A 57671-nucleotide genomic window follows, 5' to 3' on the forward strand; every position below is an offset into this window, starting at 1 on the left:
CCTGAGTGACACGCCATTGACAGGAGCCCTTTACTCCTGGAGTCTGGCCAGTGGCGCGCCTAGCAACGCCAGTAGCTTAACAGCCACTCAGCGGGGCGTGTATAGCCTGACGCTGTCGGCAGCGGGCCAGACCAGTGTGTGCCAGACCAACATTACCTTATCGGCCACGCCCTGTAGTAGCCAGACGGCTCCCTATGGGGAGTGCAAGAATGTCAATTTAACGGCTCCTGCCAACACCGTTGGTACGGCCCGTCTGTTTGTGGGGGATAGCTTCAACGCGGGCGATTATGTGGTGAGGATCACCGACCTATCGGGCGGGGCCAGTGGCTGGAGTGGGAAGGGAACCGTCAGCATGACCTTGTTTGGAGGCCTCGGTTTGCCCGTGTCGGTGATCTTTGCCAATGCCGTGATCAACGACTGTCTGGAGATGGTGGGCGGTAGCGTCACGACGCAGTACGATCCCGCGTGGAGTAACATTGTGCCTATTGACCTGTTTACCGATCTGTTCAAGGATCTCTCGGATCAGCTCAAGGCGGCCTACCAGAATTACAAGGGCAGTGATGCTGACAAAGTCAAAATACGGGAGTTGAACACCAGGTATGAAGCCGCGCTGGCCGACGATGCGCTGACTGAAGAGCAGAAGCAGCGCCTGAAGGCGGAATATGATGCCTATAAGCAGCAAAGTGAAGCCCTGCTCAACTGTACCCAGCCAACAGGTTGCCCCACGGCCGATCAGCTCAGTCAGCGAGTGGATGACTTACAAAAAATAGCAGACGACATTGCGGAGGAGAATAAGCCCAACCCAAATGCATTACGGTCAGGTAAGCTGCCCGCCATTGCTGAACAAACCCTGAGTGGTGGACGGGGTAACGCCTGTCAGGAATCCGTTCGGCTGACGACGAATCTGACGATTCAGTTTCTCAATAATAAATGCTGGCTTAAAAGCGATGGCTATCTAGAAATTGACGGCGTAAAGTATGTCGTTGTCTGGAAGGACGATGAGCCACCCACCCAATTTTTAGGCTTTTACCGGCTTGATTATATGCGGAAGAATGCCTGTAGCAATCCGACTTCGGAAACCATCGCCACCGTTGATAAGAAGGCCAACTATCCGATTTGCCAACAGGGGTGGTATCCACCCAGTGGGTACAAGAAGGTGTTTGACCTATCACCCATCAACACCATCTTAGCTGCGGATGTAGCGGGCAACTCGGCGGTCAAGCTGCTGCGCGAGTCCGGCCTGCTGAGCAAAGATCAAAATACGGTTGGCAATTCGGTTAGTAACCGCTACACGATATTGGTTAGCGATTACACGTTCTCACCGACAGATCTGGAAGTGATTGCTCAGAAAGCCAATAATCCTGGCTCTGACGAGATCATTCTCTGGATTCATTTCCCGACACAAAATGTAGCGACCACGAAGTACCAGTGGTTTTTAGGGACCAACATCAAACGGAAGATGACGCCTGCCACAACGGAGTGGACGGCCCTGCTCGACGGTTGGATACAGAACCTGGCCAAAGTTGCCCACAACCAGCACGTACCCAGCTTCGAGAAAGTCATCAGTAATATTGTCGTTTCCTTAGGGCAGGTACAGGTGCCCGCTGAATTCTGGGATTGTACCTCGCCCGACTACTCACCCATTATGGCGACGATTTATGCTTCCGACGAAGAGCGCCTGAAGTTTGCCTACAAGTGCGGGTTGTTCCGGGGGGTAATGGGGCAGATTGCCGGCACGGCTGATGCGGCCGTCACCTTGAGCAAATTCCAGAACGAGTTACCTCGGTTTCTGTTAGACATCACCTTCAACAAAGACAATATCCGTGAGGAGCTACGCGCTAAAGTAAGCCGTATGCTGAGTTTGGGGCCCATCAAAGATATGTACGACAATCTGGTGTTACAGCACACCAGCAAAACCAGTTGCGCCCTGGCCGAGCAGGTTGGTAAAGATGTGGTCGATGTGGTGGCCGTTGCGCTGGCCGTGCGGAGTGCCGTAAAGCTGGGGGCACAGGGGCTATCTCAATTGATGACCCGCATAACCGATGATATTGCCCCCTTGGTAGCGCCCTACCGGAACATTCCCAAAGTTTATTTCCCTGACAAAGGCGGCTTTGACATCACCCCGGGCCGCACCACCCCACCGGGTACGCCGCCCTCGCCCGGAAGTGGGGGTATGCTTGTCGAACTCAAAGCGCCCTCGATCGGAACAAGGCCAGTAGCCCATTTTGCTATCCGCCAGGCGCAGCCTATGCCGGCAGAACAACTGGCCATGAACCGGCAGATTGCCAAGTCGGTTGGGGCGAAAACACCCGCCGCAGTGGCGGCCGAAGGTGAGCTATTAACCGAACAGCTTCCCGGCCGAGTGTATGAGATGGGTAGCGACGGCGGCAGCTACAGCACATATGTTGACCTTGGGAAGGGCAGGCTGTATAAAATTCGGGCTGCCAAACCGGCTCCGGCAACGGGTATGGTCGATGTGGTGGTGGCTGTTGAGGAGGGAAAGCCCGCCGTTCAGCCTCTAGCTACCTCCGACGGCGGTGTTGTCGTGGCCACACTGACCAAAGATGGCGACTGTGACCTCTGTAAGCAACGTACCCAGAATGACCAGGACTTGTGCGATAAAGTGACGGCTGTTGCGGCAAAGGCAACTAACCAGACCAAAGCAAAACAGGCTATGGAAGAGTTTTGTAAACAGCCTATCGCCGAATTGCCAACCTCAGATCTGAAGAGTATTGTCGGACAGTTGCAATCGGATGTCACGGCCAGAAGCCTGACTACGTTTTCTCAGGACGTAATCAGTCGAACGTCCCGTGAGGCGGCTTTTGCCAACAACCTCAGCAAATTTAGAGATCGGCAGGTAGCTGGCTGGTTGATACTAGAGGAAGCACTAACAACATACCCCCAAGACGACAATGGCAGCGATGCCATACTTCGTAAAACTTACGATGCCATTCTGTACGCAACAGAGGCGTACAACTTCTTACACGCTGACCGGGATCGGGTTAAATCACGAATGGTCAATAAATTACGATCTGGAAACGTGAGCAAATTCGCTTATTTGACAAGCCTTGCTGCAATTGCTACCACATCTGATCCCAACGACCCGGCGATTACGAAGTTAGCACCTACACGGGCTGCTGCATTTGAAATTGCACTGAATAGTGACGGCTGCTCTGGCGATTTTGCCGTACCGGGTACAACTGTTGATGCTGACTTTACCCAGAACCCAGCAATGCTTACCATTCAGGCAGCGCGGGACGATGCCCGGAAAACGTACAGAGGTGCGCCAACCGGTGTCAACATGAATAAAATCTCGTTGGAGAGCGAGAAAGCAGGAATGCTGGCGGCGGATTTGTTTTTCACAGTCTCGGATGGCTATCGTCCATTGGCCTGTGAAGTACCGGGAGGTGGAAAGCAAGGTGAATTTGACCGAGTATTTGGTAAATACGACGGGCAGGGCCGTTTATTGGAATTGGTAATTGTGGAGTGTAAAGGTGGTAGCAGTACATTGGGGTGTCGTAACCGAAATCAACAGGGCAGCACGAAGTATTTACTCGATGTTGTGGATTACATGAATAGTCAGGTTCCCAACGATAATAGCCTTCTGCGTCAGACAACGGACCTTTTATTGGTGAATGTAGGAAAGATAAGAGGAGTGAAAGTTCCCGTAAGATATATGCTAATCAATCAGGCTTTTAATGAAGGCGGTGACCTGAAGAAAGCGTTGGTTACTCATTTCATTTTGAATCAATCATTATTTGAGTAAGAAAAGATGTTTCATAAGCGTCACGGTTCTACAAGACCCCAGAGCGTTCAGAGTGAATGCGATTTTGTGGTGAAAAGGACTTTAACTTCACTTAATTTTGGATATGATGAGGATGTTCAGTCTAATATTGCTGCAAACCGCATCAATTGGAAAGTTCCATACCGATATCTTCAAGAAACATTCTATTGGTGCTGTTTAGCTAATAGGGATAAGAGTGATGCTTTTCGGTATTTATACTATGCTCATCAGTTCATGACGAACCATGTGCGGTGGTTACTGCTGTCAACCGCGACCATGACCTATTATGACCGAACCTTTACAGTAGAAGGCCGGAGTCTGATGCCCTATCTGCCCGATAAGTCACTTTACGAAGAACTACCCATCCGCGTCGCGCTTTCCGTTATACTTCGCGAAAAAGAGGCTCTTCAAATATACGGACAGGTCGAAATTTACTATGATGACTCATTCGTGGCTTACACAGACAGAGCATTAGCCTGCTGGCATCCACTCTGGAAAGCCCTCTGTCAGAATGACGCCGCATCGTTGAAGTCTACGCTACCATCAGTTCTTGCTTTCGAGCAACAGGAACATAGGAAAGCCATTGATCGCAATGCTTGGCAGGTAGGTGATTATATTGGAGATAACACGACGCCTTTCTCTACAGGTGGTGTAGCACTGTATTTTGAACGAGATAGAATAGAGTATCTTAACCTCCCTTTTCTACAAGTTCTGACTCATTTACTTGCTGATAATGCTGTTGGGTTTAATCATGCTCTACAAACGGCGCTGGAAAAGCATCGCTACTATTACGAGTGTATTGAAGATGATTTCGGCCAGCAGCGCAATAAGCCCCATGGGTGGGTATCTTTGATTTTAACAGCTGCCTGTGTGTTGGCTCAACAACGCGGCATAGCTCGTACAATAACCTCTGATTACATCCCCGATTGGCTGATTGAGGGCGATTTTGCTGGCCTTCCGATTAATTGGAATATCTGAGTACCTGCACTCAGTAACCAGAGGTGGTAAAGATGTGGTCGATGTGGTGGCCGTTGCGCTGGCCGTGCGGAGTGCCGTAAAGCTGGGGGCACAGGGGCTATCTCAATTGATGACCCGCATAACCGATGACATTGCCCCCTTGATAGCGCCCTACCGAAACATTCCCAAAGTTTATTTCCCCGACAAAGGCGGCTTCGACATCACACCGGGCCGTACCATCTCGCCCGGTACGCCGCCGTCGCCACCTACCGGAAGCCTAGTTGTCAAAATGCAGGAGCCCACTTTGGGCGGAAGCACCAAACCCGTTGCTCAGGTTTACATCACGCAAGGGCAGCAGATTTCGGTTGAGCAGACAGCGATGAGTCGGCAGGTAGCCAATTCCATGCGTACCCAAACACCTGCTACGGTATCAGCCGGGGCTGATTGGACCGTTCAACAGGCTCCAGGTCGCGTTTACGGGGAGGGGGGCAGTTACAGCGATTATGTCGATCTGAGTCCGGGCAGCAAGCTGCTCAAGAAGCTCGTTCCCAAACCCGCCCCGGCTACGGGCAGCGTGGCGGTGATCGTGGCCGTCAACGAGGCACAAGCCAGCGTTCAGCCGCTGGCGATCATTGATGGCGTTACGGTACTAGCGACGCTGACCAAAGATGACAACTGCACCGAATGCGCCAGCCGCAACCCCGATACCGAGTTGTGCTCGGCCCTCTCGCGGCTGAAAAGCAAAGGGGGCACCAAGGGCAGTAGCGGCGTGCAGAAGCTGTGCGGGGCCGACATGGTCAAGCTACCCAATCCGGCCCTGAAAGCCCTTTGCGACAAGCTGCTCAGTGCCGACTTCACCCCTGCGCAGGTGGCCGAGTTCTTGGCCGACATTACCCTGACGGGAAAACCCGACTACTACCTGACCAACCATGTCGAGGACCTGACGGTGAGCCTATTGGGTACGTGGACGCAGCTCAACCCCTCCAACTACGAAGAACGATTCGATTATTTGGAGGCGGTAAACAAGGTCGTGACGACGCATGGATACAGGATCACAAGACATGTTCAGAATGAGGTAGTTATCACTAACGATAATGATGTGTTGACCACAACATTTAAAGGATCTGAAATTCTGGCAGAAGGAGGTACAGGTAGCACTACTGTGAAAAAATGGCGGAATCAACTGCTGAACTTAGTCCCTTTAATAAAAGAAGTTACGTACAAGGTGGATTTAGTGAATGTTTATGTCACAGACTCTCAGGGTAGAGTAAACGAGATCAGAGGTAGACTTATCTATGATTTAGGAGATTTTGGCCGACGTGACAGTTATGAACAAACCACCAGGGCGACTGATCCAAGTCTAAAAAACGGTATAGCTACAGATCAAGGAGGTCACATGATTGCGGCACGTTTTGATGGCCCTGTGGAACAGATTAATTATTTCCCGATGAATGAAACAGTTAATCGATCTGGTGCTTGGAAGCTAATGGAAAATCAGTGGGGTCGGGTAATTAATGGTACTCAAGTGCCTTTAGATGGATCTGCTAATCGCCCTGAATCACCAATTGTATTTGTGATCAGACCAGTATTCATTGGGAATTCTGGCAGACCCGTCAGATTTAATGTCGAATACAGATATAACGGTGTCCTTCAAACTCTTTCTAACAATCCTAATTATACTAACCCGATACTAAATCCGTGATATTGAACGAACTGCAGCAAATTGAGATGGTTTTGAGAACTGAAGTTCCTCTCATTTTGAATAATTTGGAGTGGATTGAAGCTCATTTCTCTGGAATATTTTTCAAAAGCGGAGGTGGACCAAGTCTTACGTACCTCAGTAGTTTAGGGCAAGTGTTAAACGTTACTGAACTTGACAGATTTGGAGAAGTATGGAGTAAAAAGATTCCATCTGATGATATACTATACACTTTACTTCGAGAAAAGTACTTAGCGGACATAGGCAACGTAGAAACAAGATGGAATAAAGTCGATTTTGTATTATTCCCAAATGGTCAATTCAAGTATTCATTAAGTTGGGATGAGCTGGCCGAAAGAAAACATGAAATTGCACTTGTAGAGACGTTTGTTGAGTCTATGGGGCAGGAGATATATGCCGATATAGCCAACAATGGCTTGTTAGCTTCTGTTGATTCAACAACCCAAATATTAGGTAGAATTCAAGTGGTTAATGAAGTTACTACAGCGTCTTATGTTCTAAAAACTAGTACAACTGAGAGTCATTACGAATTATCACTTGACCATTTTTGGGAGGAAAAGACTTTAGAAGTATACGAAACTACAAATTTTGGATTTTTGAAAGGTTTCTGGCCTGCTTGGAATATAATTCTCTACAATCTTCCAGTTAGATCTCAGGAGTTTGATATTGAAAAACATGTCACTTACCAATTTGAATAAGAGCGTGTTAGGGAATTAAAAGGGACTGGTAGCCGAGTCAACTTTGTATCGACCAAGAAACAAAGCAATGACCAAGCAGTGGCAACCATTGACCGACTACCAGTGGGCCATTGTGGTTACTGAGAACCGGTTGTCAGTGGCGTAATCTACCCTCGCAGTGGCCGCACTGGCAGGCTGTCTATTACTATTTTAGCCACTGGAAGCAAGCCAACTTGTGGGGCCGTATCAATGCCACACTTAACGAATGGGATCGACAAGACTTAGGCAGAGCCCCGCTTCCGTCAGCTATGCCTGTTGACTCACAATCTGTTAAGCTTCACCCGATGATTCGGCAAGGTAGAGGCGGTCCGCCGCTGCGGCTTCGATCCTCATAAGTGTGTTAACGGACGTAAACGGCAACTGCTTGTCGATACCCAGGGCCGTATTTGGATAGCGGGGGTACATGCTGCCCAGCAAGGTGATGGTCCCGCTGCCGTTGAGTTGATAGGTGACTCACTGTGGCGTGTGAGTGAAGGTCTGGAAAAGGTGTTTGGCGATCAGGCGTACAATGGTGTGTTTGCCCGAGAGTTAGCCGGATGGAGCATTGACTTTGAGAAGGCTTCAGGGCCTGAATCAGCACGTAGCTTTGTGCCTGTTGCCAAGCCGTGGGTCGTTGAGAAAACCATTGCGTGGACCAATTTCTTCCGTCGCATCGTCAAGGATTACGAAAGAACCATATCGTCTTCGGTCAGTTGGCTGTAATTGGCCAACATTCAAATCATGCTGCAACGGATAGACAACTGACACCAAACAAAATTCCCCAACATGCTCTAAGCAATTATTTTTATGAAATAACCTACGTTGACTGAGCCACAGCAGTCGGGCACCTATCAGGTACGTTGTATCAACTGCCAAACAGCCTGCGCCACCACCGTAGCCGTGACGGTCACCCGCTTCGATGGCTGCTTCCGCCTGGCGGCCAAACATAGTGGTAAGGTGATGTACCCCGGTCTGGACAACACCATCAAGGTGCAGCCGCTCAATACTGATAGCAAAGATCAGGTGTGGGCCTTGCAACCCGCTGGCAGCGGTAGCTTCCGGCTTATCTCGGCGGTGAACGGCAAGGCCGTGCAGTACTACAATGGCAGCAGCCTCAGCCTGGTGCCGGTCAGCCAGACGCTGGCCCAGCAGTTTAGCCTGGTGCCCCAGGCGGAGGCCAACACCTACCGGCTGGACCCGCTGGATCTGGTCAACATCGACGCTAATAACCCCCTGGCTACGCCCCAGCCCCACAGTGTGGAGGCCACCGACGACGGCCTGTGGGCACCGCTGACCACGGGTGGTACTAATCAGTTCTTTGTGCTGAGTCCGGCCACCTGCCCCTTCACCCTGCCCGCCGACTGCGGCATCCGGCTGGTGGCGACGGATGCCACGGGGAAAGAAACCGACCGTCTACCCCGTAAGGCAGGTACGACTGACCAGTTTGACCCGCTCACAATCAGAGCCGAGAGCCTGAGTGACACGCCATTGACAGGAGCCCTTTACTCCTGGAGTCTGGCCAGTGGCGCGCCTAGCAACGCCAGTAGCTTAACAGCCACTCAGCGGGGCGTGTATAGCCTGACGCTGTCGGCAGCGGGCCAGACCAGTGTGTGCCAGACCAACATTACCTTATCGGCCACGCCCTGTAGTAGCCAGACGGCTCCCTATGGGGAGTGCAAGAATGTCAATTTAACGGCTCCTGCCAACACCGTTGGTACGGCCCGTCTGTTTGTGGGGGATAGCTTCAACGCGGGCGATTATGTGGTGAGGATCACCGACCTATCGGGCGGGGCCAGTGGCTGGAGTGGGAAGGGAACCGTCAGCATGACCTTGTTTGGAGGCCTCGGTTTGCCCGTGTCGGTGATCTTTGCCAATGCCGTGATCAACGACTGTCTGGAGATGGTGGGCGGTAGCGTTACGACGCAGTATGATCCCGCGTGGAGTAACATCGTGCCTATTGAACTGTTTACCGATCTGTTCAAGGACCTCTCGGATCAGCTCAAGGCGGCCTACCAGGGCTACAAGGGCAGTGATGCTGAAAAGGTCAAAATACGGGAGCTGAACACCAGGTATGAAGCCGCGCTGGCCGACGAGGCGCTGACCGAGGAGCAGAAGCAGCGCCTGAAGGCGGAGTACGATGCCTATAAGCAGCAAAGTGAAGCCCTGCTCAACTGTACCCAGCCAACGGGTTGCCCAACGGCCGATCAGCTCAGTCAGCGAGTGGATGACTTACAGAAGATAGCCGATGACATTGCGGAGGAGAATAAGCCAGACCCTAACGCTTGGAAAGCCGAGCGGCCTGTGGATGTTAGCACTGGTTCATCAGGAGGCAGACTTGGGACAACGTTAGTCACATCATTTAAAGTCGGTAAGGTAACCGTTACCTTAAAGAACGGTTATACGGCTGATATAAAAGGAGGAAGCACGGGCTATTATGGGTTTGTTACGCCGGGGAGTGGAACATTGATTAAATACTCTTCACTTCATCTTGACGGCATCCTAAAAGGGTTTTATCAACAAGCATATCTCAAGAAAAACCCACCCACGCCGTGTACCGCGTCCCAGGTAAACGTAAACATCCAGGAAACGGTCAATCAGGCTACAACAAAGTATCCTAAATGTGCAGAGGGCCTATTTAGTGAAGCTAACTATCAGATTAGCTATGATCTGTTGCCTAGTAACACTATTGAAGTAGGTACAGAAAGCAATAATGCGTTGAACTTATTGCGCAACGATGCCGCAAAGCGTAGCAACGGTGGTAACTCAGTTTGGCAAAATGTTAAATATCAAGTTTTCGTAACGGATTTTGGGACCGCTCCGGCCGATCGGGCAGTCGTAGCCAAAAAGGCAAATAACCCTACTGCGGATGAAGTAATTTTGTGGGTTGACTACCCTCAATCCGGTCCAGCTAAATATGAGTACTTCTTTGGAGTGAACATTAAAAAGAAGATTGGGGATGACAAGAGCGCGTGGGATAAAGTTTACCACGAATTCCTGCGCACTATGCGAGCGCAAAACCTGACAGGGAATCCGTTTGAAAAAATGCTGAATGGGTTAGGTACGTTCATCGGAAGCTTGACTATTCCGCAAGAGTATTGGGATTGCACGGATCCCAATTATACGCCAATACCATTTGTTGTTAATAGCTGGCCACAAAGTGCTGAAGGGGCCGAAAACTTTGCCTTCACATGCGGACTTTGGAATGGTGCCGTTGGCCAAGTTAGTGGGACAGCGAAGGCAGCAGGTAAAATAGCCGATGCTATCGGAAAACTGCCCGACTTTCTAGTCTCGTTGACGGACGAGGCAGAGCGGACGAAGCTCAAAAACAAGATCTCGGCCACCCTTAGCATGACCACAATAACTCGCTTAATCAATGAGATTAAGACCGACCATGTTGGCAAGACAAGTTGTGCACTTCAACATCAAATTGGTAAAGACATCATTGATGTAGCGGCACTTGTCTTTGCGGTCAAGTCGGCTGTAAAAGGAATGGGTACCCTGGTCACTTCGATCCAGGAAGGAGTTGGGCCAATGCTGGCCAAAATGGGCGGGGTAAGTAAACGATTCAGAAAAGGCGGATCAGGTGGCGCGGCTGGTTTCGACGTACTTTTCGAGGGTACACCCACCGGACCACCGGTGGCTGGTAGCGGCGGAGCAAGCTTTGTCGTCTCCGCGGAGAGTGGTGCGAATACGGTTGGCCTGGTAGTCGAAGAAGCCAATGGTATCACAACGGCGGCGACTCAGTACGCAACTAATACCTTTCAAAATGTACCTTCAAACTTCCTTGGAGAAGCTAAAACGGCAGGGAATGTCAGTGCCCCTAGTAAACTAACCTACCGAATTCCGAGCAATGGCTCAACAGGCGTTGGTCAGGTTGCGGAGCCACTGGAAGCTGCGGCGGAAGTCATTATCCATCCCGTTCCACTGCCAGCTAACATACCTCTGCCTAGCCCTCTGGTAAGGCCTGCCAGTGGCACAGGTACGTTGATCGCCAAGATCTACCAGGGAGTGCTTAAGCCCATTGCGCTGGTGGTGGGCAGCACAGTAGTGCTGGTGGCCCAGACCAACGACAACTGTACTGAATGCAGTAGCCGCAATCCCGATGCTGAGTTGTGTAGAACCCTGGCCCGCTTACGAACTAAAGGGGCGGCCAACGGTATTGCGGGTATTACCAAATTATGTAGTACAACATTGGGAAACAACGATTTAAAAGATGTTGCTAATAAAGTTCTCTCAATGACAGATGCACAGGTGGTTGAATTTATGGGCGATTACACGAAGGCTGATCCCCGGATGGTTGCCTTGACCAATCACAAGGATGACATTACTGTTAGTTTGGTCGATACTTGGGCGCAACTCTTCCGCTCTAACTACGAAGAACGCTTTGACTACCTGTATGCCGTGAAGCGCGTGCTGTTCCCGGAAGGCAGCCCCCGATTTAATCGCTATGAAGTCACAGAAGTTAGACCTAATTACGTGAAAATCACAACTAACAATGTTGTTTGGAACGAGTTCGTTGGTAGTGAAATTCGAGCTGTTGGGGGTACGGGTACGCAGCAGGGAGTCAACACTCGTAACCAACTGCTTAACTTAGTGCCGCTGATTACGAATGTGACCTATATTGTGGATAGTGATTTTACATATCGTACCGACGCAGCCGGACGTGTAGACCTGATTACGGGCCGACTATGGCGCGGAGGCGATAGCCGTCGCGACAATGGGTTGCAAGGGCAGGCTAAGATTGAAAAACATGGCAAAACAGGTGATAGCGCGGCAGATGCCGATGCGACGGCCGATACGGGCGAAAAAGACGACGGTGGCCACATGATTGGCGCGCGGTTTCATGGGCCTGTAGAGCAGATCAACTATTTTCCGCAAAACGCACTCTCAAACCGCATAGGTACGTGGAAGACAATGGAAAACGAATGGGCGCGAGTACGTAATGGTACGCAGCAAGCCCCTATTGGCACACAGAGATTTACCAGTCCTGTTGAAGTGCGTGTAATAATCACGCCTACTTTCACGGCTGGTACGCCACCTAACAAGCCTAATGAGCCGTGGCGAAGACCAGAAGTGTTTTTTGTAAGGTATTTTTACGGAAATACCGAACAAACGGATGCTAACAACCCGAACTACTTGGATAGAGTACCAAACCCTTGATATATGCTTGCACTTGATGTCGTTTATCAGATTATCAGGAATGAGGTGCCAATAGCTTTAAGCAATTATGCTTGGCAGAAGGCAATACTGCATGGCTTCTTTAGAAGCGATGCCAGTGGCTTAGGCTTAACTTATGCCGATAGAAATGAGCAGGTTAACGAACCTCGATACATTGATGAAGCTGGCTATGACTGTGGAGTTCGAATTCCGAGTAGCTACCTGATAAGTGACTTATTGTCAAGATATTTCCATGAATGCCAAGAATCAGACAACCCTTGGAATGAGGTGACCTTCATCATGGATCGGGAAAGCAATATTGAACATTCCTTCGTGATGAATTATCAGCGTGTCTTCCAGCAGAAAATTACCAGTATTAATACGGCCGCGTCAGGGCTTGCCGAGCGAGTGTATGAGCACCTGTCGGGCGTGTTGCCCGATAATACCGTCTGGGAAGCGGGTTCGGCTACGCTCAACGTCCGGGAGGGGAAGGTTTCGGCTTCGTATCGCATCAGCATTGGAGGCGTACCGCAAACACAGCCGCTCAAACTCGATGGCTGGGAGCGCAAGATGTGGCTGGAATATTATAACTGGATCGATTCAGGCGAATTGAAAGGACATTTCCCTGCTTGGAACACCATAAAAATTCAGCTTCCTTTTGAGGAATCTGACTTCAATTTAGAGCGGGACGTAATGTATCTGGTAAAATAACAAAGCCAGCGTCAGTTCTTAAGCGTGATTTGGAACGTATCTACAAAGTATTCCCGTGTCGAGGAGCTTTGTAGATACGTTCCTTTGTTTTTAAGGCTTCTCAACACGATCGCCAGGTACGTCATATGCACGTAGAGACGTGAAAAATAGTGGTTAACTACTAGGGGAAATAGGGGACTACCGCGATTGATTAAGGGACAAATAGCCAGTCTCTTTGTAGCGGAGTGAAGCCATGTATGCCGGTGTAGGCAAGCATTAAACGGTTTCATTCGGGCTGCATGAAGTTTATCAATACTCCACCATTTACAGGGCTGTTTTTACCATTACTGGCTGCATGTGGCTTGCTGGCACTCCTGGCCTGCAAAGATGCCAGTTCGGTAACGCCCGATACCCCCGCCAAGCCTACTTCACTAACGGTGGTTAGCTCAACCACCGTTACCAGTCCCGCCACCGCTACAACCGCCACCGTCGGCGTCGATAGCGCAGCTTTATCAGGGTCACTACGTCAGATCGTCCAGGTTGGCCTGGCAGGGAGCCAGACTACCACCTTCGGGTACGCAGTGGTCAACGCTACGTTGCCCGCTCAACTCACTTCCTACACAACCATCAGCGGTTTGGTGAGTGCACCTGACTCCCAAACAACGCTGGCCGTTAGCCTCATCCGCACCGGTACGCAGATCACCAGCCAACGCGAGAATCTGCTGGTAGGTAATTCGCTCATATCGGTACAGCGATCGTTCAGCTACAATGTGCAGGGCCAACTGATAGCTGTTGATTTAGGTAGCGATTATCAAGAGCGATACACCTATAATGAGGCTGGTAAATTAGTAGGTTGGCAGCGGTTAGCAGGCACTCCGATGCGGGAGGTTAGCCGGGCGGCAATCACATGGCAGTTAGACAATGTCCGCCTGGTTCGTTACGAAGACACGGCCACGAGAAATGTAGACGAAGCGACCTGGCAAGCAGACAACCTGCCCAACTACCGCCGCCGTATCACTGAGCAACTCGGCTTGCCCCTGCGTTTCGATCCTGGCATTAGCGGAGCTGACTTGCTCAGTGTCAATAATCCCGGCCAGGTAAGCGAGCTGTTCAGTGGTCGTCGCCTTCGCTATACATATACCGTCGGGTCGGCCGACCGACTTGCACAACGAATCGTGGCCGAGTGGATTGGCGGCCAATGGGTAACACAGGCCACCGAGAACTACCGCTACTACTAGCCATTTACCCTTCGTTAACGCACCCCCTTACGTTTCAACTCTATGCGACTATTTTTCTCTGTCATCGCGGCGATACGACCACCAAACCGCCCGGGTTGGTTGATCTGGCTAGTGGGCGGGCTGCTACTCGGCTTTAATGGCGTCTCTATTGCCGTCCCCCATGGCTATGGTGGCGAAGAACCCATTGATCCTGCGAAAAGAAAGATCGTTCCGTCGGGTACCGTCCACAAGCCAGCATCGGGTTCAGTTCTGGGGGCAGTGCTTCCCGTTGCCTCTATGGCAGTCTCGCCTCAGTTAGAGAGTCAACTCGACGCGGCCCTTGTGCGCATGCAGCCTCAACTAGAGTCAGCCCAGGTAATCGTCAAGCCAGATGCCATGACCGACCTGCCGGTGTTTGTGGGCGAACAGGCCGAGAGTGACCGCAGCACTGCCCGTCGGCTAATGAGCTATCTGGACAAAAACCCAGACAAGGTTAAGGCATTGGAAAGCCTGAACTTTGAGGACCTCACAAAGTGCCCGATTGGCCTCAGCCAAAAGCTTACAGATGGTTCATCCCTTATCCTGGGTATTCTGGAGGCGAAATTTACCCCCACTGGCGCTAAACTGACGATTTTTGCCCGACTCACATTTACCACCGACAACCCCGACCCTGCCCTAAAAACCCGCGACTTGTTTTTAGGCGTCGACAATGTGCCCTTTACCCGGGAAGGGGGGCTGGGCAGCAGTTTGAATGGCGACACGGGCTTCAGGGCTGTTTTGCTTGGTGACTTTGTTGTGCCCATGAAGTCGTGGACGTTAGTTTTAAGAGGCGGAACCGGCATCACTGATGCGGGCAGTCCTACCTACGTCGATATGGCCTGCAACTCGTTTAAGGAGGCAAGCTTGGGGGCGGCCATCATCTTCCCCCGTGATGTTCTGGTCCCTTACGATGAACAGAAGCGGGACCAGATTGAAACAGGCCGGGTTTCTGTTGATTTCAGGATCACCACTCAGACGGGGTTACGAAACCTGTTAGCCGAGGTGAGCTTTGGTAGTACTGAGACTGGGCCAGGTGCTTCATTTGCACTGGCCAAACATCCTAAATTTGGATTCAGACTCTCTCAATTAGTAGTTGACCTGAGTGATATTAAGAACGCCGATGGAGGCGTGGTATTTCCGCCTGGTTATGAGGGCGACATGACCGAACGCTGGCAAGGGGTATACATCAGGCAGTTTGATGTACTCTTGCCCAACGAGTTCAAAGCCAGGAATGCTTCCTCTGCGATGACACTGGGGGCACGAGACGTGTTGATCGACCGCACCGGTGTATCGGGTGCCGCTTATTACCGAAAATCGGAGAGTGAACCTAACGGAAAAGAATTCGATGGTAGCGGCTGGAAACTCACACTAGATGCCCTCGAACTGGAATTCAGGCAAAATACCCTTATTAGAGGAGGATTCGCCGGGCGCGTTAAAACGCCCCTGACACCGACAATGTTCAGTTACGGTGCCGTCATTGACCCAGTTACAAACACGTACATGGCCAGCGTCCGCAATGACGATAACCTGCCTGTAAGTATCCCTGCTCTGCGCGCAAACGGCGTGATCTATAGAGGATCACAAATTGACCTTGTCGTCAAGGATGGGGCATTTAAGCCTTCTGCCCGGTTGAGCGGGATGTTCATCATCGGAACGGAAGTTGGTTCTGCTCCTGAGTCAGGAGGTACCCTTAACGAAAACGACCCAATTGACCCGGAGAACAACACGATTGGTATGCCACAGGTTAAGTTTACTAACCTCGTACTAAAAACAGATGCGCCCTACGTAACAGTGGGCGACTTTCGCTATACCGACAATGGAGGAAAAGTAGCGGGCTTTCCGGTCAGCATCACCCGTATTGCCAAGAACCCCGGAGGTCAAGACAATCTTTGGATAGACTTTGGCTTACGTCTGGCTCTGGCGGACAATCAAATTAGTGGGTCAACCAATGTCATCATAAAGACTAAATATGTCATTGTTGATGGGAGCGCCACGCTGAGATTTGACAACATCGCTGTACAGGATGTAGACGTTCGTGCAACAACGTCTTCATTTGACCTTGACGGGTACGTTCGATTTTATGACAAAGATTATGCAAAAGGCTTTACAGGATCGTTACGCGTAGGTATCAAAAAGCCATTCCAGGCTAACGTCTATGCCAATGCCGCATTTGGCTACCGTAAAGAGGAACAATTTCGGTTTGGCTATGTAGATGCCTTCATGGATTTGCCAGATGGAGTCCCGATTTTACCAGCATTAGAAGTGAATGGTGGTGGGCTGGGAATCTATTTTAATATGAAACCCCACCTGGTCAATTCAGATGATAAGGTTAGCTACTCGAACGGCTATTTCAAAAGCAACCTGAACCCCTTATTTGCTTACTACCCGGATTACCAAGTACCCTTTGGCTTTAAGCTGATGGTCGGCCTTCAGACACCATCCGGCACCTTCAAAGGACGCGCTTCGGTTGAATTTGCCCTCGACCGTAGCTACGGCATAAACAGCATAGGATTGGCAGGAAGCGGGGTATTTGGTCGTACCAGAGCTGATAATGTCAAAGGGCAGGTATACACCCAGACCTATACCCAGTATCCTCAGTCGTATGATTATAGTGACGGCTACGGCGGGGGCTACGGCTATGAAGGAGGGTATGGGGAAGAAACGCCACCTGAGCCTTATACCTATACCGTCACGACGGTCACAACTACAACGCTTGGCTCGGACAATGCCTACACCAGGTATGCTATGGGGACAAAAGTAGCTGGTAAAGATGCCAGCGACCTAATGAACCAGCGACCTGAGATGGATCAGGAGCAGATGGAGGCCGTCGCTAAAAAGCATAATGAAGAAATTTACGGTTCAGTTGAACGAGTAGCACTTGAGGGAGAGATAGCTGCTTACATCGCGGCTCTGATCAGCTTCACAGAACCCCGCGTGTATATCAAGGGTGAACTATATATCAATAAAGATAAATTAGTCGGCACAGGATATGCAGGCAGGGCTGTAGCAATCGACATCAACTTTCAAAAGAACGATATGCATATCCACTGCGGTACACCCAGGAACCGTATGGGCGTGCGGTATGGTGGTTTGCAGCTTTCTGCCTACTTGATGTTGGGCGAAGGCATTCCTGCTTTTCCTGCCCCGCCAGAGGAAGTACTACAAGCTTTCCCAACATTGGCTAGACAATATGAAAACCAAACAGTGTATACGCCTGGACAGAAGGAAATTCTACGAGCAGGAACGGCATTTGCACTGGGTGCTGAAGCTAAATTCAGTTTTGATGAATCAGGCTGGTTTGGCTTTGCACGGGGCCGGATTATAGCAGGATTTGATATCATGCTTTCAAGTAATTCACCCTGTGCAGACCGTAATTGGCTGGCCCAAGGGCAACTTTATGCTGCAGCGGCCGTCCGGGCAGGAGTCAACAGACCGTGGCCTTTCAGTGGCTACTGGGTCGTTTTCGACAGCACCATTGCTTTATACATGCGGGGAAATGGATTTAAGCCATTTGGAGTTGAAGCGGCCATTAGGGTTGGTGGTATCGAAGCATCAGTAACCGTTGGAAATGTCTGTCGTAATTAGAGCAGTTGGCCTTAAGTCATGAGAACAATTTCAATTATTTGTGCCCTGCTGTTGCTAGTCCAATGGTCGACAGTTGCCCAAACGTCACCACCAAGACTGGACGTCCTGAAACGGGCCCAGGCTAACCGGCTACTCCTACGCTGGCGCCCTTCTTCGCCTCAGACCTGGTTGGCTGCTAACGACGCTGGCTATACCATTCAACGTACAACGGTGCTACCCGTTGCCGGTGGTTCTAGTCCTAAATCTTTCACCGTTAAAGGAATAAAGCCCGCAGATTATTCCGCCTGGGAGATGTATTTCGAGCGAGACAGTGCAGCCTATGCGGTTCTTTTTATCATGACAACGGATCTGAAAGACACACTAAACCGCCCAGCTCCAACTCCGCCAGCTGGTGGTGAAACAGCCCTGCAAGGTGGGCGATATACCTATGCTATGGCATCCGCTGATCTGAGTTTCGGCGCAGCTGTCAAAGCCGGCCTTGGCTTTATCGATACGGACGTAAAAGCGGGGGAGCAGTATAGGTATACGATCAGTACGTCAGCAACCGTCTTGCAAGGCAGTGCTCGCCTGTCAATTCCCTCTGTAAGCGTTGATTTATCGCTTTCTGGTTTTACGGCTTTACCTCCTCCTCGCCTTGACACCCTCGCAAAGTTTGACCGGCGGGTAACGCTGAGCTGGGATGAAACGCGATTCGACAACACCTATGCCGGGTATCATGTGCAACGGGCGACAAACGGTGCCGGACAGTATCGCCAGTTGACCAGGCGGCCCCTAGTTCGGATTGATCCGGTAGCGACGGACTCGACGAAATATCTCTATTATCGAAATGAACTTCCCAACAGGACAAGTACCTATCAGTATCGACTGGTTGGTGTTAGCTATTTTGGCGAACAAGTCGCTTCAACTCCCCGCTCGGTGACCTTTTTGCAATCACAGGAAAATATGCCCGTTATTAAGTCGGTTAAAAGAACGGGTAACTCACAGACCATTAGGTGGAAGTACCCGGAAGTTGGTGAAAATAACCGGCTTGACACGTTGCTTACCGGATTTTGGGTATCGGCATCAAACAAGGACATGACCGGATTTGTAGCCCTCCATCCTACGAAAGTCAACCCTACCATTGCTGAGTTGACATTTTCCGATAATGCCTTTACTGGGACTGGCGTTGACAGGACTAAAACCTATTTCCTAAGGGTATCAGCAGTAGGAATAGAGAAGGATACCGTCCATTCGCTGGCTTACATTATCGTTCAAAATGATAGAGAACCGCCTGCAACACCCACAAGTGTCACAGCAGTTGACAGCCTCGCAACTAGCGCAACTGAAGATAAACACGTCATCAAGGTCAGCTGGCATAAGAATACCGAAAAAGACCTGCTTGGTTATCGAGTATACAGACGAATTGGCAATGATACTGAGCGACAGGACGTGTCCGGAGGCATCAAAAAAAATACGTTTATCCTGGATACGCTTAGCCGAAAAGTGGATTTCCCGGTAATAAAGTATTACGTCTACGCCTACGATTCACTGTTTCACGAGTCACTTGCCTATGGGTATGCGGAGTATATTCAGCCAGATAAGAAAGCACCCATGCCGCCCATCATGACCCAATATAAGGTAGGAGACAATGGGGTAACCATTTTTTTTGATCGTAGTCCGGAAGCTAACGTGGTGCCTATTCGTCACCAACTGCTGCGTCGGGGGACAGTTGAAACGGAGAACTGGCAGGTAGTTGCCAACTTCGCTGCGGGCGATACTAGTACACGGTATATCGACAATATGGTTACGGGCGGACGTACCTATACCTACAGTATGCTGGCGTATGATTTAGCTAATAATCAATCGTGTTTCCGTCCTGACGATACACCTAAAGAATGCTTCCAGTTTCTGAAAGTCATAGTCCCCAAAACTGGCCAGATAGCCTCGCCAACTTCGTTCTCTGCTCAATTTAATATGAGTTCGACAACTAGTAGTTCGGAGGTAGCTCTGCGGTGGGTAACTAGTGCTGACACAGCTCAGGGCTATGAAATATATAAAGGCTTGCTGGGGGCCAAACCAACAAGCTGGAAATCGGTCGATGGTAGCACTACAGCCGTGTCAGATGCCAGTATTGAGGTAGATCGTTACTACATATACACAATCAGAGCCATTGGCAAGGAGGGACAATTATCAACCTGGGTGCCTATTGTTGTCAAGTGTGTTTCATTTACGGGGACTACACCGAACCAGCCACCTGTGCTAACTCAACCACTGGTAGGCCTTAAAGCGATCAAGGGTAACCTGTTTACCTATACTACAGCGTACAATAGCTTCACTGATACCGATGGTATGGTAGTGAGTATATTGTTAGCAGGGAGAGTGCCACAGGGTATGTCCATCTCCGAAAATACGGTTACGGGTACGCCTAGTAGCATTGGATTATACAACGTTGATGTATTGGTAACTGATAATGACGGAGCTACCACCAAAGCAACCCTCCCCATAGAAGTACTTGACCAGGTTCCCGTTCCTCAATTGGTAGCTATATCATCAACCATTTGCAGCGGTGAATCAGTGGCCTTGAAAGCCTATGGTTGTCCGGGAACAGTGTACTGGTCATCAGGTGAAAGCGGAATACAACTGGTCGTTTCTCCCCAAGCTTCAATGACAGTATCAGCCCAATGCCGCACAGCAGATCAGCAAAGTGCGTATGCTAAACCATTGAAAGTAACAGTCATCCCCCCGCTTCCTACCCTCGTATTTGCTAACAAAACCATATGCATGGACCAGACCGTAACCCTTAAGCCAGACTCATCCGTGTGGACAGGGAAAGTTCGGTGGTCTACCGGTTTCGTAGGTCCGACCCATACTGTAGGACCCGTTTCGACGACGGTGTATAGTGCTACTGCTATTCAAGGCGGATGTAGTGGTACACCCAGTCAGGTAACTGTTACGGTATCAAATTTAGCTAAGTTGACTCTTACCGGTTTTCCCACGATCTGTGGCGGTCAACCTGCATCGCTTTCCGCTAATGCAACTAATGCCATTAGTTACAGTTGGTCTACTGGAAGCACGTCTCCAACAGCAACCTTTTCTACCACTGGTCTTTATGGCATTAAAGCTCAAAATCAGGATGGCTGTATTCGGACAGATAGTGTAATGATAATCAGTGCCCCTAATCCTACGGCAAAAATTCTTGGTCCTCCCCGTATGATGGCAGGAAAAGGAACGATTCTGAAGGCCGCTGGAGGCGATATTTATTACTGGAGTAATGGTGCTACCTCACCAGAAATTTCAGTTTCTGCTGTTGGCCCATACAGTGTGACTGTTATAGATAATAATGGCTGTAAAGCTACAGCCACCCATTCAATGTTCCTGGTTGGTGGTTGTACAACCGGCCCTGATCCACTGGTAGTCAGCGGTACGTTTGCCAACTCGACGGTTAATACGTTCGCCGCCCGTAATGAGTTGACTACCAATACAACGGGTGTTCTAGTTCAACCGGGTGCCAGACTGGACGTTACCGCTGGGACTAAACTTAGCCTGAAGACAGGATTCATCATTAAATCAGGGGCCGGCTTTACGGCTAAAGTCAAACCTTGTCAGTAATCTTACCGAATTAGCTGAATAAATAGAGCATATGATGAAAACTCAATACTTCAAGGGGCTGCTAGTGATGCTGACCTGCTTGCTTCTGGCTGATACACTGACCTTTGGCCAAGCCACGATAATCGACAACGGCGTACCTAATAACAAGTGGATACTACATAATCCGGAGGATAGTCGAAAAACACTATTCATCGCCCCGTATTATAGTGGCGTATGGGATTTTAATCAACAGACTCAATTCCGACCTAACGGAGACGTCAATTTTTCTGGTAATGTGGGCATAGGCATCTCGGCCACCTCTCGGCTAGAGATTTATGGTGATTTCAGAACAACAAATGGCCGGTTCAGCAGCATCTATTATCAAAATATGGATGGCGCTTATCCCACCAACGTCGTCAATACGCTTGGTAATTCACAATTAACAATCGGTGCTAACTGGACTGGTGGCCTCACGGATTTGTCGTCAATCAATAGTAACATTGGCAATACTGACGGGGGTGGTTTCCCTTTCTGGCAAATGACGGGAGTGGCCTCAAAACGAGCCCTGGCTTATTTGAATGGTAAGGGCCAGCTGGGTATCGGCACCAGTATGCCTATTGCCTATGCCTTGTTACATGTTAATGAGACAGGAGGAATTGTGACGACGGGAGCAGGTGCACAGATGCGGTTTCGTGACCAGAAATCGACTAGAACTTCAGAGCCCTGGTTAGATGAATGTGCCTGGTACGCCACCGACGACATAGCTCGTTTTCATCGGCCTGATCTAGGGGATGTTATAGCATTTTCAAGTAATGGAAACGTTGGTATTGGCAATCTTTATCCACCTTTAAAGCTGTCAGTTGCGGGTGATATATATTCGAGGGGTAACATGTTCTTATGTGCCTACGAGGGAGAAATGAGTTCAGGTACAGCTTATCTGCAAGCTCGAAATTTTGCTAAGCAGGCAGTGAGTGCCAATACAGATAGCGATCTTCAGCTACGCAGTCAGAATCAGGGTAGTATTGTAGAAGCCCTGCTCATAAAAGCAAAAGGGAACATTGGTATCGGTACGCAGAGCCCAGGAGCGTATAAACTCGCAGTTGAAGGTAAAATTGGTGCCCGTGAAGTGGGAGTAAAAGCAAGAGCCTGGGCCGACTTTGTCTTTGACGATAACTATAGCCTGCCCTCGCTAAAAACAGTCGAGGCCCATATTAGTGCTAACAAGCACCTACCTGGGATTCCTTCTGAAGCCCAAGTCAAGCGTGATGGCTACGCCTTGGGGGCCATGGATGCCGCCAAGCCACTTCAAAAGATTGAGGAACCTACCCTTTACATCATTGACCAGCAAAAACAAATTGACGAACTCCGGTCCCTGGTCCGTAAAAAAGCCAGTACATGCATTGTTTAACTGTAAGCTGCTAATCTCATACATGGCGTGCCAACACCGCAACCCTCGAACTATCAAAACTTGCTTACGTGAAATCTGAATAAATTATGAACAAGATAAAATCAATTCTATTGCTATGTTACGGCATGCAAAGCGGATTGGCCTTTGCTCAGGTCCAACCCGGCAATACTGTACTTGGTGAGTATGCTGGACAATCTCTCAACGGCGCTTCGGGGAATTTTAACGTAACAATTGGTCGGTCAGCAGGCGGCCAGTTGACTACCGGTAGCTTTAATACAATTGTTGGGGGTTCAGCAGGCGAGCAACTAGTTGGTCAGGTTGGAAACGTGGCTGTAGGCGACGGAGCGGGCAATAAGATTGTGGGTGATAACAACACCTTCATCGGGCGTTGGTCAGGGTTGAATTTAACATCGGGCACTCGAAACGTAATGCTTGGCCTTCTAGCGGGCGCTAATCAAGTTACGGGTTCTTATAACACGTATATTGGTCCTTCTTCAGGCCCCGTCACGGCTCAAAGTGGATTGCAATACGCTACAGCCATCGGGGCATATGCCAAAGCTACCATAAATAATTCCCTTATTCTGGGTGGAACTATAGACGCTAATAATCAACCGTTGTCTATCAAAGTTGGGATTGGCACATCAACGCCTATCTCCAAGTTGCATGTAACTGGAGGAGGGATGACTCTTGGTACTAATGTGAACGCCCCAGCTACAGAGGATGGCTACCTGAGCCTTGGTGATATAAACACGAGTTCTACGCCTACCAATCCAGACTGGTCAACAAAAACGACCTTATTGATCAATGCTCAGGATTACTCTACCATAGGGTTTCATGATTCTGGAAATCGAGTCGATTTTATTCGAGTCGGGAGTGGTATGATCGATCTGGGGTATGATGGAGGCTTTGGTGCAGCCCACATAGGCTTACCGAAAGGCATTTGGGGATCAGGCGGTAACGTTGGCATAGGCACGACAAGCCCTATTGACTATGCGCAGCTCCATGTACATGGGCCAGGGGGCATTGTTAGCACAGGACCAGGATCCCAAATACGTATCCGAGATCAACAATCGGCCAGGACTACAGAGCCATGGCTCGATGAGTGGTCTTGGTATGCTACCGGTAACGTATCCCGTTTTCACCGACCCGGGCTTGGTGATGTCATGGCGTTCTCAAGTCTTGGTAATGTGGGTATCGGTACGATTAACCCGGGTAACTTTAAATTAGCTGTAGAAGGGATCATTGGCGCTCGTGAGGTTGAAGTAAAAACCGGTGCCTGGGCTGATTTCGTCTTCGACGACGCATACAGTTTACCTTCTCTGCAATCAGTTAGAGAACACATTGCTACTAAAAAGCATTTGCCAGGTATCCCTTCTGAAGCCGAAGTTAAGCGGGATGGTTACGCCTTAGGAGCTATGGATGCTAAACTCTTACAGAAGATCGAGGAACTAACCTTGTATATTCTTGAGCAGCAAAAGCGCATTGAGCGCTTGGAGAGGGAGCTGGTACCACTGAAGAAGCCTTAAATTGGGTAACGGTCCTATTGAGTAAGATACCATGTGTAATCATAAAAAAGCGTTATCTGCAAATACCTCACGATGCTGCTCTGACTGCCTGCTGTGATCGCATTTGTCAAGAGTCTATTAAGAGCCTACCCGAAAATGATTGATCGTTTACAGACTACTTGAGCACAGGCTAAAAATAGCAGCGCGTTGTAATTGGCCCCTTTCTTTTCCCAACGCACCAGCAAAGCCCGGTATCGGTTGAGCCAACTATGAGTCCGTTCCCAGACCCATCGACGGGCCCGGTAGCCTGGTAGATCCTGACTAGCCTGATACTCCTGCCCGCGACTTTTGATGTGATCGCTGTAGCCTAACAAGCCGATGGCCGAACGGATATCAGCCGAATCATAGCCTTTATCAGCGCAAAAGTGCAGGGCATGATCCTCAACCGACAGGGAGAGAGAAAGGGCATGGCCGCCAGTAGTGCGTCCGCATGTGTTCTATCATATACGTTTGCCCCTGCCACTAACAGGCTGACAGGCAGACCGCTAGTTTCTGTTAGCAAATGCCGTTTAGTGCCAATCTAGCCTGGATCAGTGGGGTTGACCCCAGTTTGTTCACCGCCAAGGGGGCTTTAGTGGTGCACCCGTCAATGGATTGGAAAGACCAGCCCAGGCCCCCTTCGATATGAAGTTCTAGCAACCCATGTTCCCAAAGTCGTTCAAACACCCCCGCTTCTACCCATTGTTGGTGGCGATCATGCACCGTGGAACCTGCGCCCAAACATCTGGGTAAGGCCTTCCATTGACAGCCCGTTCTGATTCGATAGCAAATAGCGGTGAACATCTGTTGATTTGGTTTGGCTTTTCGCCCCACTTTGGTTGGCTTCACAGGCTGGGGCAATAGGGGTTCGACCGCCAACCATAGGCTGAGGGGTGGTAAAAAGTCAGAATTTAGCTCATCTTCGTAGCGGAAAGCCTGCATGGGAGTGACTTTGTGATGTCAGATACCACAAAATTGCTCACTTTGTCAGTCTTTCTCTGTTCCCGGATAGGCTCTTAATATTACTCAGCTTTGGACCAGCATATTTAACGGACAGTCTTAAGTAAATTTCTTAACGGATATTCCGTTTGTTTATATTTTTGCAACTCAACTTAAAATTTGGTGTATAATGAAGAATGTATTTTACCTATTATTTGTAGTAACCATTGCCGCTTGCGGGAAGAAAGGTGACGACGTAACCCCTGATGCTGCCAGTGCGGTTGCAGGTACGTATGAAGTCTCCTCCCTCAAGCAAACCAGCGCTGGCGGAACCAGCATCACTTATACGCTTCCCACATCAGCTACTAGTGGCAGTGTAGTCACTACTCTGTCGGGGCAACTGGCAACGACCAGACAGACGGCTACTACAATAGGAGTTGTGTTTTTAATCAAAGCTACCGGTCAGGCCGATGCCCCCAACGATCTGGGTACGTTTGAGGTGAAAGGATCAGACTTATATAATGCCAACACAAAGGTAGGTACTGCCGATGGTACTGCCCTGAATCTGGATGTGACAGACAGCAAAGGTACCCGCTCAATCATTATTAGTAAAAAGAAATAGGTGATTACAGCGGTACAGTAAACCGCACGGAAAAGCCGCATCCAGTCGAGTCTGGACGCGGCTTTTCAATAACATGATTTTTTCAGTACAGTTTTACCCAATTCGTTTAGAAGGACCCTTCTTTATAGACTGCTCTGCTACATCGGAAGGGGTCTGGGTTTTTTGGGTAGTTGTTGCTTCCTTGACTTGTCGGTTTAGTTGCTGACTGGCTACATGACCAACTCTATCAAAGGGAATAATCTTGGGTGGTTCACCAAGACGTAAATTATGAGATGTTGGCAGTGGCTGCCCATTACGGTTTTGCAGCACCTCGTTGAAATCTTTCTGTTGACGTGTCGGCCTGACGACGTGATAAAGTGGCTGACCCTGCCGGGTATCAACCTCTTTGGTCAATTGATTAAGCACTTTACCCAGCAACACCGAATCATTAGGAAAATGAATCACCGTTCGTGTTATTACCCGGTTACTTGACGAGTCGAGTAATGTCTCCCGCTGGAACTCAGCCACCTTGTTCTCCTTATCAGACGAATCATTGTTGTAGTCATATTTTCGGATGAAGAGGTTAAGGTCATTGATGAGTTTACCTATAAACTGTTCGTTTTGCTGCTGACCATTTTGCGCATTTTCGCCTATTGGGTAACGTACCTCAAGCGTTAGACGGTTAGTACCCAATAACTCTCGACTACCTTCTTCAATTGGCTTTCCCGTTAGCGTAATTGGTTTTGCCAGAACTTCGGAATTGGTTAACTGACTCCCCAAGTCTACTTTCTCTTCCTGCAAGGCAGATCGGGCAGGGGCAGAATACGTAATATATGGCTTGATTTTAAGATCTGGATTTTCGGCGGGGTGTTCAAGCCCCAGATAGTTGATGGCGAAGCGAAGACCCGGGTTGTCGCCATCCTGCGCAATAACCAATTGGGCTAACGGATTCTCCTTTAACTTATCCTGAATAAACCCAACCTGCCGCCCACCCGGCTGGCCAGCCGTGGCAATATACAGGCGGCGTTCGCCTTCCAGTTCGGGATTAAGCTGTTTGAACGACAGCGCATCAACGGCCGATTCTGTCACAACAATACGGTTGGCAGGTTGCTCCCGCAACAGCTCTTTCGCCATTTTTAGTGGCAACTCAATACGCTGATCGCCCGAACCCTGACCATTAACGTTAAACACTATACGTTGGTTATCCTGGCTTCTATAAGCAGTACCGATTATCCCAGCCGACAATTGGCTACCATCCGTTAAAGGGACTTCTCTTTGGCTCATATAGAAACGGTTCGAGTGCCAAAGGGCCTCGCCCCGTTCGCCCTCAGGAAACGCTTTGTAAGTCGAGTTACGGACATCAAGTGACACAATCCGCCCATCGCGAGCATATAGAGGAAAAGCGGTATTGACGATCGTTTTATCGTCTTTTTGGTAGGCCGTATTCTTGATTCGACTATCAAACTCAGGGCTATATAATGTATCGAGGGTGAGCGACCGGCTATTTAAGTAATTGGTATTTGTCAAGGGGCCAATGTTGTAGCGTTGCTGCAAATCCTGTTCGCGTAGCAACGTATCTTTCAGAAAGTAGCTTTCCGGAATTTGACGCAGTGCTGGTATCTGTGCCTTTTCCTGAGCATACCCATCTTTCATCGTGATTCGGTCAACGACCTCGAAAATATGCCGGTAATTACCGTGCTCCATCTTTTCCATAAATTTGAAGATGTCACCCCGGAAGTTAACGGAGTCGTTGAGATCCACAAAGATTTTAGTCTTGTGGCCCTGTAAAGCAGCTACGGCCAAGCGTTGCTTATCACCCTGAACCCCTGTTTCATAGATACGCCAGGGCGAATTCGGTTGGGATTTCTTTGTGTCGACCCGGTAGCCGTAATGTTGTAAGACGATCTCCAAATCCAGTTCGTCCCGGATCTGGTCAAAGTTTCTATTTATTCGCTCTGGCTGTCGCTTGTTGACAACCGGAGAGACAGAGGCGTTTGGAGTCAATTCGAGATTACGTTGTTGAGCGTAGCGTTCGATGAGTTCGACGTTCCAAGCCCTGTGATAGGAGTTACTGGCCTGTACGTTTTGGTATAGATCATTTAAACCCAATTGACGGTACGCCACGGAGCCATCAAATTGGCCAGTTGGGCGAATCATCGTTGCCTGCCCTTTCATAGCACGGCCAAAGGCATTGGCAAACTGGTTCGCTTCGAAGCCGGCAATTGCGGGGTAGAGGTTGACCCGGACTTGCCCGGTGCCCAGCGTCAGCATACGACGCATCTCAGGGTTATCAGCCACCGAGACTGGTACAGTAGTCGCATTGCGCGGACCATACATATTGTTGATTGATGTATTGAGCCGCTCCAGGTTTTCCATCGTCGGGTCTATCCAAAGTTGAATATGACCAATTGTACGGGTCTGCTCTAAGGCATTTAGGGCAAAATCGCCAAATGCTACGTAGCGGACGGATTCACGATTCAGGTGCCGGAGAATAGCCAGTTGCTCACGGGATGCTTTGTTACGTTGTCCAGTGACGTCCATTGCCTATTATGTTGTTTTAAAAGTAAAGGGAGTAGGAGTTAGGCACTTTAGGCTATTCGTCAGACAAGTCGCAACCATCCTCACCGGATAGCTCTATGACGTCGTTTAGATCATTGGCCAAACTGCCTATATCGAGGTGGAATTCGCAACAGGCCATCAGCATTGCATTTTGCTGAGTAGCCGTGGCACTATTCCACACCTCAGGGTCATTAACACTGGCACTGACAACGAACGTTGGCAGCTCAAACCGCCGTTTAGCGGCGCAATCTGACGCAGTGCCAGAGGGTATATCAATCTGGTTATCGGCATCGACACCGAGGAATAGCGGTCGGATAGCCCGGCTGATACGCTCTATACCCCATTTCTGAATAAGGGCATCCAGACTCCAGTCTTCGTTCATCATTACGGTATTTGTTGCCAATTAAAAAAGCACACGCTGCTCCCGCTGACCGGGTAAGTCAGTGTGCAAAACAGTATAGAATTAGTTAGCGGCCAGGTCTAAATGCTGGCCGTTGGATTGTATCACCCGCAGAACTAACGGCCTGAGCTTTAGTAGACGAGTTATTGTTTTGCGACGTTTGGTGATCGTCAGAACCACGTTGAAGTACTTCGCGCTGATGATGCTTGAAATCAGCCTTACTATCTGTCCTGAGTTCTTCTCGTTTAGAGTCACTTTCCAGCTTATTGCTTAGCACATTGAACTGAACAGATGCCCTGTATAATCCCGGCCGACGTTCATCCCGAAGCCCAGCAACTTCTATTGAGTTACCCAGCAATAAATTCTTGATTTGGGCGGGTTGTAAGGTTACTCCTTTATAAGCTATCGGAACTGACTGCAGGTGAATTGGTTGCACCCCCAATACATTGATATCCGGGTGGTAAGTGACCCGCTGCAACTGGTTTACTTCCAGCATTTTATCAAATACAGCTTCATATCTAAACCCCTGTAGACTAAGTGTGTGCTGCACAATCTGTTGAAAAGAGTGCCTGAGACCCGCCACATCTTCGGGCTTCGTGGTAGCTTGTACCTGTCTATATTCCTGCATGGCTCGATTCATTCGTTGCTGTTGATCGGGACTTGATGGGGTCATCATAGCCAGTAAGGTCTGGACCGTAACGTCGTCTTGAAGGGTTGTTCGGCGTTCTAGAAAGGCGATAGGCCGATTGTGTTTCAGGGCTTGTTGCCGTTCAGGATTTATCCGGTTAGCCATCTCTTGCCTATAATCCCGGTTAGGCAGAATGATTTGGACAACGGGTTTATTACCCGGTTGCGGAAGTGTCGGATTCAGTAGCACGTGGTTAAACTGGCCAACAACTTTCCCGTTTGCATCCAAAAGGGTTGGTCGCCATTTTGCCTGTTCGCCCAGTATGAGCTTACCGTATTCAGCACTCTGACGAAACTCCTGAAAACTTTCGCGAAATAGAGTCAAGAAGTGCCGAGCGTTTGCTGCGTCGTTAGCAGCCCCAACCACCTCTTCCGTATCGTCCTCACGGTCATTTTCGCGTAGAAGTGCGTATTCCCACAACGAATCGACCTCTAAGGCAGCAGCACCCATTCCATTCTGCGCCATTACGCCAGCAGCCTGCTCATTAGCCTGGTTTTCCGCCTGCAAGGCAGTTAAGTCAATTAATTTATGGTCTGCTACTTGGCCAATGGGCGCTTCAGGGGTGAATGTATACGTGTTGTCTTCGGCAGACTGATTGTTCTGTTCCATAATCGTTCGCCAACTAGCTAACCAGTCCGTCAGTAAGCGTAAGCCAGCGTAGACAACGGTTTATCTAATTGAGAATACAAAGATGGGCCTCTCAATTTAAAAAATAAAATTATTTTTTAAATACTTAAATACGTTAATTTCGACATATGAAGCACCTCTTTTTCTTCTTTTGCAGCCTGGCTTTATGTTGTCCTCCACGATCATTTTGTAAAGCAATTCAGCCGGGCAACGTACCTGATGACACCGTAGTAGTAGTCAACAGAAAACTTATGGCGAGTATAGAGAAACTTCACCCTACAGATGTACTCCGATTATTTCCCCGGTTATTGCAAGTATACCCGGACGTTGCCTTCACGATTCCTTGTATCCCACCTGTCGGTGCCTGGGAGCACAATCACCTGTCATCAAAATTTGGCTGGCGGCTTCATCCAATACAGGGCCGATTTAAACACCACGAGGGCATTGATATTGCCGGACCCCATCAATTAGTCCGTTCAACGGCTTCAGGCGTAGTATATAAAGCAGGATACGAGCGTGGTTTAGGGCTGTACGTTATTATTGACCACGGCAATTCGTACCAGACGATTTATGGCCATCTGGCGCTACTTCACTGCAAGGCTAAACAGAAAGTACGCATTGGCGAGCCACTTGGTGTCCTCGGCCAAACTGGGCAGGCAACCGGACTTCATCTGCACTATGCGGTGCGAAAAGCAGGTCGGTACCTTGACCCTGGTGCTTATCTAACCGTTGGCCTTTCGCTGATCAATCAATATGTATCAACGATACCGTAGAAGGGCTTTCTGCGAAATAGATCGGTGCTCTCAGGTAAATAATAATTTTTTATTTGTAAAACAAACGCTTTACTTCTTCACTGTCTATCCCTTCCTGCTTGAGCACCGTTAAAAACGTATAGGCACGGTCAATGATGTTCTCGTTATACTGCACTTGATTAAAGTCAATGGCTTGCTCATACAAGAAACGTAGCAGACAGAACACGTTTTTAGCCGTCCCTCGTCCGCTGAAGAGATTCCTTAAATTAAAGTACTCCATGCCCGCCTCTTCAGCCAAATCGCTGGGTAAAATGGAGGGGGGAGATGCTGCGCCCGCCGCCATAGCCGCGGTTTGCTTGCGGCTTCGGTAAAGGTGAAAAACGGCGGTAAAAACTAACCGCCAATAGTATTCACATGCCGCTTCTTCCTTCACAACCTCGCGTAGTTTAGTCATGTAAGTGGCTAAACGCTGTTGCCGTTGTTCGTCGGTCAATCGACCACTCTCTTCCAGAGTTGTGGGTTTAAATAGATTCGTTTTGAAAAGAACATGGGAATAGCCACTTTTCTCTTCCGATGATTTCTTTGGTCGGCCACGTCCCCGCTTAGGTGGCTCCTGGAGATGACTACCGACTCCTGACTTCTTGGTTCTACGAGAAGCTGCTTTTACTTTTTCAATGACGGGTTCTGTGCCGTCTTCTATAGGGTCTTCCATGGTAAAGCTTAGGAGTAAGGTGGAAGCTTAATTAAGCCGCGTGCAATGACAATCCATGACGCACTGACTCGTATTCCACCAATAAACTGATGTCTTGTTTGACGCGATAATAATGTTCCTGAAGCAGCCGATTTCGCCAATGCATCTTTTCTGAGTCGGGCAAATTGTCATACAAATCATGTCCGGCTGCTTTCAGTTGGTCCGCGTACTTCCGATTGATAATTTTACTTAAATCATTGATTACAGGCAACTTGTGGTCTTTTTTTAGCTGAGCTTCTTCAACGACCACAAACGCTTTAAATGCTTTCAGGTCAAACTCTTCACCAAAATTGTCAACGAACTGACCAACAAACTCTCCTTGTTTAAGCGTAGAGATCTTTGACGCCGGAATCATGTCTGCCTGCTGGGTAGACACGTTGATCGTGGTATCACTTTTTGAATAGGTGACCGATTCTTTCTCCTGATTGGTCTTGCCGAATCGTCGCGCCAGTTTCTCGGCGGTCTCGAAGACCACCGTACCCGAGAACACGTTTCCGATTATGTTCATAATCACCTTTGCTTCGCGTTCACCATAGTCACGAATCAGTTGCTCGAAATCCTGAATACCCAGCCAGGTAGCCACCTTATTCGAACGCGCCGTCGCAATCAGCATATCGATTCCCTTGATAAACATTGTGGGTAGTTCATCCCAAAACAAAGCCGACTTTAACTTTCCTTTTTTATTGACCAGCTTCATCATCCGTGACGTGTACAAGGAGAAAGCGGTGCCGTAAATACTAACCCGCTCCGGGTTATTTCCCGTACAGAGAATTTTAGGTTCAGCCGGGTTATTAATGTCCAAGCTGAAATCATTACCTGTCATAACCCAATAGAGCGTAGGCGATGATAACCGCGCCATCGGAATACGAACAGACGCAATCTGCCCCTCCAGCTGCTCCATAGCACCCCCGGCTTTTGCGTCGATAAATGGACGAACATAAATCTCCACTTCAGGGTACAATTCCATCAACCCGAACATTTCGTCGTAGCTTCGGTTAAGAAACTCCAGCGTATGCGGAAACGTACATATCTGACTTAGACGATAATAATCAGACAGTTGTTTCTCGTGAAGTAGCGCTTCGCTAGCCTCCTCAGGTCGATCAGTTTGGCCTAACTCCTGGTAAAGCTGTTTGTACTCCATACTCACGGTGCGCAGATACCAAATGACAGAGGTGAGGTAATTGATGGCCGATTCAGGAAAGAACTCCCCTTGTTTTTGCGCCCACGACCGGTTCAGATTCAGCATGATCGTTTGGGCAGACTCGTAGGCATCCATAATATCGGTCATCAGTTCCGGCAAGAGGGGATTGCACCGATGCGAGTACGCGATATCATCAAAGTTGATGACGTAGAATTTTGGAATGTTGGGGGTACGTGCCTTACGCTGTTCATCGGTACTCCACGCGTAGGGATTCTCAGCGATGGTTTTCCGGTAGGCATTGTACGCCTCTTCAGTCAGGTCGGGGAATTTGAAGTCATAGACGTACGCCGTGTATCCTTTGTAGATCGACTGCCAAAGGGCCGGAATCAGCACGGCATACGACTTGCCGGATCCAGGCACCCCAAGTACCATCGTAGACCGAAACGGGTTGACAATATTGACAATTCCCTCGCGCCACTTGCCCTTCAGATGATATAGGGTCCTGAAATGAATCGAGTATTCGTTGGCGAGTAACTGTTCATTCTGCGGAAATTCCTCGTTCTCTTCGTTGAAGATGTCGTTGCGCGGCCGACCAATCAATAAGCGAGAAAGGAGCTGGCCTGCTTTGACCAATTTGAAGCAGCCGATAAGTGTCAGGCATATATAGATCGGGTTGATAACCATTGGCCCAACCGATGCCTTTACGTATAGTAAACCAACCGAGCCAAAGAACAGCAGTAGTCCAATCACCGCAGATATACCCACTTGACGGATGGACAGATTCGGCTCAAGTTTCCCTTTCGACCCCAGCGAATGCAGCAGAATCATTAGCATCGCCAGGGACTTCGTCAACCAGGGCGAGCGAAACAAATCGGTTTGGTGATTAAGTTTATCGAAAATTGGAAAAATAAAATTGTCTATTAAGGCCAGTTTCGCAACCAATTCATGATTAAACCACAGAAAATGAAGGATAATAAATAGTATACCTATTAATAAGAACAATTCGACTCCAACGGCGTAGCCTTCTTTCTCTTTATTTGTTAATTCAGCCATACGCCAGTTAATTCACACGTCGCCCGCATGGTGTACAATGTAGATTGATGGCTCAAACCTATTGGTTTTCTGTAAATAATAATAATATATTTTAATAAAATAGCGGCTTCCTTGGTATGTGATTCGCTAACCTTTACTACTCTATTACACCTATAAGTATAAGGACAAATACTATATGCGGCTTTGAATCGTGTGTTTTCAACAATTCACACAAAGACGAATTTGTACAATGTTGAAGATTCTTCTAATCCCACCTCGAAGTTTCCAACTGCTTTTTACGTTGTGGCCAGTCGGGCATCGCTGATGTCAGGAGTTTGTAAAACTCAGGCCCATGATTATGTTGAAGCAAGTGGGTTAGTTCGTGCGTCAAGACGTAATCGATGCAAAGAACAGGGGCCTGAATCAGGGCGGGGTTTAGTAGAATTCTCCCTGTAATGGTGCAACTGCCCCACCTGCCTTTCATCGACCGCAAAGTTAGTAATAGAGCCTTGGTCTCTAAGCTTGCCCTATCTGCTCCACTGAAGCGTTCAAGACAGACATGCAAGCGTTCGGCAAATAAGCGCTGTGCCTGTTTCCTAAACCACCCGTCAACCCGTGATTTGACTCTGGCTTCATCGTAGCAACTGAGTACCCAAACCTCTATGCGCCCGCCCTGACGAAGAACCCGTTCGGGACCGCCTTCGGCTACTTTTAGCCGGTGCTGACGACCTAAGTAGCGAAAGGCTTCACCGCTTACATAGTTCTTTTTGGCGGGGGGCAGGGGTAATTCGCTGAAGAAACGCTGTTGCTTGGTGATCCAGCCCGCCCGACGGGCCAACCGCTCGGCTAGTTGATTATCATCGGTGCCGATGGGTGCCTTCACCCAAACAGACGCGTCGGGATGTACCTCGATACGTAAGGTTTTACGAGCTTCAAATATCAACTCATACCGGATCAGGCTGGTGCCATAGTGTAGCTCTCTCATCAGGTGTAAACAGAACGGGCAATGCGCACGAAGTCTTTGATGAGCAGATCAATTTGCTCAAACGAAATATCGATTCCCCGGTGCGTTCGTAACGTAATCAAATAATCTTCAATCTCATTCTCGATGCGCTTAAGTACATCTGAATTTTGCTGCCAGTCAACAATCAACTGGTCTTCGAGTAGTTTGGCCACGGCCACGCCCGCCTGCGCCAACAACTCGGTGGCTTCGGAATCGTCTACGGCCAGGCGTTCGGTGAGGGCATTGTAAAAAGCCCTGGCTTTAGGGTTATGGGCCAGCGGTGTCGGCAACGTACCTGTGCGGCCTGCCCGCAGGTCATTGGCAACTAATTCCATGCTGGCTAAGTACTGCGCTTCACTGATACGCTTTTGCTCATAATCCTGAATCGACTGTTCGACTAAGTCCGAGAAATTTCGGTAATAGATCGGGTCTTCGTCGAGCCGATCTTCAACTACCTTCTTTATTCGATAGGCGATTTTGTCGGCTTTAGACGCGGTTGAACCGCCCTGTTCGGCTAAGGTGCGTTGCAGGGCTTCCGGATTGAAAATATCGATGGGATCGTTCAGCGATTCAACGGCCTCAACGCCCACATGTACATTCAGTAATTTACGAATTCTCTTCTCAAACTCCTTGTAATCAATTCGTTCGGCATAGCGTAGTTGTACGGATTGCCGAAGCTGTTGGTAAAACTTCAGGCTTTCCTTGTACTGATTCAGCTTCGCGGTTTCGTATCTTTTTTGACCTTCATCGCTCGATAAGGTCAGGTGCAGGTTACGGGCAAAAAGCGATAGCTTCTCATAAAATAAATCGCGTACGTCTCGGGGGGCCAAGTGCCGTTCCAGTGCTTCAACATCCTGCCGGTTCGTTACGCCCCCGAACACATCCATCAGTTCGGCATATTTCTGCGGCAGCAGTTCCACATCATCCGACACATTAGTGAGGGTTCCCTGCAAATCTTTCTCATCAAACCCGCTTAGTTCGTCGTAACTACTGAGGGCGTTGTCTAACTCACCCAAAATGCCGGCGTAGTCTATAATCAGGCCGTACTCTTTGGCCTCGCCCAACGCCTGACTTTCGTAGAGCCGGTTCACTCGGGCAATGGCTTGCAACAGATTGTGTTCGGCTAAGTGCCGGGCAATGTAGAGTACAGTATTGCGGGGGGCATCGAAACCGGTTAGCAACTTGTTGACTACAATCAACAGTTCGACCTCATTATCTGGGCTGTTAAACTGCTCGATAACCTGCTCTTCGTAGGCTTCGAGCGAACCGTACTGCTTTTTGATCGTCGCCGAAAACCGACGTACTTCCTCTGTTTCATCAACAGCATCCTCTTCGTCATCCACGCTTTCGTGGCCTTTGCGGTTGTCGGTGTCAGAGATAATTACGGCCGTGTTGATTCGCCGGTTGGGGTTCAGTTCGTTAGCAAACAACTGCTGATAGACCAGTGCGGTGGCTTTCAACGGAACCGCCAACTGCGCCTTTAGGCCCGTTCCCTGGTAGAATTGACAAAAGTGGGTTTTGATATCCTCAGCGATTTCCTCCACCACCTGATTAGATTTATAGATCTCGGTATGCCGCGAAAATTTTCGTTTGAAGTCCTTGCGTTGCTCCTGATTAAGCGGCTCGGTCACGCGGCTAAAGCCTTTATCTAACTGGTATTTATTCACACTCAGTTTGGCCGACCTACCTTCGTACTTCAAGGGCAGCACTGCCCCGTCTTCAACCGCCTGCCGAATGGGGTACTGGTGGATGAACCCGCCAAATTTTTGGGCCGTGCTTTTGTCCCGTTTCAACAGGGGCGTACCTGTAAACCCGATGTAACAGGCATTCGGTAGCACCTTTCGCATTTTGATATTGGTCTGTCCGTACTGCGACCGGTGGCTTTCATCGACCAGCACAAACAGGTTGGCCGAGTCGTTATAAAACTCGCGCCGTTCGGCAGCCGACTCAAATTTCTGTACCAGTGTAGTGATGCACTCCACACCCGGATCAGCAATCAATTCGCCCAGATGCTGCCCACTACGGGCGTTCTCGACCACCTTACCACAGTTGGCAAAGGTTTTGCTGATTTGTCGGTCCAGGTCGCGCCGGTCGGTAACGATTAGCACCCGGCTTCCCGACAAGGTAGGAGCGAGAGACAGGGCTTTAGCCAGCATGACCATCGTGAGCGATTTGCCACTGCCCTGCGTATGCCAGATCACTCCGCCCTCGCGCTTACCGGCGTAAGACAGCGAACTCACCCGCGCCAGGGTTTCCTTGACGGCGAAATACTGCTGATACCGCGTTATTTTCTTCACCCCGGCGTCGAACAGCGTAAACGTGTAAATAAATTCAAGCAGCCGCTCTGGGCGGCACAGGGCATACAGCATCCGGTCCTGTTCGGTCGGTAGCCGGTCGTTGCCAGCAGGTTGGGCAGCAAGAATGGCCTGTATGTCGGCCTCGATATCGTGTTCTTCGCGCCATTGACTCCAGAACTTTTTGGCTGTGCCAGTCACGGCGTAGCGGACTTCGTTGGGCTGCACTGCCAGCAGCAACTGGGCGTAGTGAAACAGGCGAGGAATGCCCCCCTCGGTTTTTTGGTTGCGGATGTGCTGCGAAATGGCCTCGTCAATGGAGCCGTTTTTGTCGCGCCGTTTGCACTCGATGACCACCAGCGGAATGCCGTTGACAAATAGCACCAGATCGGGCCGACGATTACGGTCCCGCCCTGGCGTACTGGTCGCACGGTCACGTAGGCCAGTTACTTCAAACTCTTCAGCCAGGTGATAGACGTTGTTTTCAGGCCGCTGCCAGTCGATGTAGCGGATGGTGAAACTGCGTTTGTCGTCGTTGATAGTCTCCTCAAACGCTTTGCCGAGGGTGAGCAGGTTGAATACTTTCTCGCTGGTGCTGATCAGCCCGTCGTCTACCACATTGCGGAGTGCCCCAACGGCCCCCTGCAAACTGCCTTCCGAGAACGGGTACGTTTGCCCTTTGTAGTCGATGACGTTGAGCCGACGCAGTTGCGTCAACAGCACATCAGACAGAATGACCTGACCGAGCGAACCGCCCCGCCCGGCCATCACCTGAGCCGGGGGAAGGGTCTGGTAGCCAAGCGCGTTGAGCAACAGTCGCGCCGGGGTCTGCGAGCTGGGCAGTTCGGTAAAGGAGGGGGTTGGTATGGTATTAATCTGGGACGTTGCCATCGTCGTTTTTGCGGTTAGCAGTGTCCTGTTTACTGTACATAGATGGGAAACTTCAAATAATCGTTTGCCGAGTTAGTACGCTCAATCCGACACTTCAAATAGTGATGCCCCAGAAAAGCTGCACTGGTGTTGTATTTGGGTGTGTTTTGCTGTTGATCAGGTTCGTCTCCAGTAGATATGTCTTTCGCTGCTGCCTCTGCCCCACGATTAACACGAGTCCAGAGAATCTTTTTATCGAAAGGCTTCTTCATGTACTGCCGTCCGTTTTCCATTAAGGTATACTGCAACTCGGTACCCTTGGGTAACGCTTCCGAATTCTGAAAATACTGGAACTGTGTACCGTCTGGCTGGGTCGCCATGCATACGATACGAAGCCGTTTCTCATCCACCTTTAGCTTACCTACACTGCCCGCTGATTCGACAAAGTCGTAGGAGCGGAGGTATTTGTCCCAATCAAAAATATATTTTCGATAACGAGTATTGGCGTAATTGAAAACGTAGTCGTCTTGTACCCAGTCCCCTTTATCGTCCTTGACTTTAGCGTATTTCCAAAATTCATCCGGCAGGTCAAGCGCGTCTTTTACATTGCGACCAATGCGGATCTCATTGTTAGCAGCTTGCGCCTGTAGCTTAGCCGCCAAATCGGTGTGTAGGCTGGTGGTGGTCAACTCAGAGCAGCCAGGTATGCCATAGTGCGACCACAATACTTTATCCGTCGGTCCGTAATCGATACCCACGCGGACTTTGATTGGGTCAATGCCCATAGCTTCAAAAGCCTGGGAAAGGTCGTTGCTAATGAACTGGCACAGAACCGAAGCCGTGTTCAGCGCATTGATGATGGCATCGTTGGGGTGTAGGTCTTTACCGACGAATTGCAGGAACACCGCATCGCCCTGCATCCGGTGAACGTGGCCCCCGAAAAAGTTGGCAGCATGAATGCACAAAGTCAGCACGGTATCCTTTATACGTCTGACTTCTGGCAACGAATATTTGGTAGCCAGTTTGGTTGAGCCTTTAATATCCAGAAACATTGACACGCAATAGTAATTGCACATCTGATTGTGTTCGAGCATCGCCTTAATATGCGGATGGCTACCAATGCATACCTCCGAAAAAGCGGCCTTGTTTTTGCCGAACAGCCGTTCCATCTGCTGTTTGTCGAAGGTGATGAGCGTGCGGCTATCCTCCCCCAGCGTATAGACCTGGCCCTGGTAGTTTAACTGAAGGGAACGTTGCTCGTTCATCAGGACTCGACCGCTCTGGGCCTTCACTAACACGTCAGGGCTGTATACCTTGCGTTGCAGCATCTGGTTGATGCCATTCAAATACGAAGGAAAAAGTGACATAGTGATTTGTTGTTTACTGTTATGAATTATAAAATTTTTCCAATGCCTATCAGGCCAATAAGGTAAGCAAGGAGACCAAGTTCAACGGCCATGAGCCGCCCCGCAATGGCTAATCGCTGGTATTTACGGCTCAAACCGGTTGCCAATTGATGTACCTGTGTGGCAAAGTCCTTTTGACGTTGCTGGTCGTCGGCATTGTTGAGAGCATTTTGCAGATCGACAAACTTGACAGCCGCCACGTCTTCAAAGTAGATAAGCGATCTTGATTGTAGACTGGCCCGTTTCCGTGTATTCAAGTGGGGCCAGGAGGCTTTTAGTATGATGAAACTGGCCGTAATAGCCACAGCTAAAAAGGCCACTAACCCCCAGTTGAACCAAGTACTTATGCACGGAACTATGAGTTTCTCTGTCAGATCCTTATACGTCGTCAGCACCAAGCCGATGGCGAAGGTGTTGAAGGCCAGCCAGAAGTTGGCCTTGTTGTTGACCGAATCGTAATAGAAGTCATACCGGCCTATGACAAATTTGCAATGTTCGATCTTTTCATCGGGGGTCATGGTGGCTTGGGATAAGGTGTTTCACAGAAATCTTGCCCGTCAGCAGCCCCTGCATTAGGCCGCCCTTCTGACGTTTCATCAGGGTCAGTTCCTGCGTTAAGCCGTCGATTTCGAGGTCGGCAGCAGAGAGAACGGTGGCAATCCGGCGTTGCTCGGCCAGTGGGGGGAGGTAGATAGGTACGTTGGAAAGGGCCGTTTTTGACAGGCCATAGACCGAAATGCCATTGGATACTTTGCGAATGGCAATAGCAACTGCCGGGTGTTGGAGCAGGTAGCTTCGGAACCCCAGTGCTGTGCGGTTGTGTCCATCGCGGGCCACGATGGTATGCAAGCCGCCGACCGCGAGTTTATCGCCGAGATTCTTCACTTCTACACACTCGCCCACGCCCTTGTAGTCTTCTGAAGCGTCGGCAATCAGCAGGTCGCCGTCGCGAAGAAAAGCCATTCTGCCCGACAGGGTAGCCTCATCTTTAAGTTTAGGGATGCGTGTTTCCTTGCTAAAATCTAAGATTGAGGTCTCGAACGTAGCGTGGATATCGCCGTAATGAACGTAGTACACCTGGTTCTCGGTGGACTCGTAGGTCAGGCACTCCCGCGAATGCGATTCATTGCGGAGGAAGGTGAATACATCCCCCAACCGTACCGTTTCCCACGCCTGCCCGGCAAACTCGCTGAACCGGCTTTGACCCGTCAGCAGCCGCTGCATTAGTCCTTGCTTGCGGTGTTTTTTCTTCCCAATGAGCGTTTGCAGCTTCCCGATGCCCTCATCCCACTTGGTTAAAATAGCGGCAATGCGGTGTTGCTCGGCGAGAGGAGGAAGGGGAATTTGAATTTTCTCTAGTTTTTCTTGACTAAGATTATCCTGAGTGCTTTTGTCAACGGTATGCTGAACTTCCTTCTTTACTTCATCAAAAAAGTATTTCAGAAAGAAAGTATCACACAACTCTTTATTTGCGGTAAAGCCAATTATACTATCTGGGAAACAAGCTTTTATACCTAAAATAGCCGTCTCAGCAATGTTCGCAGCAATTGTGATGCAAAGGGTCCCTTCTTCCCACAGCTTACTCTGTTTTAGTCCAATCTCGCTGTATGTTTGGTGGTATTTGTTTAAAATAAGGTGGGTATCCTTTATGTCTCCTGTTTGGACGAATGGGTAAGGGCCACCATATAATAGGCTTGCGTTTCGGGGCCTATGCTTTGATTTCCCCCTTGATAGATAGCCTAATTCATTTAACTTTCTCCATTTCCACCCCTCTGGCAAGGGCTGTTGTGTTTCGGACTGTATGTTAGGTATGGCTGTTTCCATCGTGTTGTTTACAGGTTGATTGGGTACGTTAGTCGGCGGGTTTCAAGTAGCTAACTCTACGGCTACTTTGTGACACCAGTGCCGACACATTTGCATGATTAGGCCGGTACGGCCCAGTTGTCTGTTTAACTGCTTACGAATTATTTTGCACTTTTCCAAACATTTTTGTACATTTGCAGGATAAGTCGACCGGGGTAGTTCCCTTGAGCTATTCGGGCCGCAAAAATCACAAAGCTTCGCTTTTGAGCCTCGGTTTTTAACCGGGGCTTTTTCATTTTCGCACAATCCCCCAGGGGTCACTTGCAGAGGCCACTTTCAGCAGTAGGGGATCAATAAAGTTGAAGTAGCTTTCCACGCCAAACTTTCTCAGACTACCCTTCGGGTATTCGCGCCGATAGAGACAATGGGCAATGCAATCAACGGCCTGAATAAACAGTGAGTGCTGCGAACTACGCATAAATACGTCCTCCACAATGTTGTCGGTCGGTACATTATACACACCAGTATAGTGCGAAGGCGTCGGGTTATAGACCCGCATTTTTCGGAGCAACTTCCGTATCAGCGTGTCGTCGGAGTCGTCGGCCACGATGATACCCCGGTCTTTGGCCGTCTTCTTCAGGTACGTGTCATAGCGTTGTATCAGTCTCGACCAGGCCAGCGTTTGGTACTCGGTTTCGTCGGGAAATTTTGCTTTATCGATGCATACATTAATGACCGTTGCCTTGTCGAAAATCAGCGGCATTTGCTGCATAAATACCTTCAGAACCCCAATTCGCGTCGATTTATGAATCTTGCGATAGGCATCAATCTTGTTGATACGAATCAGTTCAGCCGCGTGAACTTCGGTTCGGATCAGCAGACCGGTAGTAGTTTTCAGATGCTGACGAAACACCTTCATCTTATCCAAACAGGCTTTCCAATCCTGATCGGAAATAATCAGGCCACTCAAGATGTAGTGCTTCGAGGCGTGTTTTGATCGTCCGGGGTCACCACTCTCATCAACGTACATAAACTGCATATAGGGTAAGTTATGGGGTTAGTCCTAATTCTTTCAGATATCCGGTCATTTCCTGCCGGACCAGCGACAGTTCCGTTTCCAGCGCGTCGATTTCGGTCTGTAGCTGCCCCACGTTGATGTCGTCCTGCGCCACGAACGTATCGACGTAGCGCGGGATATTCAGGTTGTAGTCGTTGTCGGCCATGCGCTCGGGCGAGACCACCGCGCTGTAACGCTCGGCTGTGGCCTCGTTGCCCCGCTGAAACGCCCGGTAGGTGTCCACAACCCGGTTGATATCAGCATCGCGCAGGTGGTTTTGCCGCTTACCCGGCTCGAAGTCGCGGCTGGCATCAATAAATAGCACGTCAGTCTGCGGACGGTTCTTGCGGAAAATCAGGATAGCCGCCGGAATACTGGTGCCGAAAAACAGGTTGGCCGGCAGGCCAATCACCGAGTCGAGCAGGTTGGCGTCAATCAATTTTCGGCGAATCACCCCTTCGCTGCTGCCCCGAAACAGTACCCCGTGCGGCACAATTACGCCCACCTGCCCCTGCTCATTGGCCGAGGCAATCATGTGCAGAATGAAGGCGTAATCGCCCTTCGTTTTGGGTGGAACGCCCCAGTTCTTAAACCGCCCGTAGGCATCGGCTGCGGCCCGGTCGTGCCCCCACTTGTCGAGCGAAAACGGCGGGTTGGCTACCACCACGTCGAACTTCATCAGCGCGTCGCCCGATTTGTGTTTGGGGTTGTTGATGGTATCGCCGAGTTCGATCCGGGCCGCGTCCAACTCGTGCAGGAACATATTCATCTTGCTCAGGGCGCGGGTTTCGCTGTTGCTCTCCTGGCCGTAGATGGCAAAGTCGCGCGAGGGCGTTCCGTCGTCGGTACGTACCTCTTCGGCCACCGTAATCAGCAACGAGCCGGAACCGCAGGTAGGGTCGTAGATTCGGCTGCCGGGGCGGGGGGCCATCAGCTTCGCCAGCAGTACGCTCACCGCGTGGGGTGTATAAAACTCTCCGCCTTTTTTGCCGGAGCCTTCGGCAAAGCGTTCGATGAGGAACATGTAGGCGTTGCCGATAATGTCGGCCTTACCCACCACCGAGGGCCGGAAGTTCAACTTTGGATTCTGGAAATCCGAGATCAGGTTTTTCAGCCGCCGGTTGCGGTCGATGGTCTCGCCAAGGTTCGCTTCCGAATTGAAATCAACGCCCCGGAACACGCCCTCAAGTTTACCCTTGTTGTCTTCCTCAATGCGCTCTAAAGCTTTATTGATGATAGCTCCAATGTCTTCCTTGTTCTTGTTGGCGGCAATGTAATCGAAGGTGCAGGTCTCGTGCAGCACGAACCGCTCGCGGCCCAATTTCCGGATAATGAGTTCCTCATCGTTGCCGTATCGGGCGAGCAGTTCATCATACTTGTCTTTCCAGTAATCGCTCAGGTATTTGACAAACATCATCACAAGAATGTACTGCTTGTACGATGAACTGTCGATAGCACCCCGGAAGGAATCGCAGGCGTTCCACAGCGTTTGATTGATTTCGTCCTGGCTGGGTCGGTAAATCGGTAGTTGGTTGGTCATAGGGGTTGGTTCGTATTGGTTGCCTGGTCAATGAAGTGATTTAGTTTCTTATTACGTAGTGCCTGTCGCTTTCGGGCAATCTGCACCGAGAGATAGTGCTCGCGGGCCGTCAGCCGACCTAACACCCCAATAGACCGCTGTTGCTCCAAGGGCGGCAAGGGCACAGGCAGGCTTTGTACGACTGACAGCGGTACTGCCATCACCGTTGCGCTACGCTCACGGCCCATCTCAAACCAGGTTTGCGCCTCGGGCTGGTTCAGGTACCAGTGCAGGTAGCCACCGTCAAGTTGGCTGGTATCGGGACGAATCACTAAGAAAGCCGCTGAAGCAATCACCTTGGGGTAGGTGGCCGCTACCCGTATGGCTAAGGTACGTTGCCCTTTGGTGAGCAGCAGTACATCCGATGGTTGCAGGAAATGACGTTCATCAAGCCGAGTCAGGTCCGTAAACCCCTCTACTTCGTCCACGCTGAAGACGTTTTCCTTCAGGTCCTTCATTTGGACGACGGCAGTTATCCCCTCTCGTCTGATCGTGGTAGTGTCTCGAAACGAGTAGCCATTAAAGATTATAGCAACGGTGGATAAAAGTGCGTTCATATACAGAATACAGTTATGTGCAATAAATGGTTTCCTAGTCTGCCAAAATTATTGAATAATAATATTATGCACGATTTACTAACCCGAAATATATCTTCTGGTCAACTCTCATACAGAAACTGGCTTTATGGATCAGCTTAGATCGGGCGTTCGGAAGGTGATCAGGTACGTCGGTGTGTATGCCAACGGAAAAGAAGCCCAGTTCATCGAGGGCGATATGTTCCGCACGATCATCCCCCCTCGACGAGCGGCTGATGAACGCGGTGATCGCCCCCAGTCCCGACGTGCAGGCGGGCGACTTGACCAATAAACAGGCTGATGTCCTAATAAATGTCCCAACAAATGTCCTAATAAGCGAGTCGTCCCGGCACGTGGCTGTGGTACTGCCCGACAACGTCCTGTTTGAAGGCAGTGCCGGCGAGACGATCCGTAAGCAGTTGCTGCGCAGCACCGACCTGCATACCATTCTGCGTTTGCCAACGGGCATCTCCTACGCCCAGGGCGTGAAAGCCAACGTCCTCTTTTTTGACAACAAGCCTGCCAGCCGCGACCCCTGGACCAAAGCCGTGTGGGTGTATGATTACCGAACCAACGTTAAACACACGCTCAAGACCAACCCACTTCGCTACGATCAGCTTGCGGCGTTCATTGCGGCCTATAATCCCGACAACAGGCAGCAGCGGCAGGAGACCGACAGATTTCGGCGGTTTAGCTACGAAGACATCATGGCACGGGACAAAACCAGCCTGGATATTTTCTGGCTCAAAGACGATAGCCTCAGCGACCTCGATAACCTGCCTAACCCCGACGAGTTGGCCCTGTCCATCGTCGAGAACCTGGAAGCCGCCCTCAGCAGTTTCCGCACCGTCGCCGGGCAGCTACAGTAGCAGTTGATAGACAGCCTGGTGAGATGAACGCGGAAAGCATCAAACTAAGTAGCTTACGAAGCTCGATACATCGTTGTTGATTGCAAAAGCTGTTGCGTGTTTACGCCACTCAATACGTCATCTGTTGCCCGTTCTACGGCTGATGCGTCGGCGTAACGAGCATCCTGTCGTTCGAGGCAATCACGTAGGGCTGCGGCTACACCAGGCTTTATAGACAGCATTCGCATGGCCCTGATTATATTCGTCTGCGCGTCCATGAGCAGCATAGGCACCAGCGTTCGGTCACTGTTAAGCCAGCCATCCACTCGATCAGTGGCTAGTGTGTGTATATTAATCGTCACTTCAAAAGCCAGGCCAAGGCCGGTCAGGTGAACCAGAAAACAGGGAATATCCTGACTACTGTGCAAGCCATAAACTAGTGGCCCTTTTTGCCAGTTTGGTCCATCTGCCTCTGGCTGCGTACAGTAATACACGATATGGAAGAATGAGTGGTCAGTCACCGCCCGAATCTCCTCCCGTTTCGGGTAGTACGCTTTACGTGGGTATGGTTTCCCGATTTCGTAAACAGTCATAGTAGCAGTAAAAATGGCAAACTAAAGTTTCCTTAGTTGACAAACAAAACTTTAGTACTTTGGTAAATGGCCAAATCCACTGACATAGCCCATCGTAGTGCATCATCCGTTGTTTCTGAGGAATCAGGCAGCCGACGCGTAACCATCAGCCAGTTAATCAATCAGTTCACCGCCTGGCTCGAAAAACCGGGCAATTACCCTCGTTTAGCCCGTCAGTTTGTCTTGTACTGTATAGAAAACCGGCTGCCGTTTGATAGGGGTAGCCTCCGTATTTATGCTGGGGGAAAAGCGGGCAACCAGATCTCGCCTGTGCGAAAATTTCTCCTGTTTTACCAAATGCAGGGAATGCCGACTGTCGTACCTGACCCTCCCCCACATAAGCGAATTCCGGCGGCGGCCAATGAGCTAATCCTGGGCTATCTGTCTGAAGCAACACATTTGCGGGGCGATAAAACCAAAGAAAACTACACCCAGGCACTGAACGCTTTCTTTGCCTACATTACGGAGGAAAATGAAGCGGGCCGACCAGCTTCATTTTCAGCACAGACAATCGGGCAATACGTGAATGATTTACGGGTACGTGGCCTGTCAGCCTTCACGGTTAACTTCTACCTCTCCCCTATCAAACAATTGACTGAGTGGGTGATCAAACACCGCGCCCGGCTGGAGCTGACCGACAAGCAGGCTGATGGTCTACGCGATGTGCAGATGATTCGTGGCTTGACCATCGAACGTGGGTTTTACAAAGATAGCCTTGACGAAACCGAGCGCGACGAACTACTGGCTAGTATCGACGATCCGACCGACCGCGCCATTGTGGCCCTACTGGTGCTGGAAGGACTACGCACCGTTGAGGTAACGCGCTTAGCTGTCGGCGATGTCGAGTTTGACCGGGAGCAACTGCAAGTACGTGGCAAGGGGAAAAGTACGAAGAAGGCTATCAAACTCTTTGTTCCCTGTGCCGATGCCCTGCGACAATACCTGCAATCGGGCGATGGCCCCTCTCCTACCGCTTCACGGTCAGCCGCACTTTTTCCTGACTTGAAAACGGCCCAAATCCGCTACCGGGTAGATAAATACCTCACGGCCATCGATCTGAAACGTCCCAAGATGTCAGCGCACAGCCTACGCCATACGGCGGGTCAGATTATGATTGACAAAGGCGTTGAGCCGATGTGGGTACAGCGGCACCTGCGCCATGAATTGTTCGAGACAACCCAGTTTTACATCAAGAAACAGACCGAGCGCGATTACTTTGTGAAGATGCCGAATAAAACTTAAGCAGTATGAGCTACCAAACGTGAAGTAAGCCAACATAGGAGGCAGATCTACCAGAGGGACCGATAGTCTATCATGCATTCATTTCGTTGATAAATTTCCGCATGCGCTATTTAGATAATAATAGTTCTTTCTACATTTACGAAAGATAAACTTTTCCCCCTACCCTGCTTATGCTAACGCATGATAAGCTGGTCAAGTTTTTACGGGCAAAACCGGCCCTGAATCTGTCGCAGATTGAGAAAGAAGCCGGTATTCCGTCGAAAACGCTGCACAAAGCCCTGACCAACCAGAAAGACGTACCTGCCAAGCACCTGCCCGCCCTGGATGAAGCCCTGCGACAGTACGGTTACACCGAAAATCTGTTCGATAAGGCCACCGTTATTTCTATTGTGAATCACAAAGGGGGTGTTGGCAAAACAACGACAACTATAAACGTAGGTAAAGCGTTGAGCCTGCTTGGCAATCGGGTGTTGCTGGTGGATATGGACTCGCAAGGTAATCTGTCCCAATGCTTTGGCGTACACGAGCCGGAGCAACAGGTCATCGACGCGTTGCTGGGTACGTCTCCCCTACCCATGCTGGAGATTACAGAAAACCTATTCCTGGCTCCATCTGATATCCGAATGGCCTACAAGGAATCAGAGTTGGCCAACGCCATTGGAGCCGACCGGCGGCTGACGGTGAAATTAGAAGAAGCTCGTTCTCAATTTGACTACATCCTGATCGACTGCCCGCCCAGTCTCGGTATCTGTACCACCTGTTCACTGGTAGCCTCAAATTTTTGCGTTGTACCCATTCAGCCCGAAGCCTCGGCCTATCACGGCGTGGAAAGCTTGTTTAACCGGATTGCTGAGGTCAGAACGTACATCAATCCTACGCTAACGGTGAAAGGCATTGTGTTTACGATGGTACACAAGAATCAGAGCGTTCATAAGAGTATGATGACGCATATTCGGGATACCTACCGCAATTTTCGCATCTACGACGCGGTCGTTGAAGTTTCCACCGTCATCAAGCAGTCGCAGGTGGCGAAAGAGGATCTGTATACCTATTCGCCGAAATCGGCATCCTGGCAGCAGTATCATCAATTGGCCACTGAACTAATGACTCTGTGATATGGCGAAGAAAGATTTTATGAGCCTCATGAAGGAGAAGACGGTAGACGTACGACCTTCCCTCCTATCTGCAGAAGGAAATATCAAGAGTCAGATCGTTGTCCTCGAGCAACTCCGCGACCTGATACCCCCGCTGACGAGCGACGAACTGACACAGTTAGAGCAGAACGTGTTGAAGCATGGTGTGAAAGACCCGCTGACTATCTGGGAAACAACAGACACGATTGCAGGCATTGGTAGCGAAGACGTACCGGTCTACGTGCTGGTTGACGGGCATAACCGCAACCAGATTATCCAGAAGCACCATTTGGATTTTCGCATCAACCTGGTGCGGTTTGCGTCGCTTGATGAGGTGAAGGATTACATGATCGACTACCAACTCGGTCGACGGAATCTTACATCTGAACAGGCTTCATACCTGCGTGGAATGCGGTACAACCAGCAAAAGGCATTCCGGGGTAGTAACCTTCGAGCCGAAGCACCAACCGTCAATGTGGCCGAAACCCTGGCGGCTGAGTATGGAGTTAGCAGCCGAACCATCAAACGCGATGGGGAGTTTGCCGCTAGTTTAGAAAATGCAGACCCCAGCATCAAACGTGACGTGCTGGCTGGCAAGTTACCCAAATCTGCCGTTCAGAACGTAACGAACGCGGGTGAGGATGAGTCGACAATTGACCTAGGAAGTAAAGGCAATAAACGGATTACGAACCTGCAAACCCAAATCCGTAAACTGGCCAATAGCGACCTTACGGCCCAATCTTGTGCCGATCTACTTCAAAAAACGAACGAACTGATGACTCTGTTACGCCCGAAGTGATAGGCTGTCACTTCGGTACATACTTCTTGCTTTTTACAGAAGCCAACAGGCAAAGTCCCCCGAAGTGACAGGCTGTCACTTCGGGGGACTTTGCCAAGAAGAGGGTCAGATTACTGTTCAAAAACTCTCGAAGTGACAGGCTGTCACTTCGAGAGTTTTTGACTAGGAAAAGGATGGGTTCGCTGTTCAGTTTCCTAGAAGTGACAGCGTGTCACTTCTAGGGATTACAAGCCAATCAACCCCGCACAAATCGTTTTCCAGTCGTCCGGTTCGTGTAGTTCATCCAGTCGAACGGTTCTGCCCAGCAACTCGCTGGCGGTCCCGTTGGTTACGTCCGTCAGTTGGCAAAAAATGGAAAAACGGGCCGATAAATCCGTGTCGTACTCGGTGATGGGTAGGTAACGGTCAGGAACCAACCGGGAAGCAAAACCAATGTCGGCAACATCATCGAACGGCACCAACCGGCTAAGCCCGTTCGTGTCGAGCAACGTCAGGTTATCATCGGCATCTATGTCGATCAGTTGCCGGTCTTCGGCCTGCCAATTGGCCATCAGTAAAAAGTTGCGGGCTAAAAGGTCAGCCACTTTTTCGGGGATTGTCATTTGCATAGAGGGTCAGGTAATTAAACGTAGGCTTTTTATTTACCCACCTGGTTAGTTTGATCTTCCTTCGAGCTTCGATACGTGGTAAGGTCGTGTTTGAATACCTGAAACCTCCGAACAAACAAAGTAGCAACAGCCGCCACCATGAGAAGACCAATGAAGCTGCCCGTCAAGTTGGAAACACCCAACAGAGCCGTTGCTATCAGATAGGAGAGGAGCCCGGCTCCCAAAGCATTCAAGCCGAAAATGATAAACCGGGTGATGGTCATGGACAGTAGCCACATGAAACCAGCCAGTATCCCTGCACCCAACAAGACCCCAGCTAGCCAATGCCAGTATAACTGATGACACACCCACCAACCACCCGCAACACCGAGTAAAATGCCTTCCAGCGCGAAAATCTCACCGCCTTCAATTGTATACTGAGAGTGATGTTCCGGGCGAATAATGACTTTTTGCGGTTTCATGTAATTGAGATTAATTCTGTTTAGGCCGCCATACCCCCGATGAGGTACGCGCCAGCCGAAACGTGGCAATACGCTCATTATAAGCCGGATTGATCGAATAGCTTTCGTCAGCGATAAGCTGCCCCTGATTCGGGTCTAATCCGTACGCATTCCGATACAGGTTGAAAAGCACTTCATATTCCGTTTTGTCGGCAAACGGAACACGGGTAAAGCTGATATATGACTTTTGCCCGGTTGACCGACGAAGCGCATAGCCATACCGGCCTCCTATCGATACCGAAGTTAGGTTAGCCGCGTTCGGTACGACTGCAAACGTACCCAGGGACAATCCATCAAAACGCCCGACCTTACCTGTGCCCGAAAGAGACAAATGCACGGAATCTCCCACGGCCCGAACAGCCAACTCATAGTGGCTCGTCAGGTTCGGCACCTGCTCACCGTAACCACTTGGCAAATCGAGTTTGGCTAACTGGTAGCTTCCCGCCAGAAACGTACCCGGATTTGATGATTGCTCAATTTGATCCATTGCCGATACCCCCTCCACCCCCTTATCTACGCAGCCCGATAACCAACTAAGGCCGATTATCATGGCACCTGCCATCCATACTTGCCTGAGTTTCAGCATACCAGAAAATTTAAAATAATAATTTTATTTTTTATGAGAGTTATATCTAATTTTGGAGCGCGTTCTTAACCAGTATAACAATGAAAAAGCAAATTACGCTCCTCTCTTTTCTCTTTGCAAGCACAAGCACTGCTTTCGCTCAAAATCCAGGTATCGCACGGGGAGCGCAGGCCCTCAACGCCGCAGCTACCGACTTACAGCAGTACTTTGAGCCAGTAACAACGGTCATTTACGTCATTGCAGGCACTGTAGGCCTGGTTGGGGGTTATCGCGTTTACTCCAAAATGCAGAATGGCGATCAGGATGTACAGAAAGCGTTCGTCGGGTGGGGTGGTTCATTCCTGTTCCTTTTGTCGGTAGCCGCGATACTGAAGGCTGCATTCTTTTGAGAAATATAAATTCTATTAATGTCACGTACATTTTGCTCAATTAACCATCCTGAACCAGTCAACTAGCTCACGTTATGAAGAAAACGTACTGGTACATTACCGCTTACCTCATTCTGATCGTAGCAAGTCCGGCGATAGCGCAAACGGTTGACGTAAACCTTACTTCAGCTGGCGACCGGTACGGTGATAGCTACCTGCAAAAACAAATTACGACTCCGTTGGCTCGTAACCTGTCCATCTTCGTGCGGTTCGTCTATTCAGTCTGTGCGGTAACGGCTTTGCTCGGTGCATTACGGATTTATGTACGGGTGCAAACCGGTGAAGCCGAAGCCACCCGAGACATCTGGCGTTGGGGTGCCGCGATCCTGACTGTGCTGGGGCTAACTACAGGTTTGGGTCATCTGCTCGAAAATCAGTCGTTTGGCAGAGGCGTAATCGTCTCATCGCAAAGTTTACAGATTGAAAACGCGCCGATAGCCGCTCCTGCACTCGACGGCCTTGACCCGGTTGGGCCACCACCCATTGATCCGGCTCTACCCGGTAATATGCCCTCGCCTGATTGACTTGAACCCCTAACCCCAGAATGGATCAATTTGCCTGGGCCTATTCGGTCGTCAAATCGTCGTGCATCTACATCAGCGTCATTGCTTCGCTGGTGGCTGGTTTTCGCATTTATCAGAAGTGGAACCGGGGCGATGACATCGAGTCAGCTCTATTCCTGTGGGTAGGCTCATTGGTTGCCGTAGGGGTCATTGTCCTGGCAGTCGACTCATTTATCGTGCCGGCATCCGGTGGGCAAGTGGCGGCGACATCAGTACCGGGCTTATTGCTGGGATACGCTTATGAAACGCATCACCTGGTGGTGATGATGGGCGTCGTAGTGGCCATTCTGGGCCTCATCAAAATCTACAACAAAGTCCTCAACGGTGATGACGACACCTACGATTATCTGATTCGCTGGTTCGGTTCAATCATGTTTCTGTTTTCGCTCGGCTACGTAATCAGCCTGATTCTATAACCTATGTATGGCACGTGTATACCCTGTTTTTCGGGGCGTTGATAACGAACTGGAATTTCGTGGCCTGCGCGGCAAATACTTCTACTACGCCGTTGGGGGTGTAATCGGCGGCATCTTCCTGACGCTGCTGCTCTACATTCTGGGCGTAAATCTGTTTGTGTCCCTGGTGCTGATGGTGGCAACAGGCGGAGGTGCATTGTTTTACACCTATTCTGCCAACAAAAAATATGGCCGGTGGGGCGACGTAAAACAGCCCGTCCGAACGCTCAAGCCCCATTTCGTGTATCAGACCAGGTCATTCCGGCAGTTAATTGGCGTTAAAGCCTTTCCTAAACGCAAACCATGAACCCTCGTAAAGCCAAGAACCTCGAAACGCTGTTTCCAGTCCTCTGTATCGATGCCGAGACGGACATTATTGTCTCAAAAAACGCCGATCTGACCATGGCGTTTGCGCTTGAACTACCCGAGATTTACGCCTTGTCAGAAAGTGAGTACAACGCCATTCACGACATATTTGTCCGGGCAGTTCGGCTGCTACCGGTCGGTTACATGGTTCACAAACAGGACTTCTTCGTTGAAGCCAATTACCAGACTGACTTTGAACGGGAGTATCTGTTGTCTAACAATTACATCGCCTGGGAGAATGAATTGCACTTTGCTGAACGGCCCTACCTGGACCACCGAACGTACCTGTATGTCACGCGCCCGTCGGCCTCACCCCTCAAGCGAACAACGACTAATTCCTCGCTATTGAAACGGCATTTGGTACCACATGAAGTGCAGGATTACAAAACCTGGGCTGAGTTTATCGATATACTGACTCAGTTTCAGGCCATCTATAATGATTCGGGCAAGCTTAAACTGAAACGGCTTAATCGGGAGCAGCTCATTGGCGATAATGACGAAACAAGCCTCTACCAAAAGTACTTCTCGCTAAGCCTCAGTGACCCCACGCTTTACGACGTGGAGATGGCCGATGGTCTTAAAGTTGCCGGTAAGCACACGCATACCTACGCGATCTCTGAACTGGACACGTTCCCAACCGAGATATTCAACCAAGTACGTCTGGAACAGTTCTCCACCGATTCGACGTCATTTCCCGCCTCAACGGGGAGTTTTCTGGGGTTGCTACTGCCTTTCAATCACGTCTACAATCAGGTACTATACATACAGGACACCGATTCGCTGGTCAACCAGATGGTGGCCGACGTGAAACGGCATCACTCGTTTGCTACTTGGTCGAAAGAGAACGCGGTCAGTATCTCGGCCAAGGATGCGTTCATGGAAGATATCAAGGCCAATAATCGCAAGGTGGTTCGGGCGCATTTTAATGTGATGACCTTTCATGAAGATTCTGAAATAGCTGACGTATACAGGTCATCGTTAGCGGCGGCAATTGCCAAATTGGGGTTCAAACCGAAAATGGCAATCTGGGATGCTGAGACGTTGTTTTGGTCGTGTATTCCCGGCAACATAGCCGAAATCGGAGCCGATAACCTGTTCACCTGTTTTGCGGAGGAGGCGTTGGCTCTCTGGAATATGGAGACCAATTACAAAGACAGTTTCTTCAACAAAAACGGCATCCTGATGACCGACCGCTTCGGTAAGCCTTGCATGGTGGATCTGTTCTTCAAACCCTTGCAGCAAGGTATCATCAGCAACCGAAATTTTATGGTCGTCGGACCGTCAGGGTCGGGCAAGTCATTTACCATGAACAACATGGTATACTACCTGCTCTCGCACGGGACACACGTCAGTATTGTCGACGTGGGGCATTCGTACCGTAGGCTTTGTACAGCACTTGGTGGGCGATACATTACCAATGAGCCGGGCAACCCAATCAGTTTTAACCCCTTTTATTTTGAAGACGCCAACCCCAACGAGGACACGAAGGACGCCCTGGCAAACCTGATGATGGCACTTTGGAAGAAGGATGGCGAAGGTGCTACCAAATCGGAGGAGGTCACCATTGCCAACATTATCCATGAGTATTACCAGACCATGCGTCGACAAATAGAGGCTGGAACGTACGAGTTTCTCTGCTTCAACTCATTCTACGACTTTACCAAAACGCATTACCCGGCCATCTTTAGTCACAATCAGGGCCGCTCCGACAAAGAATTCGATCTGCAGAATTTCCTGTACGTGATCCGGCCTTATTACCGGGGCGGTCAGTATGACTACCTGCTTAATTCGGAAACAAACATCGACCTGGTTGATGCGCCGTTCGTGATTTATGAATTGGACAACATCAAAGATCACCCCGTGCTGTTCCCCGTGACAACGATCATGATTATGAACAACTATGTTCGGAAGCTAATCAACGTCAAGGGTGTGCTAAAGATGCTGCTGATCGAGGAAGCATGGAAAGCCTTAGCCAAGGATTCATTCGCCGATTTCCTAAAATGGTGTTCCAAGACGGTACGGAAGCACTACGGATCGCTTGGGGTAGTCACCCAGGAGGTGGACGATTTGGTTGGTAACGCTATTGTGAAAGATGCCATCATCAATAACTCCCCAATTAAGCTACTGCTCGACCAGAATAACTACGAAAAGCGCTTCCCGGAAATTATGCAAACCCTGGCCCTGTCGGAGAAGCAGGCCAATATCATTCTGAGTATTAACAAAGGCACTGACCCGAACCGGCCGCCCCACAAGGAGATGGCCGTCATTCTGGGCGACCGCTGTAAGGTATACGGCGTTGAAGTGTCCCGCCGGTCTTATGGCACCTTTACCACCGAACGTACCGACGTTGACGCAATTCAACTATTGGCCGATCAGCAGTACGAAGGCGATATGGAACAGGCCGTGAAAGGCTGGGCGCAAGGCGAAACCGTGTAACGACCAAACGTACCTGACTAAACATCCTAAACCCGCTATGCCTAAACCCTTTCCTTTTCTTTTAAAAATTTCAGGGCTGACACTCGTTACGATAGTGGCCAGCCAGCCGGTCAACGCGCAGTTTATTGTCAGCGATCCGCTGCATACGGGCGTAACTCAGCTTATGAAACTGCTGCAGGACCCGTCGTTTAAAACGCTGGTGAAGAACGTAGAAGACCTCAAGAAAGTGAGCAACGGCGTTCGGCAGTTTCATCGGGGGACGGAGCTGGTGAAAACCGTAACTGGCACCACCCAAACGATGAGTCAGATGGCCACCACTATCAACATAGACGGTCACATCTACCCAGCAGAATACACGCTCATCGTGAGAGATTTCAAGGCAATGGCCGATGAAGGAACGAGCATCCTGAAAGATATGCGGCAGTCAACGGCAACCAATATATTGCAGATGAATGATGCCGAACGAATGAACTGGCTTAATACGGCGAACGAAAAAGCCAGCCGGTTTCAGAATAAGGTCAACGCCTACTTCTACCGGGTACGTGCCTTGTCGCTCAGACGGGCAGGTAGCCTGCGCGACCGCACTGCCACCGCCAGGCTATACGGCATTTCTATTGACCGTATGGACCGGCTTACGAGTGGGGGTAGTGGAGGCGCATCATTCGACAATGGCTCGGAAAATGGGTATAACGATTATCAGCCTTATCAAGACGGGTCGGTACTCGACAATTACACCCAAACCGCCGAGGCCCAGCGCATGCGGCAAGCGCAGGAGGATTACACCCGACGTTTACAGGATTATCAGGACCGACTTGAGCTAGCTGAAATAGAAGCAAAACGGATTGCTATGCTGTCACTCATTTCGAAGGGGTACCATCCTGTACCACCTTCTAAACGAACACAAGGAGAAATTGGCTGGGGGACACCCGACGGGCAAATTATCTCGGAACAGGAGTTTGACATTGTCTTGCGCATGGAAACCCGGGTTGTCCTGGAGCCAATAAAGAAGCGGCTATACGATGAATACAAATTGGGTCAGGGTTTTGGCGGTTGATTCTATTTCAGACTTACCAAACAGCAATGGAAGAATACTTTAACCTACTCGACGAGTTACAGACCATCTACAGTGAAGTGCTAAAAGACAGTACCAGCACGGCCCGCGAAATCGAAACGATGATCCGGTCGGCGGCGGGCATTGGGGCGTTGCTGTACATTTTCTCGCGGCTGGCGGGTCAAATCTCCCGCAACGAGCCGATTGATTTCTTTCCGTACCTGCGGCCCTTCGCGATGGTTATTTTGTTAACGGCCGCTCCCAAAATCTGTGATTCGCTCGATGCCTTCGGACTGGCTGCGGCCAACAAGATTACGGGCGGTAATCAGCTTATTTATCAGCGGGTCAAGAAACAGTCGGAACTAATTCGGGAGAAGGTTAAGGAAAAATGGGACAAGATCGGTAGCGATCCCAAAGCGTATTCGGACTACTACAAATCGAACCGCGAAGCGGACGAGGGCGGCTTTTTTGGCGATACCAAAGTGGAAATGAAAATCGCCTTCGACGGCGGGGTCGATAAGTTTTACTCCATGCTGCTGGGGCTGATCCAGGATTTTCTGCTGGCGGTGATGCACGTCTGCGAGTCGCTGATGTATTTGATCTCGATCAGCTACCGGCTTATTCTCCGGTTTGGTGCCCCAATCGCTATCGTCATGGCCATCTTTCCCGGCTTTACCTCAAACCTAGCTGAGTGGTTTGGCAAATACATCAACTACGCACTGCTACCGATGGTAGCGGCCTTGTACGGTCGAATCGCGTTCACGGTGTCCGACAAGTATCTGGCAAAATACAGCGGAGCCATTGCCATCACGCAGGGTGGTGCCGAAGCGGATAACGTAACCTTTTTAGGGGTGGCCTATATCGCCATTTTGTTCATGCTCATCATCGGCTACTTCCAGGTGCCCTCTATGACCAACATGCTGGTAACGGTCGGTGGGGTAGGGGCGATGGTGCAGGGGGCCACGCGGATCGGTTCGCAACTGGCCTCGCAAACATCACGTAAAGGCGGGGCGGCAGTAGGTACAGCGGCACAGGCCGGGGCGCACGTGGGCGGTTCGGTCTTGCGGGGTACGTCCGGGTCGTTCGGTAAATCGTTTGGCATCGGCATGAGTAGGGGAGAGGGTGGCTCACCCAACAGCAGTGGCGGCACGAATCACGCGCCAGCCCCCACGTTCAGTGTACCCAACTCACCCTATCGCCAACCGGCATCGGGCGGTTTTGCTGACCGCAGTCGGGGAGGCCAATCTGGTGGTAGTGCTGCCCCTTCATCTGACAATTCGGTTCCATCTGCTGATGCGCCCAGATCGGCTTCGGGTCGTTCGGGTGTCAAGCCGCAATTCAGCGGTTCAGCATACCGGGGCGTAGCCGCTGGGGTACGTACCGGGGGCAAGGTGGGTGCACGGGTCGGGGACTTTCTCGATAAACAGGGGCCAAATACCGGTACTGTCGGAGCGCGGGTGGGCCGCACAGCCGGGGCAGTCATCGGTGGTGGCCTGATGGCCTCGACTGAGGTAGCCAAATTTGGTCTGGGAGCCATCGGCGGTACCGCTGCAGCCTTGGTGG

45 protein-coding genes and 1 pseudogene (2 of these 46 only partly in view) are annotated in these 57671 nt (G+C 50.0%); 27 read left to right on the plus strand and 19 right to left on the minus strand.

The genetic code is table 11. The features are described 5' to 3' along the window. From ACFE8Q_RS26340 to ACFE8Q_RS26360, 5 genes are all read left to right on the plus strand, one after another. On the plus strand, nt 1-3766 hold the 3' end of the coding sequence (locus tag ACFE8Q_RS26340) for a LamG-like jellyroll fold domain-containing protein (RefSeq protein ID WP_375448442.1). 3806 nt of this gene lie to the left of the window's left edge; only the last 3766 of its 7572 coding nucleotides appear in the window; its start codon lies off the left edge, out of view; it ends in the stop codon at nt 3764-3766. Nucleotides 3767-4060: 294 nt separating this feature from the next. Further along, nucleotides 4061-4762 (plus strand): Imm49 family immunity protein, encoded by a 702-nt coding sequence (locus ACFE8Q_RS26345; protein WP_375448443.1) that lies wholly within the window; start codon nt 4061-4063, stop codon nt 4760-4762. Continuing rightward, entirely contained in the window at nt 4731-6443 is a 1713-nt protein-coding gene (locus ACFE8Q_RS26350) for a DNA/RNA non-specific endonuclease (RefSeq protein WP_375448444.1), read from the plus strand. The genes ACFE8Q_RS26345 and ACFE8Q_RS26350 overlap by 32 nt, the downstream gene beginning before the upstream one ends. 2 nt (nt 6444-6445) lie before the next feature. After that, nucleotides 6446-7159, plus strand: a complete 714-nt coding sequence (locus tag ACFE8Q_RS26355; protein WP_375448445.1) for a hypothetical protein — start codon at nt 6446-6448, stop codon at nt 7157-7159. Nucleotides 7160-7269: 110 nt separating this feature from the next. Then, nucleotides 7270-7533: a transposase gene (locus ACFE8Q_RS26360; RefSeq protein ID WP_375448446.1), complete on the plus strand. Its 264-nt coding sequence runs from the start codon at nt 7270-7272 to the stop codon at nt 7531-7533. On the opposite strand, the gene ACFE8Q_RS26365 is transcribed toward ACFE8Q_RS26360, so the two are convergent. After that, the gene (locus tag ACFE8Q_RS26365; protein ID WP_375448507.1) at nt 7469-7603 is read right to left on the minus strand and encodes a hypothetical protein; all 135 of its coding nucleotides are present in this window, start codon (nt 7601-7603) and stop codon (nt 7469-7471) included. The genes ACFE8Q_RS26360 and ACFE8Q_RS26365 overlap by 65 nt on opposite strands. Before the next feature lie 60 nt (nt 7604-7663). Between ACFE8Q_RS26365 and ACFE8Q_RS26370 the strand changes: the two genes are divergently transcribed. The 8 genes from ACFE8Q_RS26370 (at nt 7664) to ACFE8Q_RS26405 (ending at nt 24366) form a co-directional block, all read left to right on the plus strand. Continuing rightward, complete coding sequence (locus tag ACFE8Q_RS26370) at nt 7664-7900, plus strand: hypothetical protein (protein WP_375448447.1); 237 nt, start codon at nt 7664-7666, stop codon at nt 7898-7900. 99 nt (nt 7901-7999) lie between these two features. After that, the gene (locus ACFE8Q_RS26375) at nt 8000-12337 is read left to right on the plus strand and encodes a DNA/RNA non-specific endonuclease (protein WP_375448448.1); all 4338 of its coding nucleotides are present in this window, start codon (nt 8000-8002) and stop codon (nt 12335-12337) included. A gap of 3 nt (nt 12338-12340) precedes the next feature. Beyond that, complete coding sequence (locus ACFE8Q_RS26380; RefSeq protein WP_375448449.1) at nt 12341-13045, plus strand: hypothetical protein; 705 nt, start codon at nt 12341-12343, stop codon at nt 13043-13045. A gap of 278 nt (nt 13046-13323) precedes the next feature. After that, the gene (locus ACFE8Q_RS26385; RefSeq protein WP_375448450.1) at nt 13324-14262 is read left to right on the plus strand and encodes a hypothetical protein; all 939 of its coding nucleotides are present in this window, start codon (nt 13324-13326) and stop codon (nt 14260-14262) included. A gap of 42 nt (nt 14263-14304) precedes the next feature. Continuing rightward, entirely contained in the window at nt 14305-17865 is a 3561-nt protein-coding gene (locus ACFE8Q_RS26390; protein ID WP_375448451.1) for a hypothetical protein, read from the plus strand. An 18-nt stretch (nt 17866-17883) separates the two neighbouring features. Further along, nucleotides 17884-21453 carry a 3-coathanger stack domain-containing protein gene (locus ACFE8Q_RS26395; protein ID WP_375448452.1) on the plus strand — a complete coding sequence of 1190 codons (3570 nt, stop codon included), beginning with the start codon at nt 17884-17886 and terminating at the stop codon, nt 21451-21453. 31 nt (nt 21454-21484) lie between these two features. After that, entirely contained in the window at nt 21485-22840 is a 1356-nt protein-coding gene (locus tag ACFE8Q_RS26400; protein WP_375448453.1) for a hypothetical protein, read from the plus strand. A gap of 86 nt (nt 22841-22926) precedes the next feature. Further along, on the plus strand, nt 22927-24366 hold the full coding sequence (locus tag ACFE8Q_RS26405; RefSeq protein ID WP_375448454.1) for a hypothetical protein: 1440 nt from the start codon (nt 22927-22929) through the stop codon (nt 24364-24366). 125 nt (nt 24367-24491) lie between these two features. Here ACFE8Q_RS26405 and ACFE8Q_RS26410 read toward each other — a convergent pair. After that, nucleotides 24492-25326, minus strand: a pseudogene (locus ACFE8Q_RS26410) (IS5 family transposase). Nucleotides 25327-25513: 187 nt separating this feature from the next. On the opposite strand from ACFE8Q_RS26410, the gene ACFE8Q_RS26415 reads away from it, so the two are divergent. Then, nucleotides 25514-25945: a hypothetical protein gene (locus ACFE8Q_RS26415; protein ID WP_375448455.1), complete on the plus strand. Its 432-nt coding sequence runs from the start codon at nt 25514-25516 to the stop codon at nt 25943-25945. 93 nt (nt 25946-26038) lie between these two features. On the opposite strand, the gene ACFE8Q_RS26420 is transcribed toward ACFE8Q_RS26415, so the two are convergent. The 3 genes from ACFE8Q_RS26420 to ACFE8Q_RS26430 form a co-directional block, all read right to left on the minus strand. Then, nucleotides 26039-28465 carry a toprim domain-containing protein gene (locus ACFE8Q_RS26420; RefSeq protein ID WP_375448456.1) on the minus strand — a complete coding sequence of 809 codons (2427 nt, stop codon included), beginning with the start codon at nt 28463-28465 and terminating at the stop codon, nt 26039-26041. A gap of 52 nt (nt 28466-28517) precedes the next feature. After that, complete coding sequence (locus ACFE8Q_RS26425; RefSeq protein ID WP_375448457.1) at nt 28518-28868, minus strand: hypothetical protein; 351 nt, start codon at nt 28866-28868, stop codon at nt 28518-28520. Nucleotides 28869-28950: 82 nt separating this feature from the next. Beyond that, entirely contained in the window at nt 28951-30180 is a 1230-nt protein-coding gene (locus tag ACFE8Q_RS26430) for a hypothetical protein (RefSeq protein WP_375448458.1), read from the minus strand. Nucleotides 30181-30449: 269 nt separating this feature from the next. On the opposite strand from ACFE8Q_RS26430, the gene ACFE8Q_RS26435 reads away from it, so the two are divergent. Further along, entirely contained in the window at nt 30450-30971 is a 522-nt protein-coding gene (locus tag ACFE8Q_RS26435) for a M23 family metallopeptidase (protein ID WP_375448459.1), read from the plus strand. 49 nt (nt 30972-31020) lie between these two features. Here ACFE8Q_RS26435 and ACFE8Q_RS26440 read toward each other — a convergent pair whose 3' ends face one another. The 10 genes from ACFE8Q_RS26440 to ACFE8Q_RS26485 form a co-directional block, all read right to left on the minus strand. After that, complete coding sequence (locus ACFE8Q_RS26440; protein WP_375448460.1) at nt 31021-31662, minus strand: hypothetical protein; 642 nt, start codon at nt 31660-31662, stop codon at nt 31021-31023. Nucleotides 31663-31693: 31 nt separating this feature from the next. Next, the gene (locus tag ACFE8Q_RS26445) at nt 31694-33895 is read right to left on the minus strand and encodes a YWFCY domain-containing protein (RefSeq protein WP_375448461.1); all 2202 of its coding nucleotides are present in this window, start codon (nt 33893-33895) and stop codon (nt 31694-31696) included. Between the two features lie 244 nt (nt 33896-34139). Next, complete coding sequence (locus tag ACFE8Q_RS26450) at nt 34140-34859, minus strand: M48 family metallopeptidase (protein WP_375448462.1); 720 nt, start codon at nt 34857-34859, stop codon at nt 34140-34142. Then, a complete protein-coding gene (locus ACFE8Q_RS26455; protein WP_375448463.1) occupies nt 34859-38062 on the minus strand; it encodes a type I restriction endonuclease subunit R in 3204 nt (1067 codons plus the stop codon). The genes ACFE8Q_RS26450 and ACFE8Q_RS26455 overlap by 1 nt, the downstream gene beginning before the upstream one ends. 29 nt (nt 38063-38091) lie before the next feature. Beyond that, the gene (locus ACFE8Q_RS26460; RefSeq protein WP_375448464.1) at nt 38092-39408 is read right to left on the minus strand and encodes a hypothetical protein; all 1317 of its coding nucleotides are present in this window, start codon (nt 39406-39408) and stop codon (nt 38092-38094) included. Between the two features lie 26 nt (nt 39409-39434). Beyond that, nucleotides 39435-39965 (minus strand): Pycsar system effector family protein, encoded by a 531-nt coding sequence (locus ACFE8Q_RS26465; RefSeq protein WP_375448465.1) that lies wholly within the window; start codon nt 39963-39965, stop codon nt 39435-39437. Continuing rightward, on the minus strand, nt 39952-41271 hold the full coding sequence (locus ACFE8Q_RS26470; protein WP_375448466.1) for a restriction endonuclease subunit S: 1320 nt from the start codon (nt 41269-41271) through the stop codon (nt 39952-39954). The genes ACFE8Q_RS26465 and ACFE8Q_RS26470 overlap by 14 nt, the downstream gene beginning before the upstream one ends. 271 nt (nt 41272-41542) lie before the next feature. Beyond that, nucleotides 41543-42289 carry a DUF3800 domain-containing protein gene (locus ACFE8Q_RS26475; RefSeq protein WP_375448467.1) on the minus strand — a complete coding sequence of 249 codons (747 nt, stop codon included), beginning with the start codon at nt 42287-42289 and terminating at the stop codon, nt 41543-41545. A 10-nt stretch (nt 42290-42299) separates the two neighbouring features. After that, entirely contained in the window at nt 42300-43847 is a 1548-nt protein-coding gene (locus ACFE8Q_RS26480; RefSeq protein WP_375448468.1) for a type I restriction-modification system subunit M, read from the minus strand. Then, nucleotides 43844-44344 (minus strand): restriction endonuclease subunit S, encoded by a 501-nt coding sequence (locus ACFE8Q_RS26485; RefSeq protein ID WP_375448469.1) that lies wholly within the window; start codon nt 44342-44344, stop codon nt 43844-43846. Before ACFE8Q_RS26485 ends, ACFE8Q_RS26480 begins: the two co-directional genes overlap by 4 nt. 226 nt (nt 44345-44570) lie before the next feature. Here ACFE8Q_RS26485 and ACFE8Q_RS26490 point away from each other — a divergent pair, with 226 nt between their 5' ends. Together ACFE8Q_RS26490 and ACFE8Q_RS26495 are read left to right on the plus strand one after the other, a co-directional pair. After that, nucleotides 44571-44753 carry a hypothetical protein gene (locus ACFE8Q_RS26490; RefSeq protein ID WP_375448470.1) on the plus strand — a complete coding sequence of 61 codons (183 nt, stop codon included), beginning with the start codon at nt 44571-44573 and terminating at the stop codon, nt 44751-44753. Nucleotides 44754-44814: 61 nt separating this feature from the next. Further along, nucleotides 44815-45330 (plus strand): N-6 DNA methylase, encoded by a 516-nt coding sequence (locus tag ACFE8Q_RS26495; RefSeq protein ID WP_375448471.1) that lies wholly within the window; start codon nt 44815-44817, stop codon nt 45328-45330. A gap of 53 nt (nt 45331-45383) precedes the next feature. Here the strand turns inward: ACFE8Q_RS26495 and ACFE8Q_RS26500 are convergent, their stop codons facing one another. Then, entirely contained in the window at nt 45384-45902 is a 519-nt protein-coding gene (locus ACFE8Q_RS26500) for a hypothetical protein (RefSeq protein ID WP_375448472.1), read from the minus strand. 66 nt (nt 45903-45968) lie between these two features. Between ACFE8Q_RS26500 and ACFE8Q_RS26505 the strand changes: the two genes are divergently transcribed. From ACFE8Q_RS26505 to ACFE8Q_RS26515, 3 genes are all read left to right on the plus strand, one after another. Further along, a complete protein-coding gene (locus ACFE8Q_RS26505) occupies nt 45969-47183 on the plus strand; it encodes a tyrosine-type recombinase/integrase (protein WP_375448473.1) in 1215 nt (404 codons plus the stop codon). Nucleotides 47184-47353: 170 nt separating this feature from the next. Further along, on the plus strand, nt 47354-48298 hold the full coding sequence (locus ACFE8Q_RS26510) for a ParA family protein (RefSeq protein WP_375448474.1): 945 nt from the start codon (nt 47354-47356) through the stop codon (nt 48296-48298). A gap of 1 nt (nt 48299) precedes the next feature. Then, nucleotides 48300-49115, plus strand: a complete 816-nt coding sequence (locus tag ACFE8Q_RS26515; RefSeq protein WP_375448475.1) for a hypothetical protein — start codon at nt 48300-48302, stop codon at nt 49113-49115. 224 nt (nt 49116-49339) lie between these two features. Here ACFE8Q_RS26515 and ACFE8Q_RS26520 read toward each other — a convergent pair whose 3' ends face one another. From ACFE8Q_RS26520 to ACFE8Q_RS26530, 3 genes are read right to left on the minus strand one after another with little or no spacing between them, the layout of a single operon-like run. Further along, nucleotides 49340-49723 carry a hypothetical protein gene (locus ACFE8Q_RS26520; RefSeq protein ID WP_375448476.1) on the minus strand — a complete coding sequence of 128 codons (384 nt, stop codon included), beginning with the start codon at nt 49721-49723 and terminating at the stop codon, nt 49340-49342. Nucleotides 49724-49752: 29 nt separating this feature from the next. Further along, a complete protein-coding gene (locus tag ACFE8Q_RS26525; RefSeq protein WP_375448477.1) occupies nt 49753-50184 on the minus strand; it encodes a hypothetical protein in 432 nt (143 codons plus the stop codon). 10 nt (nt 50185-50194) lie between these two features. Next, nucleotides 50195-50809 carry a hypothetical protein gene (locus ACFE8Q_RS26530; RefSeq protein ID WP_375448478.1) on the minus strand — a complete coding sequence of 205 codons (615 nt, stop codon included), beginning with the start codon at nt 50807-50809 and terminating at the stop codon, nt 50195-50197. Between the two features lie 80 nt (nt 50810-50889). Between ACFE8Q_RS26530 and ACFE8Q_RS26535 the strand changes: the two genes are divergently transcribed. The 7 genes from ACFE8Q_RS26535 to ACFE8Q_RS26565 form a co-directional block, all read left to right on the plus strand. Beyond that, the gene (locus ACFE8Q_RS26535) at nt 50890-51198 is read left to right on the plus strand and encodes a DUF4134 domain-containing protein (protein ID WP_375448479.1); all 309 of its coding nucleotides are present in this window, start codon (nt 50890-50892) and stop codon (nt 51196-51198) included. Nucleotides 51199-51272: 74 nt separating this feature from the next. After that, entirely contained in the window at nt 51273-51761 is a 489-nt protein-coding gene (locus ACFE8Q_RS26540; RefSeq protein WP_375448480.1) for a DUF4134 family protein, read from the plus strand. A 20-nt stretch (nt 51762-51781) separates the two neighbouring features. Beyond that, the gene (locus ACFE8Q_RS26545; RefSeq protein ID WP_375448481.1) at nt 51782-52216 is read left to right on the plus strand and encodes a DUF4134 family protein; all 435 of its coding nucleotides are present in this window, start codon (nt 51782-51784) and stop codon (nt 52214-52216) included. Between the two features lie 7 nt (nt 52217-52223). Beyond that, nucleotides 52224-52562, plus strand: coding sequence for a DUF4133 domain-containing protein (locus tag ACFE8Q_RS26550; RefSeq protein WP_375448482.1), 339 nt, complete (start codon nt 52224-52226; stop codon nt 52560-52562). Next, the gene (locus ACFE8Q_RS26555) at nt 52559-55057 is read left to right on the plus strand and encodes a TraG family conjugative transposon ATPase (RefSeq protein WP_375448483.1); all 2499 of its coding nucleotides are present in this window, start codon (nt 52559-52561) and stop codon (nt 55055-55057) included. The genes ACFE8Q_RS26550 and ACFE8Q_RS26555 overlap by 4 nt, the downstream gene beginning before the upstream one ends. A gap of 37 nt (nt 55058-55094) precedes the next feature. Beyond that, nucleotides 55095-56111 (plus strand): hypothetical protein, encoded by a 1017-nt coding sequence (locus ACFE8Q_RS26560; RefSeq protein ID WP_375448484.1) that lies wholly within the window; start codon nt 55095-55097, stop codon nt 56109-56111. A 26-nt stretch (nt 56112-56137) separates the two neighbouring features. Further along, nucleotides 56138-57671, plus strand: the 5' portion of a protein-coding gene (locus ACFE8Q_RS26565) for a type IV secretion system protein (RefSeq protein WP_375448485.1). It continues 38 nt past the right edge of the window; only the first 1534 of its 1572 coding nucleotides appear in the window; it begins with the start codon at nt 56138-56140; its stop codon lies beyond the right edge, outside the window.

Origin of the sequence: uncultured Fibrella sp. (assembly GCF_964250085.1) — a bacterium.
In the GTDB taxonomy this organism is placed as follows: domain Bacteria; phylum Bacteroidota; class Bacteroidia; order Cytophagales; family Spirosomataceae; genus Fibrella.

What these genes read in the sequence shown, in the direction of transcription:
- ACFE8Q_RS26520 (WP_375448476.1), bottom strand. Translation starts at nt 49,723, where the DNA reads ATGCAAATGACAATCCCCGAAAAAGTGGCTGACCTTTTAGCCCGCAAC.
- ACFE8Q_RS26485 (WP_375448469.1), bottom strand. Translation starts at nt 44,344, where the DNA reads ATGAAGGACCTGAAGGAAAACGTCTTCAGCGTGGACGAAGTAGAGGGG.
- ACFE8Q_RS26460 (WP_375448464.1), bottom strand. Translation starts at nt 39,408, where the DNA reads ATGTCACTTTTTCCTTCGTATTTGAATGGCATCAACCAGATGCTGCAA.
- ACFE8Q_RS26385 (WP_375448450.1), top strand. Translation starts at nt 13,324, where the DNA reads ATGAAGTTTATCAATACTCCACCATTTACAGGGCTGTTTTTACCATTA.
- ACFE8Q_RS26430 (WP_375448458.1), bottom strand. Translation starts at nt 30,180, where the DNA reads ATGGAACAGAACAATCAGTCTGCCGAAGACAACACGTATACATTCACC.
- ACFE8Q_RS26450 (WP_375448462.1), bottom strand. Translation starts at nt 34,859, where the DNA reads ATGAGAGAGCTACACTATGGCACCAGCCTGATCCGGTATGAGTTGATA.
- ACFE8Q_RS26440 (WP_375448460.1), bottom strand. Translation starts at nt 31,662, where the DNA reads ATGGAAGACCCTATAGAAGACGGCACAGAACCCGTCATTGAAAAAGTA.
- ACFE8Q_RS26415 (WP_375448455.1), top strand. Translation starts at nt 25,514, where the DNA reads ATGAAGAATGTATTTTACCTATTATTTGTAGTAACCATTGCCGCTTGC.
- ACFE8Q_RS26480 (WP_375448468.1), bottom strand. Translation starts at nt 43,847, where the DNA reads ATGACCAACCAACTACCGATTTACCGACCCAGCCAGGACGAAATCAAT.
- ACFE8Q_RS26445 (WP_375448461.1), bottom strand. Translation starts at nt 33,895, where the DNA reads ATGGCTGAATTAACAAATAAAGAGAAAGAAGGCTACGCCGTTGGAGTC.
- ACFE8Q_RS26380 (WP_375448449.1), top strand. Translation starts at nt 12,341, where the DNA reads ATGCTTGCACTTGATGTCGTTTATCAGATTATCAGGAATGAGGTGCCA.
- ACFE8Q_RS26500 (WP_375448472.1), bottom strand. Translation starts at nt 45,902, where the DNA reads ATGACTGTTTACGAAATCGGGAAACCATACCCACGTAAAGCGTACTAC.
- ACFE8Q_RS26535 (WP_375448479.1), top strand. Translation starts at nt 50,890, where the DNA reads ATGAAAAAGCAAATTACGCTCCTCTCTTTTCTCTTTGCAAGCACAAGC.
- ACFE8Q_RS26390 (WP_375448451.1), top strand. Translation starts at nt 14,305, where the DNA reads ATGCGACTATTTTTCTCTGTCATCGCGGCGATACGACCACCAAACCGC.
- ACFE8Q_RS26435 (WP_375448459.1), top strand. Translation starts at nt 30,450, where the DNA reads ATGGCGAGTATAGAGAAACTTCACCCTACAGATGTACTCCGATTATTT.
- ACFE8Q_RS26550 (WP_375448482.1), top strand. Translation starts at nt 52,224, where the DNA reads ATGGCACGTGTATACCCTGTTTTTCGGGGCGTTGATAACGAACTGGAA.
- ACFE8Q_RS26405 (WP_375448454.1), top strand. Translation starts at nt 22,927, where the DNA reads ATGAACAAGATAAAATCAATTCTATTGCTATGTTACGGCATGCAAAGC.
- ACFE8Q_RS26525 (WP_375448477.1), bottom strand. Translation starts at nt 50,184, where the DNA reads ATGAAACCGCAAAAAGTCATTATTCGCCCGGAACATCACTCTCAGTAT.
- ACFE8Q_RS26515 (WP_375448475.1), top strand. Translation starts at nt 48,300, where the DNA reads ATGGCGAAGAAAGATTTTATGAGCCTCATGAAGGAGAAGACGGTAGAC.
- ACFE8Q_RS26465 (WP_375448465.1), bottom strand. Translation starts at nt 39,965, where the DNA reads ATGACCCCCGATGAAAAGATCGAACATTGCAAATTTGTCATAGGCCGG.
- ACFE8Q_RS26400 (WP_375448453.1), top strand. Translation starts at nt 21,485, where the DNA reads ATGATGAAAACTCAATACTTCAAGGGGCTGCTAGTGATGCTGACCTGC.
- ACFE8Q_RS26365 (WP_375448507.1), bottom strand. Translation starts at nt 7,603, where the DNA reads ATGTACCCCCGCTATCCAAATACGGCCCTGGGTATCGACAAGCAGTTG.
- ACFE8Q_RS26505 (WP_375448473.1), top strand. Translation starts at nt 45,969, where the DNA reads ATGGCCAAATCCACTGACATAGCCCATCGTAGTGCATCATCCGTTGTT.
- ACFE8Q_RS26420 (WP_375448456.1), bottom strand. Translation starts at nt 28,465, where the DNA reads ATGGACGTCACTGGACAACGTAACAAAGCATCCCGTGAGCAACTGGCT.
- ACFE8Q_RS26545 (WP_375448481.1), top strand. Translation starts at nt 51,782, where the DNA reads ATGGATCAATTTGCCTGGGCCTATTCGGTCGTCAAATCGTCGTGCATC.
- ACFE8Q_RS26395 (WP_375448452.1), top strand. Translation starts at nt 17,884, where the DNA reads ATGAGAACAATTTCAATTATTTGTGCCCTGCTGTTGCTAGTCCAATGG.
- ACFE8Q_RS26540 (WP_375448480.1), top strand. Translation starts at nt 51,273, where the DNA reads ATGAAGAAAACGTACTGGTACATTACCGCTTACCTCATTCTGATCGTA.
- ACFE8Q_RS26475 (WP_375448467.1), bottom strand. Translation starts at nt 42,289, where the DNA reads ATGCAGTTTATGTACGTTGATGAGAGTGGTGACCCCGGACGATCAAAA.
- ACFE8Q_RS26510 (WP_375448474.1), top strand. Translation starts at nt 47,354, where the DNA reads ATGCTAACGCATGATAAGCTGGTCAAGTTTTTACGGGCAAAACCGGCC.
- ACFE8Q_RS26455 (WP_375448463.1), bottom strand. Translation starts at nt 38,062, where the DNA reads ATGGCAACGTCCCAGATTAATACCATACCAACCCCCTCCTTTACCGAA.
- ACFE8Q_RS26345 (WP_375448443.1), top strand. Translation starts at nt 4,061, where the DNA reads ATGACCTATTATGACCGAACCTTTACAGTAGAAGGCCGGAGTCTGATG.
- ACFE8Q_RS26530 (WP_375448478.1), bottom strand. Translation starts at nt 50,809, where the DNA reads ATGCTGAAACTCAGGCAAGTATGGATGGCAGGTGCCATGATAATCGGC.
- ACFE8Q_RS26425 (WP_375448457.1), bottom strand. Translation starts at nt 28,868, where the DNA reads ATGATGAACGAAGACTGGAGTCTGGATGCCCTTATTCAGAAATGGGGT.
- ACFE8Q_RS26470 (WP_375448466.1), bottom strand. Translation starts at nt 41,271, where the DNA reads ATGGAAACAGCCATACCTAACATACAGTCCGAAACACAACAGCCCTTG.
- ACFE8Q_RS26560 (WP_375448484.1), top strand. Translation starts at nt 55,095, where the DNA reads ATGCCTAAACCCTTTCCTTTTCTTTTAAAAATTTCAGGGCTGACACTC.
- ACFE8Q_RS26555 (WP_375448483.1), top strand. Translation starts at nt 52,559, where the DNA reads ATGAACCCTCGTAAAGCCAAGAACCTCGAAACGCTGTTTCCAGTCCTC.
- ACFE8Q_RS26490 (WP_375448470.1), top strand. Translation starts at nt 44,571, where the DNA reads ATGGATCAGCTTAGATCGGGCGTTCGGAAGGTGATCAGGTACGTCGGT.